The sequence below is a fragment of the Leptolyngbya sp. DQ-M1 genome (genome assembly GCF_039962505.1).
Classification (GTDB): domain Bacteria; phylum Cyanobacteriota; class Cyanobacteriia; order Leptolyngbyales; family Leptolyngbyaceae; genus Leptolyngbya.
In genome coordinates, this window is sequence record NZ_JAMPLJ010000002.1 from 403,701 (window position 1) to 461,371 (window position 57,671).

General features: G+C 49.5%; 50 protein-coding genes and 1 tRNA gene (2 of these 51 cut by a window edge). 22 read left to right on the forward strand and 29 right to left on the reverse strand.

Features of this window, described 5'->3' with window-relative positions; translation table 11 throughout:
* The 5 genes from mutS to NC981_RS07840 form a co-directional block, all read right to left on the reverse strand.
* Window positions 1-1,546, reverse strand: partial view of a DNA mismatch repair protein MutS gene (gene mutS / locus NC981_RS07820; RefSeq protein ID WP_348242333.1) — the 5' portion only. 1,127 nt of this gene lie to the left of the window's left edge; 1,546 of the gene's 2,673 nt are visible here — the first part of the coding sequence; the start codon lies at window positions 1,544-1,546; its stop codon lies beyond the left edge, outside the window.
* 75 nt (window positions 1,547-1,621) lie between these two features.
* The gene (locus NC981_RS07825) at window positions 1,622-2,413 is read right to left on the reverse strand and encodes a uroporphyrinogen-III synthase (protein ID WP_348242334.1); all 792 of its coding nucleotides are present in this window, start codon (window positions 2,411-2,413) and stop codon (window positions 1,622-1,624) included.
* A complete protein-coding gene (gene cobA, locus NC981_RS07830) occupies window positions 2,410-3,120 on the reverse strand; it encodes a uroporphyrinogen-III C-methyltransferase (protein ID WP_348242335.1) in 711 nt (236 codons plus the stop codon). Before cobA ends, NC981_RS07825 begins: the two co-directional genes overlap by 4 nt.
* Window positions 3,121-3,138: 18 nt before the next feature.
* Entirely contained in the window at window positions 3,139-3,984 is an 846-nt protein-coding gene (locus tag NC981_RS07835) for a M23 family metallopeptidase (RefSeq protein ID WP_348242336.1), read from the reverse strand.
* Between the two features lie 68 nt (window positions 3,985-4,052).
* Window positions 4,053-4,880, reverse strand: a complete 828-nt coding sequence (locus NC981_RS07840) for an alpha/beta fold hydrolase (RefSeq protein ID WP_348242337.1) — start codon at window positions 4,878-4,880, stop codon at window positions 4,053-4,055.
* A 148-nt stretch (window positions 4,881-5,028) separates the two neighbouring features.
* Between NC981_RS07840 and NC981_RS07845 the strand changes: the two genes are divergently transcribed.
* The 3 genes from NC981_RS07845 to NC981_RS07855 all read left to right on the forward strand — a co-directional run bounded on the left by NC981_RS07845 (window position 5,029) and on the right by NC981_RS07855 (window position 9,767).
* Window positions 5,029-5,214: a hypothetical protein gene (locus NC981_RS07845; RefSeq protein ID WP_190379887.1), complete on the forward strand. Its 186-nt coding sequence runs from the start codon at window positions 5,029-5,031 to the stop codon at window positions 5,212-5,214.
* 244 nt (window positions 5,215-5,458) lie between these two features.
* A complete protein-coding gene (metH, locus tag NC981_RS07850) occupies window positions 5,459-9,094 on the forward strand; it encodes a methionine synthase (protein WP_348242338.1) in 3,636 nt (1,211 codons plus the stop codon).
* Between the two features lie 97 nt (window positions 9,095-9,191).
* Complete coding sequence (locus NC981_RS07855) at window positions 9,192-9,767, forward strand: Uma2 family endonuclease (protein WP_348242339.1); 576 nt, start codon at window positions 9,192-9,194, stop codon at window positions 9,765-9,767.
* A gap of 95 nt (window positions 9,768-9,862) precedes the next feature.
* Here the strand turns inward: NC981_RS07855 and NC981_RS07860 are convergent, their stop codons facing one another.
* The 3 genes from NC981_RS07860 to NC981_RS07870 all read right to left on the reverse strand — a co-directional run bounded on the left by NC981_RS07860 (window position 9,863) and on the right by NC981_RS07870 (window position 11,440).
* Window positions 9,863-10,027, reverse strand: a complete 165-nt coding sequence (locus NC981_RS07860; protein ID WP_190379891.1) for a hypothetical protein — start codon at window positions 10,025-10,027, stop codon at window positions 9,863-9,865.
* Between the two features lie 163 nt (window positions 10,028-10,190).
* Window positions 10,191-11,363 (reverse strand): aminotransferase class V-fold PLP-dependent enzyme, encoded by a 1,173-nt coding sequence (locus NC981_RS07865; protein ID WP_348242340.1) that lies wholly within the window; start codon window positions 11,361-11,363, stop codon window positions 10,191-10,193.
* Between the two features lie 5 nt (window positions 11,364-11,368).
* Window positions 11,369-11,440: transfer RNA gene (locus NC981_RS07870), tRNA-Asn, on the reverse strand.
* Window positions 11,441-11,571: 131 nt separating this feature from the next.
* Here NC981_RS07870 and NC981_RS07875 point away from each other — a divergent pair.
* From NC981_RS07875 to NC981_RS07890, 4 genes are all read left to right on the forward strand, one after another.
* Window positions 11,572-12,126: a TRAP transporter small permease subunit gene (locus NC981_RS07875; RefSeq protein ID WP_190379893.1), complete on the forward strand. Its 555-nt coding sequence runs from the start codon at window positions 11,572-11,574 to the stop codon at window positions 12,124-12,126.
* Window positions 12,126-13,493, forward strand: a complete 1,368-nt coding sequence (locus NC981_RS07880) for a TRAP transporter large permease subunit (RefSeq protein ID WP_348242341.1) — start codon at window positions 12,126-12,128, stop codon at window positions 13,491-13,493. Before NC981_RS07875 ends, NC981_RS07880 begins: the two co-directional genes overlap by 1 nt.
* 68 nt (window positions 13,494-13,561) lie before the next feature.
* Window positions 13,562-14,635 carry a dipeptide epimerase gene (locus tag NC981_RS07885; RefSeq protein ID WP_348242342.1) on the forward strand — a complete coding sequence of 358 codons (1,074 nt, stop codon included), beginning with the start codon at window positions 13,562-13,564 and terminating at the stop codon, window positions 14,633-14,635.
* The gene (locus tag NC981_RS07890) at window positions 14,632-15,681 is read left to right on the forward strand and encodes a DUF1611 domain-containing protein (protein ID WP_348242343.1); all 1,050 of its coding nucleotides are present in this window, start codon (window positions 14,632-14,634) and stop codon (window positions 15,679-15,681) included. Before NC981_RS07885 ends, NC981_RS07890 begins: the two co-directional genes overlap by 4 nt.
* On the opposite strand, the gene NC981_RS07895 is transcribed toward NC981_RS07890, so the two are convergent.
* Window positions 15,678-16,595: a DNA polymerase III subunit delta' gene (locus NC981_RS07895; RefSeq protein WP_348242344.1), complete on the reverse strand. Its 918-nt coding sequence runs from the start codon at window positions 16,593-16,595 to the stop codon at window positions 15,678-15,680. The two genes, NC981_RS07890 and NC981_RS07895, sit on opposite strands and share 4 nt — an antisense overlap.
* A 451-nt stretch (window positions 16,596-17,046) precedes the next feature.
* Here NC981_RS07895 and glpX point away from each other — a divergent pair, with 451 nt between their 5' ends.
* The 6 genes from glpX (at window position 17,047) to NC981_RS07925 (ending at window position 24,442) form a co-directional block, all read left to right on the forward strand.
* Complete coding sequence (gene glpX / locus NC981_RS07900; protein WP_348242345.1) at window positions 17,047-18,084, forward strand: class II fructose-bisphosphatase; 1,038 nt, start codon at window positions 17,047-17,049, stop codon at window positions 18,082-18,084.
* 135 nt (window positions 18,085-18,219) lie between these two features.
* Entirely contained in the window at window positions 18,220-19,506 is a 1,287-nt protein-coding gene (locus NC981_RS07905; RefSeq protein ID WP_348242346.1) for a glutamyl-tRNA reductase, read from the forward strand.
* A gap of 194 nt (window positions 19,507-19,700) precedes the next feature.
* Window positions 19,701-21,719, forward strand: coding sequence for an NAD-dependent DNA ligase LigA (gene ligA / locus NC981_RS07910; RefSeq protein ID WP_348242347.1), 2,019 nt, complete (start codon window positions 19,701-19,703; stop codon window positions 21,717-21,719).
* A 45-nt stretch (window positions 21,720-21,764) separates the two neighbouring features.
* Window positions 21,765-22,286: a TM2 domain-containing protein gene (locus tag NC981_RS07915; protein WP_348242348.1), complete on the forward strand. Its 522-nt coding sequence runs from the start codon at window positions 21,765-21,767 to the stop codon at window positions 22,284-22,286.
* 185 nt (window positions 22,287-22,471) lie between these two features.
* Window positions 22,472-23,551, forward strand: coding sequence for a class II fructose-bisphosphate aldolase (gene fba / locus NC981_RS07920; RefSeq protein ID WP_190379902.1), 1,080 nt, complete (start codon window positions 22,472-22,474; stop codon window positions 23,549-23,551).
* A gap of 258 nt (window positions 23,552-23,809) precedes the next feature.
* Window positions 23,810-24,442, forward strand: coding sequence for a lytic transglycosylase domain-containing protein (locus NC981_RS07925; RefSeq protein WP_348242349.1), 633 nt, complete (start codon window positions 23,810-23,812; stop codon window positions 24,440-24,442).
* Between the two features lie 71 nt (window positions 24,443-24,513).
* On the opposite strand, the gene NC981_RS07930 is transcribed toward NC981_RS07925, so the two are convergent.
* The 7 genes from NC981_RS07930 to fbp form a co-directional block, all read right to left on the reverse strand.
* Window positions 24,514-25,428, reverse strand: a complete 915-nt coding sequence (locus NC981_RS07930; protein ID WP_348242350.1) for a TIGR04168 family protein — start codon at window positions 25,426-25,428, stop codon at window positions 24,514-24,516.
* 70 nt (window positions 25,429-25,498) lie between these two features.
* The gene (locus NC981_RS07935; protein WP_348242351.1) at window positions 25,499-26,341 is read right to left on the reverse strand and encodes a hypothetical protein; all 843 of its coding nucleotides are present in this window, start codon (window positions 26,339-26,341) and stop codon (window positions 25,499-25,501) included.
* Between the two features lie 17 nt (window positions 26,342-26,358).
* Window positions 26,359-27,720: a cobyrinate a,c-diamide synthase gene (locus tag NC981_RS07940; protein ID WP_348242352.1), complete on the reverse strand. Its 1,362-nt coding sequence runs from the start codon at window positions 27,718-27,720 to the stop codon at window positions 26,359-26,361.
* A 139-nt stretch (window positions 27,721-27,859) separates the two neighbouring features.
* Window positions 27,860-29,215 carry a glucose-6-phosphate dehydrogenase assembly protein OpcA gene (opcA, locus tag NC981_RS07945; protein ID WP_348242353.1) on the reverse strand — a complete coding sequence of 452 codons (1,356 nt, stop codon included), beginning with the start codon at window positions 29,213-29,215 and terminating at the stop codon, window positions 27,860-27,862.
* 83 nt (window positions 29,216-29,298) lie between these two features.
* The gene (gene zwf, locus NC981_RS07950) at window positions 29,299-30,828 is read right to left on the reverse strand and encodes a glucose-6-phosphate dehydrogenase (RefSeq protein WP_190379908.1); all 1,530 of its coding nucleotides are present in this window, start codon (window positions 30,826-30,828) and stop codon (window positions 29,299-29,301) included.
* A 131-nt stretch (window positions 30,829-30,959) separates the two neighbouring features.
* Entirely contained in the window at window positions 30,960-32,102 is a 1,143-nt protein-coding gene (gene tal / locus NC981_RS07955) for a transaldolase (RefSeq protein WP_348242354.1), read from the reverse strand.
* 41 nt (window positions 32,103-32,143) lie between these two features.
* On the reverse strand, window positions 32,144-33,196 hold the full coding sequence (gene fbp / locus NC981_RS07960; protein ID WP_348242355.1) for a class 1 fructose-bisphosphatase: 1,053 nt from the start codon (window positions 33,194-33,196) through the stop codon (window positions 32,144-32,146).
* 260 nt (window positions 33,197-33,456) lie between these two features.
* On the opposite strand from fbp, the gene NC981_RS07965 reads away from it, so the two are divergent.
* Window positions 33,457-34,245 carry an Rpn family recombination-promoting nuclease/putative transposase gene (locus tag NC981_RS07965; RefSeq protein ID WP_348242356.1) on the forward strand — a complete coding sequence of 263 codons (789 nt, stop codon included), beginning with the start codon at window positions 33,457-33,459 and terminating at the stop codon, window positions 34,243-34,245.
* Here the strand turns inward: NC981_RS07965 and NC981_RS07970 are convergent.
* From NC981_RS07970 to NC981_RS07980, 3 genes are all read right to left on the reverse strand, one after another.
* Window positions 34,236-35,132 (reverse strand): alpha/beta fold hydrolase, encoded by an 897-nt coding sequence (locus NC981_RS07970; protein ID WP_190379911.1) that lies wholly within the window; start codon window positions 35,130-35,132, stop codon window positions 34,236-34,238. The two genes, NC981_RS07965 and NC981_RS07970, sit on opposite strands and share 10 nt — an antisense overlap.
* Window positions 35,133-35,171: 39 nt before the next feature.
* Complete coding sequence (glcD, locus tag NC981_RS07975) at window positions 35,172-36,641, reverse strand: glycolate oxidase subunit GlcD (RefSeq protein WP_190379978.1); 1,470 nt, start codon at window positions 36,639-36,641, stop codon at window positions 35,172-35,174.
* An 89-nt stretch (window positions 36,642-36,730) separates the two neighbouring features.
* A complete protein-coding gene (locus tag NC981_RS07980) occupies window positions 36,731-37,567 on the reverse strand; it encodes a prephenate/arogenate dehydrogenase (protein ID WP_348242357.1) in 837 nt (278 codons plus the stop codon).
* Window positions 37,568-37,659: 92 nt separating this feature from the next.
* On the opposite strand from NC981_RS07980, the gene NC981_RS07985 reads away from it, so the two are divergent.
* The gene (locus NC981_RS07985) at window positions 37,660-39,147 is read left to right on the forward strand and encodes a pentapeptide repeat-containing protein (RefSeq protein WP_348242358.1); all 1,488 of its coding nucleotides are present in this window, start codon (window positions 37,660-37,662) and stop codon (window positions 39,145-39,147) included.
* 39 nt (window positions 39,148-39,186) lie between these two features.
* Here NC981_RS07985 and NC981_RS07990 read toward each other — a convergent pair whose 3' ends face one another.
* Both NC981_RS07990 and NC981_RS07995 read right to left on the reverse strand, forming a co-directional pair.
* On the reverse strand, window positions 39,187-39,570 hold the full coding sequence (locus NC981_RS07990) for an alr0857 family protein (protein ID WP_190379913.1): 384 nt from the start codon (window positions 39,568-39,570) through the stop codon (window positions 39,187-39,189).
* 417 nt (window positions 39,571-39,987) lie between these two features.
* On the reverse strand, window positions 39,988-40,569 hold the full coding sequence (locus NC981_RS07995; RefSeq protein ID WP_348242359.1) for a pseudouridine synthase: 582 nt from the start codon (window positions 40,567-40,569) through the stop codon (window positions 39,988-39,990).
* 112 nt (window positions 40,570-40,681) lie between these two features.
* Between NC981_RS07995 and NC981_RS08000 the strand changes: the two genes are divergently transcribed.
* Complete coding sequence (locus tag NC981_RS08000; protein WP_190379915.1) at window positions 40,682-40,882, forward strand: hypothetical protein; 201 nt, start codon at window positions 40,682-40,684, stop codon at window positions 40,880-40,882.
* Here the strand turns inward: NC981_RS08000 and cobN are convergent.
* Window positions 40,879-44,760, reverse strand: a complete 3,882-nt coding sequence (gene cobN / locus NC981_RS08005) for a cobaltochelatase subunit CobN (RefSeq protein ID WP_348242648.1) — start codon at window positions 44,758-44,760, stop codon at window positions 40,879-40,881. The two genes, NC981_RS08000 and cobN, sit on opposite strands and share 4 nt — an antisense overlap.
* A gap of 135 nt (window positions 44,761-44,895) precedes the next feature.
* Between cobN and NC981_RS08010 the strand changes: the two genes are divergently transcribed.
* Window positions 44,896-46,374, forward strand: coding sequence for a CoA-acylating methylmalonate-semialdehyde dehydrogenase (locus NC981_RS08010; RefSeq protein ID WP_348242360.1), 1,479 nt, complete (start codon window positions 44,896-44,898; stop codon window positions 46,372-46,374).
* Here the strand turns inward: NC981_RS08010 and NC981_RS08015 are convergent.
* Entirely contained in the window at window positions 46,371-47,033 is a 663-nt protein-coding gene (locus tag NC981_RS08015; RefSeq protein WP_348242361.1) for an FHA domain-containing protein, read from the reverse strand. The two genes, NC981_RS08010 and NC981_RS08015, sit on opposite strands and share 4 nt — an antisense overlap.
* 240 nt (window positions 47,034-47,273) lie before the next feature.
* Window positions 47,274-47,738, reverse strand: coding sequence for a thioesterase family protein (locus tag NC981_RS08020; RefSeq protein WP_348242362.1), 465 nt, complete (start codon window positions 47,736-47,738; stop codon window positions 47,274-47,276).
* Between the two features lie 137 nt (window positions 47,739-47,875).
* Here NC981_RS08020 and NC981_RS08025 point away from each other — a divergent pair, with 137 nt between their 5' ends.
* Window positions 47,876-48,721, forward strand: coding sequence for a universal stress protein (locus tag NC981_RS08025; protein WP_348242363.1), 846 nt, complete (start codon window positions 47,876-47,878; stop codon window positions 48,719-48,721).
* Here NC981_RS08025 and NC981_RS08030 read toward each other — a convergent pair.
* From NC981_RS08030 to NC981_RS08050, 5 genes are all read right to left on the reverse strand, one after another.
* On the reverse strand, window positions 48,718-50,934 hold the full coding sequence (locus NC981_RS08030) for a CHASE2 domain-containing protein (RefSeq protein WP_348242364.1): 2,217 nt from the start codon (window positions 50,932-50,934) through the stop codon (window positions 48,718-48,720). The two genes, NC981_RS08025 and NC981_RS08030, sit on opposite strands and share 4 nt — an antisense overlap.
* A 278-nt stretch (window positions 50,935-51,212) precedes the next feature.
* Complete coding sequence (gene gshB / locus NC981_RS08035) at window positions 51,213-52,181, reverse strand: glutathione synthase (protein WP_348242365.1); 969 nt, start codon at window positions 52,179-52,181, stop codon at window positions 51,213-51,215.
* Window positions 52,182-52,314: 133 nt separating this feature from the next.
* Window positions 52,315-52,575 (reverse strand): glutaredoxin 3, encoded by a 261-nt coding sequence (gene grxC, locus NC981_RS08040; RefSeq protein WP_348242366.1) that lies wholly within the window; start codon window positions 52,573-52,575, stop codon window positions 52,315-52,317.
* A 36-nt stretch (window positions 52,576-52,611) separates the two neighbouring features.
* On the reverse strand, window positions 52,612-53,247 hold the full coding sequence (locus NC981_RS08045; protein WP_348242367.1) for a 2OG-Fe(II) oxygenase: 636 nt from the start codon (window positions 53,245-53,247) through the stop codon (window positions 52,612-52,614).
* A 91-nt stretch (window positions 53,248-53,338) separates the two neighbouring features.
* The gene (locus tag NC981_RS08050) at window positions 53,339-54,583 is read right to left on the reverse strand and encodes a PilT/PilU family type 4a pilus ATPase (RefSeq protein WP_348242368.1); all 1,245 of its coding nucleotides are present in this window, start codon (window positions 54,581-54,583) and stop codon (window positions 53,339-53,341) included.
* Between the two features lie 302 nt (window positions 54,584-54,885).
* Between NC981_RS08050 and NC981_RS08055 the strand changes: the two genes are divergently transcribed.
* The 4 genes from NC981_RS08055 to lptB form a co-directional block, all read left to right on the forward strand.
* Window positions 54,886-56,013: a DUF58 domain-containing protein gene (locus NC981_RS08055; RefSeq protein WP_348242369.1), complete on the forward strand. Its 1,128-nt coding sequence runs from the start codon at window positions 54,886-54,888 to the stop codon at window positions 56,011-56,013.
* Window positions 56,014-56,020: 7 nt separating this feature from the next.
* Window positions 56,021-56,431 (forward strand): DUF309 domain-containing protein, encoded by a 411-nt coding sequence (locus NC981_RS08060; RefSeq protein ID WP_348242370.1) that lies wholly within the window; start codon window positions 56,021-56,023, stop codon window positions 56,429-56,431.
* A gap of 174 nt (window positions 56,432-56,605) precedes the next feature.
* Entirely contained in the window at window positions 56,606-57,073 is a 468-nt protein-coding gene (locus tag NC981_RS08065) for an LptA/OstA family protein (RefSeq protein ID WP_347273472.1), read from the forward strand.
* Between the two features lie 39 nt (window positions 57,074-57,112).
* Window positions 57,113-57,671, forward strand: the 5' portion of a protein-coding gene (gene lptB / locus NC981_RS08070; RefSeq protein ID WP_190379928.1) for an LPS export ABC transporter ATP-binding protein. Its footprint extends 170 nt past the window's final position; the window shows 559 of its 729 coding nt (coding positions 1-559); the start codon lies at window positions 57,113-57,115; its stop codon lies off the right edge, out of view.

Below are 57,671 nucleotides of genomic sequence, written 5' to 3' on the forward strand. Positions count from 1 at the left end.
TACGATCGCGTTCGTTTTTCTCTAGTTCTGCCAGCCACTTTTCGTCTTCTGCGGCTTGCGATCGCATTTCGTCGAGTTGAGCCACCCTGTCTGATCGAATCAGTCCGCCCTCTTTGACGGCGATCGGGGGACGTTCGACAAAATGCGTGAGCAGCGTTTGTCCCAACTGTTCTAGAACAGGCGGAACGGTTTGCAAAGCGCGGAGATGCGGAGAGTTTGCACGCGCTACCAAATGCGCCAATTCTGGCAGTTTATTCAGCGATTCTCCGATATGCACTAAATCGCGGGGGGTTGCAGTTCCCGATCCGGCTCGACCTGCTAAACGCTCTAGGTCGTAGATTTGGTGCAGCATTTGCTTGAGGTCTTCGCGCAGCACTCCATCTTTTACCAATTCCTCGATCGTGTCTTGGCGGGTTTCAATTTCAGCAATATCAAGCAGAGGTTGCAATAGCCAGCGTCGAAGGGCGCGACTGCCCATCGGAGTTTCAGTGCGATCGACTGCCCACAGCAATGATCCATGAAACGTGCCATCTCGAACGGTTTGAGTGATTTCTAGGTTACGTCGAGTTTGCGGATCAAGCGTGAGATATTCGGTAATTGTGTAGGTGCAAATGTGCTGGAGGGGAACTTGGGTCGCTTCTGGGATTTTTGATTTTGTGGTGTCGAGAACATTGCGTTCTGAAGTTGATTCGATGTATTCCAGCAATCCACCCGCCGCCCGAACCGCTAACGGTAAATGCTCACAGCCCATGCCTTCAAGCGATCGCACCTTGAAGCGCTCTAACAATCGCTGTCGGGCTTCGGCCTGAGAAAACGGAGTCTGCGATCGCAGTGTGTAGCAAAATTGCGTGGGTAGAGATGCAGGAATGTGAGGCGATCGTTCTCCGGGTCGCAGCAGTCCGCCTAAATCGGGTGCATTCGTCGGAATTAGCACTTCCGCAGGCTGTAACCGCATCAATTCACTGCTGAGCTGATCAAATCCGGTTGATTGCGTGGTTAAAAATTCCCCTGTTGAAATGTCTGCGTATGATAATCCCCAATGATTTCCAGCAATCACAATTGCTGCCAAGAAATTATTGCGCTTCGCGTTCAACATTCCTTCTTCGAGAATGGTTCCCGGAGTAATCACGCGAGTGATTTCACGACGAACTAATCCTTGGGCTTCAGACGGATCTTCTACTTGATCACAAACCGCGATCGCGTATCCTTTTTCCACTAACTGAGCCGAATAGCGATCGAGCGCGTGATGCGGAATACCGGACAATGGAACCCGCCCGACTTCTTTGCCGCCATCTTTTGAAGTCAGAACAATCTCTAATTCACGGGAAACAATCAGCGCATCTTGGAAGAACGTTTCATAAAAATCCCCCACTCGATACACCAAAATCGCATGAGGATATTGATCTTTGAGATCCGCATAGTGCCGCATCATCGGCGTGAGATGCTCACGCTTAACGGCGCGATGATCCGCATAGCGAACCGAATGCTTGATTAAGCGATCGGGCACCCCTTGAGTTGGATCAGGTTGAGTCGGAGAAACAGACATGAAATAGTACGATTTTACTAAATTTAGCTTACCTTAACTCCTCATCTTACCGTGACCCATTTGGGGCCAACTGAATCAAAGCAGGCTCGATTGAGCCACGATCGCTTTAATCAATCCATCCAAAGTGAATTCTTCTGCTTCGATTTCCACGCGGCCAAGCAGAGCGCGACAGGTTTTTGAAGTTTGAGGGCCGATCGACGCAAACTTAACAGTCTTGAGCGATTCAACCCAGTGATCCCCGATCGTTTGGTGCAACAGTTCACAGAAATGTTTCACCGTTTTGGAACTGGCGAACGTGACCAGGTTGGCTGCTTGCTCTTGAATCACAGCGATTGATTTGGCATCGGGAATTCTTGGGCAAGTCGATTGATAGGCGGCAACTTCAGTGATGATCGCACCACGATCGCTAAAGGCTCTCACCAGCACATCGCGTCCACCTGTTTCGACTCTGGGAAAGAGAATTTTTTTCCCATCGACCGACTCTGGGAAATTCACTACCATTGCATCCGCAATATACTCAGGCGGAATAAAATCAGGCTGCAATCCCCGTTGTCTTAAGCGCTGCGCCGTTTTTTCTCCCACAACCGCAATCTTAATCGCTGCTAGACCGCGCAAATCTTTGAGCTGAGACGCTAACCGCTCGAAAAAGTAATCCACGGCATTGGTAGAAGTCAAAATTAGCCAGTCAAACTCACTCAGGCTTGCGATCGCGTGATCTAATTGATCCCAACTTGACGGCGGCACAATTTCGATCGTCGGCATCTCGATCACCTTTGCACCATAATTTTGCAGCGAGTACGAAAACTGACTCGACTGCCCTGCTGCGCGAGTGACGACAATGGTTTTTCCAAATAAAGGCAAATTCATAAGAACGATCGTAGCCTAACAACTTCCCCAATCACAATCACACAAGGCGACAATCGTTGCGGATTGACCTCTTCTAGAATCTCCGAGAGTGTACTACTCCAGATCTCCTGCTGTGGATGACCCGCCCAGCGAATAATCGCGATCGGGGTCTGTTCTGATTTTCCCTGATGGCGTAGCTGTTCGACAATCAGAGGCAGATGTTTTCCTCCCATCAGAATGACAAGTGTATCGAGTTGGGCAAGATTCTGCCAGTTGAGCCGTTCTGGTTCGTGGGCAGTGATCACCGTAAATCCGCGACTTAGAACAGGATCGGTAAGCGGAATGTTGGCAAACAATGGAGCCGCTAATGCTGAAGAAATTCCCGGAACGACTTCGTAAGCGCAATTTGCAGATTTGAGTGCCTGAATTTCTGAGGTGGTTCGCCCGAAAATGAACGGATCACCGCTTTTGAGCCGGACGACTTGCTTACCTTGCTGACATTGTTCAACGAGGAGTCGATCGATCTCCGCTTGTTTCATGCTCGGCTGTCCGCCCCGTTTGCCCACATTGAGCTTGAGACAAGTTTCTGGAGCAAGTTCTAGAAATTGCGAATCGATTAGCGCATCGTAAACGAGGACTTCTGCTTGAGTAAGCAGTTGATAAGCTCGCATGGTTAAATTGCCGATGTCGCCAGGACCTGATCCGACAAGGAAGACTTTACCTGACATAAAATAGCGTTCCTGCAATCATTTCCGAATAAAAGCGATCGGATCTTCTGCCACCCACCCTAGTTTGGAGTTCGATCGCACTTCAAAATGCAAATGAGGTTGCGAGGTCGTTGGGGTTCCAGTCTGTCCAACGGTTCCGATCGTCGTACCGCGCTTGATCTTTTGCCCCACTTTGACGTTAATTCTTGCCAATTGAGCATAGCGCGTTTGATAGCCCTGCTGGTGATTGATCACAACCAGGTTTCCATAGGCGCCTTGATTACCCGCAAACGCAACGGTACCCTCGCCGATCGCTTGAGCCGGAGTTCCCAGACTTGCCAGTAAATCAATCCCACTGTGAAACACAGGTTTCGTCGCTCCATTCGGCAAGTACCAGCCAAAACCGAGCGCGATCGGGGCTGATCCCGACAAAGGTGAACCCGATAACACGCTGGAAACTCCCACCAAGGTTGGTGCGGTTGCTTCATTCGGCGACCAGTTCACACCCGGAACAAATACCACTTTTGGCGATCGCTGACAGCCATTTACCTCATACAGCACATCTGGACGCACTCGATACCGCGCTGCCAAATCCTTTAGGCTCTGTCCAGAGGGCACTTCTACGCGAATTCCGTTATAGGGGGGAATCATCAGTTGTTGTCCCACCGTGGCTTTTCCCGATCGCACATTTGGATTCAATCCCATAAGGGTTGCCGGGATTAGATTGTAGCGAGACGCGATCGACTCTAAGCTTTCTCCAGATTTAACGGTATGCCGCGCCATACGAGATAGAGCCGGAGCCGGACAGCCCACCTCAGCCGACTGAGCCAGCGGCATCATTCCAAAACTCAACATTCCAGCAAGGAGCCACCCACGGTACTGCATAGCTTGATCAATCAATATAGTGCTGCCGATTGTTGGACGAGTCTAGCACTGGGTTGTTTCACATTGGGCTAAACTGCTTGTCTTTTCAGAAATGGAATTAGGGCTTCGCACACTTTTTCGTGCCAGTCTTCTTGCGGGTAATGTCCCACTTCATCAAGCTCAGCGAGTTCGGCTTTGAGCGATCGTGCCGGAGCGATCGACAACCAAGGATCACGCATTCCCCAGCCGATCAGGAGTGGATTTTTCCAAGTCGCCAAGCCTGCCTCAATTTCTGCGGTCGCTTGCTTAAGCTGTAAGTTTTGAAGAATCGCCAGCAGCGATCGACCCACATCCGAAGTTTTCAGCCACGGACGACGATACACATCGAGATCAGAATCTTCGATCCGATAACCACCAGCGCCCTCTAGGGTGCGATCAACCAGAAGTGGATCTTGCGTCATCATGTCGCCCACCAATGGAATGCTCATTTGTTGTAGTTTCCAAGGCAGTTTTGCACCTTCGATCGGACAGTTAAAAATCGCCAGTCGCTCAACCTGCTCCGGGTGTCTGAGCGCGTATTGAATTCCGACTGAACCGAGAAAGCCTTGAGCGACGATCGACACCTTTTCAAATCCAAACTGAGCAATCAACGCTTCGAGTGCCGAAATAAACGCATCGGGCGTATAAGCAAAGTCGCGGCGATCCGGCATACTCGAATACCCACAGCCGATCCAATCGGGTGCGATCGCTCTAAATCCTTGTTCTGCTAGAACGGGTAAAACATTGCGCCAGCTGTAACCCTGAGAAACTAAGCCATGCAGCAAAATGACCGGAGTGCGAGCGCTATCATTCGTCGGTTCTGCCTCACGGTAAAACCAATTCAGCGATCCAACCTCAATCCGCTTGCCTGACTCCATATTTGTTCCTCCTGCGCCTTCCTGTGAGCTTACCGCGTTTCGGAACGCTAATCTATTGTCAGAAACTTATAACAAAGTAATATTTTGTAGTTTTAGATACAGAATTTATCTGTTATATTAGTCATATAGACAAAAAGGAGAACAGAGTATGTCGATTCAAGATCAAGCACGGGCATTAATGGTGCGTCACCGTCAAATGGCGCGGAACCGCGAACAGTCCATGTTGACTCGTCAAGCAAATGAAATTGGAATGCCTTCAGAATCTGCGCAAGTGGTTCACAACAAAACAACGAACCTCGAAGGCTACGATCGCAGCAACGTCGGCTTAAGCTGAGCAGAAATTTTGGAATTAAAGTTAAACAGGCGTTCTTCAAATGAAGAGCGCCTTTTAATGTTGGGTTGAGTCTTAGTGGGGCGAATCAATTCGCTCCCTCCAAAAACGAAATAAATGTGTCAAAGTTAAAATATGTAGCTATTGTGAAGTGTCACGGTGGCGGCTTTTCTTCGTCACCAGATTCAACTTAAAAAGAACTCAGGGTTTTTACTCAATCTGTTGTTTAGTTGCTGAAGTTTCTGTTATGAATAGTGCCTTCCTAACCCGCCTTCATAGTCCTGAGCGCCCTGTCATTGTATTTGATGGCGCAATGGGAACAAATATCCAGTCACAGAATTTAACGGCTGAAGACTTTGGAGGGGCAGAGTACGAGGGCTGTAATGAGTATTTAGTGCAAACAAAACCAGAAGCGATCGCCAAAGTTCACTGTGATTTTCTAGCAGCAGGCGCAGACGTAATTGAAACCGATACGTTCGGTACCAGCCCGTTTGTGTTAGCAGAATATGGATTACAGGATCAAGCGTATGATTTGAGCAAAAAAGCCGCAGAACTGGCGAAACACTGTGCAGCAGAGTTTTCAACTCCGGAGAAACCTAGATTTGTTGCGGGTTCAATGGGCCCTGGAACAAAGCTGCCAACGTTGGGACACATTACATACGACGAACTCAAAGAAGCCTTTACGATTCAGGCAGAAGGCTTGTTTGACGGTGGCGTGGATTTATTCATCATCGAAACTTGTCAGGATGTACTGCAAATTAAAGCAGCATTAAACGCAGTAGAAGCGGTGTTTGCCAAAAAAGGAGAGCGTCGTCCTTTGATGGTTTCGGTCACGATGGAAGTTCAGGGCACGATGCTCGTCGGAACCGATATTAGCGGTGTGTTAGCGATTTTAGAGCCGTATCCGATCGATATTCTCGGTTTGAACTGTGCGACCGGGCCTGATCGCATGGCAGAACACATTAAATATCTAACTGAAAATGCGCCATTTGTTGTCTCCTGTATCCCCAACGCAGGCTTACCCGAAAATATCGGCGGTCATGCTCACTACAAATTAACGCCTATTGAACTTCAAATGGCGCTGCATAAATTCATTGAAGATTGGGGCGTTCAAGTGATCGGTGGCTGTTGTGGCACTCGTCCAGACCACATCAAAGCATTGGCAGAAGCAGCCGCGACGATGACACCGAAGGAACGTAAAGTTCGAGTCAGTGAACGCGCTTGGATGAATGGTCAGGTCTTTGAATCTAAAACACCCAGACCAACGCTCGGATACACACCTTCAGCAGCATCAATTTACACAGCACAACCCTATGAGCAAGATAATTCTTTCTTGCTCGTCGGTGAAAGATTGAACGCTAGCGGCTCAAAGAAAGTCCGCGAATTGTTGAATGTGGATGATTGGGATGGATTAATTGCGATCGCAAAATCCCAAGTCAAAGAAGGTGCTCACGTTCTCGATGTCAACGTCGATTATGTCGGACGCGATGGCGAACGTGACATGAAAGAATTGGTGTCGCGCTTAGTTACAAATGTCACGATCCCCCTGATGCTTGACTCGACCGAATGGCAAAAGATGGAGGCAGGGCTGAAAGTCGCGGGCGGTAAGTGCATTCTCAACTCGACCAACTACGAAGACGGTGATGAGCGATTCTTCAAAGTGTTAGAGCTTGCCAAGGAATATGGCGCAGGTGTCGTGATTGGAACGATCGACGAAGAAGGCATGGCGAGAACGGCGGAGAAGAAATTCCAGATTGCTCAACGGGCTTATCGGGATGCGCTAGAGTTCGGCATTCCGCCGCATGAAATCTTTTTCGATACCTTAGCGTTGCCGATTTCAACGGGGATCGAAGAAGACCGTGAGAATGCCAAAGCGACGATCGAGTCGATTCGGATGATCCGCGAGAATTTGTCGGGTGTGCATTTCATGGTGGGTGTCTCGAATATCTCATTCGGGTTGAGTCCAGCCGCTCGGATTACACTGAATTCTATGTTTCTGCACGAAGCCACGATCGCAGGAATGGACGGCGCGATCGTCTCGGCAGCAAAAATTTTGCCGATCGCGAAAATTGACCCCGAACATCAAGAAGTTTGTCGAGATTTGATCTACGATCGTCGCCGCTTTGAAGGAGATATCTGCGTTTACGATCCGCTGACGAAGCTGACCGAACTGTTTGAAGGCGTGAGCGCGAAAGATGCGCGATCAAATAATACCCTGGCGGATTTACCGATCGAAGAACGCCTGAAGCAGCACATTATTGATGGCGAACGCATTGGATTAGAAGATGCGTTGAAGATTGCATTAGAAACCTATGCACCGTTGCACATCATTAATACTTTCTTGCTTGATGGCATGAAAGTCGTCGGTGAGTTGTTCGGTTCTGGTCAAATGCAATTACCGTTTGTGTTGCAGTCTGCGGAAACGATGAAGTCTGCTGTAGCATTTCTCGAACCATTCATGGAAAAAACCGAGAGCAATGACAGTGGTAAAGGTAAGTTCTTGATTGCAACGGTTAAAGGTGATGTTCACGATATCGGTAAGAATCTCGTTGACATTATCTTGACTAACAACGGTTACAAAGTGATTAACTTAGGTATTAAACAACCTGTTGACGCAATTATTGATGCTTACGTTCAGCATCAACCCGATTGTATTGCGATGAGTGGTTTGCTGGTGAAATCTACCGCATTCATGAAGGAAAATCTGGAAATTTTCAACGAAAAAGGGATCAGTGTCCCGGTGATTTTGGGGGGTGCGGCACTGACTCCAAAATTTGTCTATGAGGACTGCCAGAATGTTTACAAAGGTCAAGTGATCTACGGTCGAGATGCGTTCGCAGATTTGACCTTTATGGATCGATTGATGCCTGCGAAGAAAGAAGGGTTCTGGAGTGAGACCGAAGGCTTTCAAGGCGATTATGCTCAGTTTAATCAGAAAGGTCGTAAAGCGATCGAACAAGCCGAAAGCGAATTGAACGGTGAACCAAAGCAGAAATCGGACGAACCGGAAGCGATCGATTTAGTGCGATCGGAGGCGGTCGCGATCGACGTTCCGCGCCCAACGCCGCCCTTCTGGGGAACGAAGGTTCTCAATCCTGAAAATCTTCCGATCGATGAACTCTTCTGGCATTTGGATCTGCAAGCGCTAGTGGTGGGGCAGTGGCAATTCCGCAAGCCAAAAGACCAATCGCGTGAAGAATACGATGCGTTTCTGGCTGAGAAAGTTTATCCGGTACTCGCTCGTTGGAAGCAGCGCATCTGCACCGAACATCTTTTGCATCCTCAATTGATTTACGGCTATTTCCCTTGCGTTGCCGAAGGCAATTCCGTTCACGTTTACGATCCGGTTGTGATTGAGAAAGGCTTAACGCCTGAAACTGCCACTCCGCTCGTCACCTGGACGTTTCCGCGCCAGAAGTCACTCCGCCGTTTGTGCATTGCTGACTTCTTTCGCCCGATCGCCGAAAATCAGTTCGATGTTCTGCCGATGCAAGCCGTCACAATGGGACATATTGCCACCGAAGTAGCACAGGAGCTTTTCAAAGCAAACAACTACACCGAGTATCTCTACTTCCACGGTATGGCGGTACAGATGGCGGAAGCGCTGGCAGAGTGGGCACACGCTCGAATTCGTCGCGAGTTGGGCTACGGTGATTCCGAACCCGATAACATTCGCGATATGTTAGCGCAGCGTTATCAAGGGTCGCGCTATAGCTTCGGCTACCCGGCTTGCCCGAATGTGTCTGATCAGTTTAAACAGTTAGAGCTATTAGACACAGAGCGAATCGGAATGTCGATGGATGAAAGTGAGCAGCTTTATCCAGAGCAATCGACGACGGCATTTGTGGTCTATCACCCGACTGCGAAATACTTCAGCGCGTAGGAAGCGATCGATTTTAGGATTGGCGAGGTGCGATTGCTCCAGAGTGCGATCGTATCTCTCTTGCTATCGTATAAGCAGAACATTGCAGGAAATTATCATGCAATCTACTGAAGTTACACGCTACACACCTGAAGAGTACCTAGCTCTAGAAGAGACAGCCGAATTTAAAAGTGAATATCATGATGGAGAAATCATCCCAGTGACGGGTGGATCGCTGAATCACAACGAAGTTATCACAAATTTGTGCGCCTTAAAGCCTCTGTTGCGCCGTCAAGGATGTCGTTTCTTCTCTAGTGATGTTCGATTGTGGCTTCCGCAGTATCGTAAGTTCGTTTATCCAGATGTAATGGTGATTGAGGGTGAACCTGTTCTCTACCAAAATCGAGTTGATACCGTGGTCAATCCTAAAGTGATTATCGAAGTTCTGTCGAAATCAACACAGGACTATGACATGACCGATAAATTTAGATATTACCGATCGATTCCCGAACTTCAAGAATATATTGTGGTAAGCCAGTATTTTGCAGATGTGCAGCAATACACAAAAACCGATCAAGACTTTTGGATTTATCGCAGCTATGAATTGATCGAAAACACTTTGAAGTTTGGCACGATCGACGCTGAAATTACATTATCCGAAATCTACGAAGGCATCTCTTTTGATGCAGTTTAAAGACCAAAAGACGATCGCGCATTCTAATCTCGGTAAGGCGTTAAAAGTATCCGAGTAGCGCGATCGTCGAAAAATTGTTTCTTATCAATCTAAATCTAATCTCGATGTTCTTGAGACTCGCAGCCTTGCATCAAACAGCGTTCTAGCAATGCAACGCGGTAATAATACGAATAGCGTCGCGGGTTTAGAATTAACGGACAGGCGATGTGAAAAATTGGCTGATTAAGATATTGCCAAAGCGGGAATCGAAGTTTTAACATGAGCAGCCATGATGAAAGTACCAAGTGAAGGGCGACACTGAGGAAGTTAAAACTTCGCCCCCTGAGTCGTCTACTGGTTCTAGAATGACAAACTTGCCCCCTAATTTTCCTGGTAAGGATTGCGGATTCTGCTTGAGCGCTTCACTCCCAAAGATCAGTAATTTTAATGAGAGAATCTAGCGTGTAATAGGGACAGCAAAGATTTTCCTAGATACTCGTATTGCTCAGGGGTGTTGTAAAGCTGAGCAGAAATGCGAACTAACCGATGCGGGGCTTGGGGAAACGGCACGATCGGCACTTCGATCTCAAATTTCTCGAATAGCGCATCCTGGAGTTCAACATAAGAGCCATCGGGAAGTGGAATCGTTGCCAGTGAGCCGACCATTTCTTCAGGACAAGGTGGCGCGACATCCAGCAGTTCACAAAGTCGAGTTCGAGCCGCGATCGTGGTTGATCGATTTCTCGCTCTCAGTTCTGCCCAGCCGCCCGGAAGCAGCGAACCCATAAACTCGATCGCGCTCTTAACTGATAAATAAGCCGTTGGATCATCGGTTCCCATCCAATCAAACTCAAGCTGAAACCGAGAACGATCGCGCCTCGGAGAATTCGCGCCATGACTGATCGTGAGCGGTCGAATCTCAGCTTGTCTCTCCTTTTTCACGTACAGAAAAGCTGCTCCTTTCGGCGCACACATCCACTTATGACAAGTCGAAGCGTAATACGTTGCGCCCAGTTCGGTTAGATTCAAATCCACCATGCCAGGAGCATGAGCACCATCGATGAGCGTATCGATTCCACGATCGGACAAAGCCCGAACTATCTGTGCGATCGGAAAAACCATCCCCGTTTGGCTCACCACGTGATCAATTAAAGCGAGTCGCGTTCGATCGCTCACTTTAGAAAGCACTGCTTCAGTCACTTGCTCCGGGGACTCGATCGGATAGGGAACCTCTGCCACAACAACCGATGCCCCTGATCTCGCCGCCACAAAATCGAGCGCATTTCGACAGGCGTTGTATTCCTGATTCGTGGTGAGAAGTTCATCGCTTGGAGAGAAGGTCAGCGATCGCAACACCGCATTCACGCCCGTTGTCGCATTCGGCACAAACACCAATTCCTCAACCTCTGCCCCAACAAACGCCGCTAGTGCTTCTCGCGCTTGATCCAATAGCCCTTCAAATTCGCGACCTAAGAATCGGAGCGGCTGCCGTTCTAGCCTTGCGCGAAATTCTTGCTGCACTTCTAGAACCGCGATCGGACAGGCTCCGAACGATCCGTGATTCAAAAAGGTGCAGATCGGATCAAGTAACCAAAACTGCAAAAACTGATTCTTCATTTAAACTCCCCAGACAGGATTCGAACCTGTGACCAATCGATTAACAGTCGATCGCTCTACCGCTGAGCTACTGAGGATTGCGCTCTCTTGCGAAAACAATAATAACAACAAAGCAGCGATCTTTGCAAGATATTTCTCAAAATTGCTAAATCATCAATCAGACAGCGGAGTATGGTCAAATGAAAAAACCGCGATCGAGGCAAGCTTCATGGTATCAGAACCCCCCACCCTTCACCGTTTACTCAGACTCTCCAGCGCGATCGACCGATTCAACGAAGTGATCGGACGCTTGACGCTTTGGCTCGTTTTGCTGATGGTTGCACTCGGCGTGTGGAACGTCATTGGACGGTATGTGGGCAAAGCAATCGGGCAAAATCTCACCTCGAACTCTTTAATTGAGGGTCAGTGGTATGTGTTTGATTTGGTCTTTCTGCTCGGAGCCGCCTACACGCTAAAGCACGATGAGCACGTTCGGGTGGATGTGTTCTACAGCCGTTGGAGCCGCAAAACGAAAGCACTGGCTGATTTTTTAGGGACACTGTTCTTTTTGATTCCGTTTTGTGGGCTGGTGATTTATTTTTCCTGGGGGACGATCGTGGAGTCGTGGATCACGCGCGAAGGTTCTCCTGATCCGGGTGGCTTAGCACGCTATCCCATTAAAACGATGATTATTGTCAGCTTTACGCTGTTAATCGTGCAGGGCATTTCGGAACTAATCAAGAACTGGGCGATTTATCGCGGACATCTACAGGAGCGCGAGTAATGGACTTCTGGAATCAATACGAGATTGTTTTCGATTCGGAGTGGTTGGGGCCGCTGATGTTTGTTGGGGCGCTGGTGCTGCTGTCGTTTGGCTATCCGGTGGCGTTCGCGCTGGGGGGAGTTGCGATCGTCTTTGCCATTATCGGGATTGTATTAGGCGTATTTGATCCGGTGTTTCTCACGGCAATGCCTCAACGGATCTTTGGCACGATGTCAAACTATACGCTGTTGGCGATTCCCTATTTTATCTTTATGGGATCGATGTTAGAGCGATCGGGCATTGCAGAACGATTGCTCGAAACCGTTGGAATTTTGCTCGGAAAGTTACGGGGCGGTTTAGCCTTAGCGGTGGTGTTAGTCGGCGCATTGTTGGCGGCAACCACCGGAGTCGTCGCGGCAACGGTTGTGGCAATGGGACTGATATCGCTGCCGATTATGCTGCGGTATGGCTACAACAAAGAATTAGCAACCGGAGTAATTGCAGCATCGGGAACGCTGGGGCAAATTATTCCGCCGAGTGTGGTGCTGGTGGTGTTGGGCGATCAGTTGGGGGTGTCGGTCGGGGATTTGTTCGTCGGATCGGTGATTCCTGGATTGATGATGGCGGGAGCGTTTGCGCTGCACGTCTTGATTGTGGCTTGGATTCGTCCCGATGTTGCGCCTGCCTTGCCCGAAGCAGTGCGGAAAGACTTTGGCGGAAAAGGATTTTTGCAGCGGGTGTTTAGCGCGATCGTGCCTCCTCTGGTTTTAATCCTGCTTGTTTTAGGCAGTATTTTCTTCGGGTATGCCACCCCGACCGAAGCGGGGGCAGTCGGAAGTTTAGGCGCGATCGTGCTGGCAGCGTTAAACCGCCAATTGAGTTGGGAATCGCTCAAAGGCGTGTGCGATGTGACGCTGCGAAATACCAGCATGGTTGTGTTTATTTTGTTTGGTTCAACTGCGTTTAGTTTGGTATTTCGGGGATTGGATGGCGATCGCTTTGTGTTTGATGCGCTGACAAACTTACCGGGCGAAGAAGTAGGATTTCTAGCGGTCAGCATGCTTGTGGTGTTTCTGCTAGGATTTTTTATTGATTTCTTTGAGATTTGTTTTATCGTTGTACCGCTATTTGTTCCGGTGGCGCGGGAGTTAAATCTGGATCTCGTTTGGTATGGCGTAGTGTTGGGCGCAAATCTGCAAACTTCCTTTCTCACCCCACCGTTTGGATTTGCACTGTTTTATCTTCGGAGTGTTGCGCCCGAAGGTGTAACCACTACCAACATTTATAAAGGCGTGGTTCCGTTTATTTTGCTGCAATTGTTGGTGTTGGTGTTGATCATTGTATTTCCGGGAATTGTGGGATTCTTGCCGTCGATCGCAAAAACATAAATTCGGTGAAACACTGTCCATAGAATCGGTTTTACCAGTAAGCTGAACAGTGCTGCTTACTCAGGGCTATGCAAGTTCAGATTCAGACCTTCACAGTTCATAAACGGTTCGCGCTTAAAATTAGTCGCGGCACAACGGCTCAAACCACTAATGTCTGGATCAAAATTGAGCAGGATGGAATCGAAGGTTGGGGCGAAGCATCCCCGTTTTCGATCGGCGAACAACCGCAAACAACCGAAATCATTGCCCGCTCTTTGCAAGCGATCGCGCCTCTCTTCAAAGCGATTCATCCGCTCGAACGTCAGCGAATTGATCAACTTTTGACTCAATCAAAACTGCCTTCTGCGGCTCGTGCTGCGATCGATCTTGCTTTACACGATTGGTTAGGAAAATCCGCCAATCTACCCCTGTGGAAACTGTGGGGCTTGGAGCGCGACCGGATTGTGCCAACTTCGGTGACGATCGGAATTAACACGCCTGAAGGTGCAAAACAACGAGTTAAAGACTGGCTTGGTCAAGGAACGGTCGAATCTCCCTGGCAGGATATTCAAGCGCTGAAAGTCAAGCTCGGCAGCCCTGAAGGAATTGCAGCAGACCAAGCTATGTTTGAAGCGGTGCGAGAAGCGGCTCCAAACATTAATCAGATTAGTGTCGATGCAAATGGGGGCTGGACAGTTGAAACAGCGCTGAAGATGGCGCATTGGTTAAACGATCGCAATGTCACTTACATCGAGCAACCTTTAGCGAAAGGACAAGAAGCTGAATTACCTAAACTATTCAATCTTTCACCGTTGCCGATTTTTGTTGATGAGAGTTGTTTTGATAGTCGATCGATTCCAGCGTTGAGCGATCGGGTTCACGGTATCAATATTAAGCTGATGAAATCAGGCGGTTTGAGCGAAGCGCTCCGAATGATTTATGTCGCTAAAGCACACAATCTCAAAGTGATGTTTGGCTGTTATTCAGATAGTTCATTGTTGAATAGCGCGATCGCACAGTTATCTCCTTTAGCAGATTATCTCGATCTCGATAGTCATTTGAATTTGATTGATGATCCATTTGTCGGTGCAAGCTTTCAAAACGGGCGCGTCATTCCAAGTGATCGTTCAGGGTTAGGAGTTGTCCTCAGAGGAGAGAGATGATGCTGAGATCGAACGATCGGGTTGCAGTGCTTTTACACAAGGGCATTCAGGGCACACAGGGAAAAACAGGACTCACTTTTACTCGCTATCGTTCTGATGCGGTAGTTGCAATCATTGATCAAGACTGTGCAGGACAATCTTTTCGAGCATTAACCTCGATCGCGTGTGATGCCCCGATTGTCAGTTCGATAGTTGAAGCACTTAAGTATCAGCCAACTGTGCTGTTAATTGGAATTGCACCATCGGGCGGAGTGTTACCGGAGGCTTGGTTAACAGAGATTGAGCAAGCGGTTGATGCGGGACTGTCGATCGTGAATGGACTTCATACAAAACTCACGCCCAGGCTGAAGGATCGATTAAAGCCTGGACAATGGATCTGGGATATCCGCCAAGAGCCGATCGGACTAAAAGTTGGAAGTGGTGCAGCGCGATCGCTCCCCTGCTTGAGAGTGCTAACCGTGGGAACTGATATGAGCATCGGTAAGATGTCTACCAGTTTAGAACTGGATCGCGTGGCTCAAAAACGGGGGATACGATCGAAGTTTCTCGGTACAGGTCAAGCCGGCATGATGATTTCCGGTGATGGCATTCCTTTAGATGCGATTCGAGTAGACTTTGCTTCTGGAGCCGTTGAACAGTTAGTCATGCGCTCTGCGAACTTTGATCTGCTCCACATTGAAGGACAAGGTTCAATCTTTAATCCCGCTTCGACTGCAACTTTACCCTTGATTCGAGGTTCCCAGCCTACGCATTTAATTCTGGTACACAGAGCCGGACAAACACACATCCGCAACTTTCCTCACGTCCCGATTCCACCCCTGAAAACTGCGGTTCAGGTTTACGAGTCGCTGGCAGCAGGGGGTGGAGCGTTTACAGCGTGTAAAGTTGCGGCGATCGCGCTCAATACCGCTCATCTGGATCAAGAAGCAGCAGAACGAGCGATCGCACAAACTCAGACAGAAACAAACTTACCTTGTACCGATCCCGTTCGATTTGGAGCAGATCTGCTTTTAGATGCAATTCTGAATACTGAACCCGCAATCTAAGTGCAAAGCTCCATCCACATTACTTCCCAAACTAGCTGCGGTTGTACATAAGCCAGCAATTGTTCTTTTGCTTTCTCAAGCAATTGAATCGATCGAGAACTACGGCTCTGTGCCCAATACACCTGCTGCAAATAATCAATTAGCCAAAGCTGCGTTTCACCATCGATCGTTTTTGCGATCGTTCTTGCCACGGTTAAAGCTTGCCTCAACGACTTCGGAGGATTGACGACCGATTGAATCAGTTCTGGTGGAATCGATTCGAGCGTCTGTTGATGAGCGATCGCCGCTCCCGGACTGCCTTGTGCTAAGGCTAACAATTGCGGTTTCGATAAAATCTCTGCGTGTCCCACTTGTTTCAGGACTTGCGCCATTGAATCAGTATCGAGTCGTGCAAACGGAATGCGCTGACAGCGAGACACGATCGTCGGCAAAACCGAATCTACACTGGTTGCTAATAAAATAATCGTTGCTCTTCCCGGTTCTTCGAGCGTTTTTAGTAACGCATTTGCGGCGGCTTCCGGCATCGTTTCTGCTTGTTCGATCACGATCGCCGATCGTCGAGCTTCTAGCGGCGGACGACTGAGAAACTGACTCACTTCCCGAATTTGCTCTAATCGAATCATCGGCGGCGTTTTGCGCTTGACTCCAGCCGCTTCGGCCTCGATCGCGCTCAGTCGTTTTCCTTGATGCAAGTAAGTCGGCCCAACCCAAAGTAAATCGGGATGATTGCGACTGAGAATCCGAGCGCGTGAAGACGACAACAGCGATTCGAGAAAGCATTCAGCCGCAAGACGCTTTCCGATGCCCGCCGTTCCAGTGAAGAGATAAGCGGGCGCGAGACGATCGACCGTGATCGCTCGTTCTAACAGTTCAACGGCTTGAGACTGACCGATCAGGGTTGCAAAAGCAGACATGAGCTAGCGCAATGGTGAATGCTTAGTGTAATTCAATTAGAAGCACGTTGCATATGGTTTAGCTTTGCTGACCACAACTGCAATTTTTCGCCGATCTTGTTCAGCAATAATTAGCTTTTCTACGCCGAGGTCAAAGAAGAGACTGGTAAGGCCTGGGATCGGAAGCGTGTACGGTTCCTGGTGATTGTCCAACCCTCCTTTTGCAGTGCGGTTTTTACAATGCCGTGAAAGCGGTCTTTTGCAAACATTACGATACGATCGCAATTCTGAGAAACTCATTTCCATCCCAATTTTAACTTGATGGCTTTTTGCCGATGATTTCTCGCTTAAATTCAGCTTGGCAAAACTTAATAAAGAGTCAATCCACTTTGAAGAACCGCCTTTTGGTAGGATTGATAACTGAGATTGCCCATGAAAACGGCGACAAATCAGCAGTTGGAGGACTTATTACGTGGAAAACACGCTTGGTTTAGAAATCATTGAAGTCGTAGAACAGGCGGCGATCGCCTCGGCTCGTCTGATGGGAAAAGGCGACAAGAATGAAGCCGATCGCGTGGCAGTCGAAGCGATGCGCGAACGTATGAATAAAATTTATATGCGCGGTCGGATCGTAATCGGAGAAGGAGAACGCGACGACGCACCGATGCTCTACATCGGCGAAGAAGTCGGAATTTGCTCTCAGCCAGATGCTGCAAATTACTGTAACGTCGATGAATTGATCGAAATCGATATCGCTGTTGACCCCTGCGAGGGAACTAACCTCTGTGCCTACGGTCAGCCCGGATCGATGGCAGTATTGGCAATTTCGGAAAAAGGAGGTCTGTTTGCGGCTCCTGACTTCTACATGAAGAAGCTGGCTGCTCCTCCGGCTGCAAAAGGAAAAGTAGACATCACCAAGTCGGCAACCGAAAACCTGAAGATTTTATCCGAATGTCTCGATCGAGCGATCGATGAACTTGTGGTCGTCGTGATGAAGCGCGAACGCCACAACGACTTGATCAAAGAAATCCGGGAAGCCGGCGCACGAGTGCAACTGATCAGCGATGGCGATGTCGGTGCAGCGATTAACTGCGGTTTTGCTGGAACCAACATTCACGCGCTAATGGGTATTGGTGCGGCTCCTGAAGGCGTAATTTCGGCGGCAGCACTCCGTTGTTTGGGCGCACACTTCCAAGGGCAACTGATCTACGACCCGGAAGTGGTCAAAACCGGACTAATCGGAGAAAGCAAAGAAGCGAACATTGCTCGACTCAAAGAAATGGGCATCAATGACCCGGATAAAGTATATTCCGCCGAAGAACTGGCATCCGGTGAAACGGTGCTGTTCGCGGGAACGGGCATCACTCCGGGTAACATTATGAACGGAGTGCGCTTCTTCAAAGGTGGCGCAAGAACTCAAACGCTGGTCATTTCTAGCCAATCGAAGACGGCTCGATTTGTAGACACGATCCATATGTTTGATCAACCGAAGATCGTTCAATTGCACTAATTGAGTGTGGGGAGTCGGGGTAGGGAGTGGAGAGTCGAGCGATAATAGTAGAAGCGTCTGACTCCCCACTCCCCACTTTCCCACTCCCCATCTCTTCTCCTTCACCCTGATCGACTTATTAGAGCGTCTTTTAATATGAACATTGCTGTTGTTGGGCTGACTCACAAAACTGCACCGGTCGAAGTTCGTGAGAAGTTGAGCATTCCGGAACCTGTGTGTGATAAAGCGATCGCACAACTCTGTAGCTACCCGCATATTGAAGAAGTCGCAGTCTTGAGTACCTGCAATCGGCTGGAACTCTATCTGGTGACTTCTGACACTGAACAAGGAATTCGCGAAGTTAATCAGTTTTTATCAGAACACAGTAAGTTACCGAGTGCGCGTCTGCGTCCCTATTTATTTACCTTGCTGCATCAGGATGCGGTAATGCACTTGATGCGAGTGTCGGCAGGGTTAGATAGTTTGGTGTTGGGAGAAGGTCAGATTCTTGCCCAGGTGAAACAATGTCATAAGCTTGGACAACAGCATCGCGGTATCGGACGCATTCTCAATCAATTGTTTAAACAAGGCATTAGCGCTGGAAAACGGGTGCGGACGGAGACGAGCATCGGAACGGGTGCCGTGTCGATCAGTTCGGCGGCGGTAGAACTGGCGCAGATGAAGGTCGATCAGCTTGCGGATCAGCGCGTGACGATCATTGGTGCCGGAAAGATGTCGCGGTTGCTCGTGCAGCACTTGTTGTCAAAAGGTGCAACCAACATTGTAATTTTGAATCGATCGATGGATCGAGCGCGAGAATTAGCGAATCTGTTCCCGAACGCTCATCTAAGACTATTGCCGATTCACGACATGATGGACGCGATCGCGCAGTCGGACATTGTATTTACGAGTACGTCTTCGACGGAGCCGATTCTCGATCGTGCCAATCTTGAAGCCGTTCTTGATCCGAATCAGCCTTTGATGGTGATTGATATCGCTGTGCCCCGGAACGTTGCAGCCGATGTGAACGAATTACCGACGGTTCGAGCCTTTAACGTGGATGACCTCAAGGCGGTAGTTGCCCAAAACCAGGAAAGTCGGCGGCAGATGGCGATGGAAGCGGAAGCGTTGCTAGAGGAAGAGGTCGAAACCTTTGAAGCTTGGTGGCGATCGCTTGAAACCGTATCGACGATTAGCTGTCTGCGCGACAAAGTAGAAGCAATTCGAGCGCAGGAATTGGAGAAAGCATTATCGAGACTGGGGACGGAGTTTGGCGATCGACATCGCGAGGTGATTGAAGCGCTGACCAAAGGAATTGTGAATAAGATTCTGCATGATCCGATGGTGCAATTGAGAGCGCAGCAGGATATTGAAGCGCGGCGGCAGGCGATGGAAACGCTGGAGGTATTGTTTAACTTGGATCGGCAGCAAGCAGGCATTTAATCGAGACGATCGTCGGAGTTCAATCGGCTATCGCAATCCTAACTATCACAATCCTAAATTGTGTTCCGACGATCGATTTGTTCTTGCTTAAATAGTTCTAGCGTACTAAAATCACCAGCGAAATCACTTTTTTGGTAGAGGAGTGATTTTCGGCAGTACACTAAGCTCTGTTTAAGGGACAAGGATATAGAGTAATGGATTCAGTCGCACATCTCACCCCGGAGCTTCAACAACGCGTACAAGAACTCAAACGTCTGTTACAGAAAGCAAGTTACGAATATTACGTGCTGGACGCGCCGACGATCGACGATGCGGTTTACGACCAGCTTTATCGTGAACTTCAAACCCTTGAGACACAGTACCCAGAATTAATTTCACCGGACAGTCCGACTCAGCGCGTGGGTGAACGTCCTGCCAGTCAATTTACTTCAGTAAAACACAATATCTCACTCTATAGTTTAGAGAACGCTTTCGGAAATGCAGACTTAGCCAACTGGGAACAGCGATGGCGCAAAGTTGCGCCAGAGGTCAACGAGTTTGATTATATTTGTGAACTGAAAATCGATGGAAATGCGATCGCGCTCACTTACGAAAAGGGTGTTCTAGTGCGGGGCGCAACTCGCGGTGATGGCGTTACAGGCGAGGAAATTACCCAAAATGTGAAAGCCATCCGATCGATTCCCCTCCGCCTCAATCTAGAAAATCCGCCTGAGATTGTAGAAGTCCGGGGTGAAGCGTTTCTCTCGCTTGATACCTTTGAGCAAATTAACCGCGATCGTGAAAAAGCCGGAGAATCCCTGTTTGCGAATCCCCGGAATGCAACGGCAGGAACGTTACGCCAGCTAGATTCTCGGATTGTGGCTCAGCGTCAACTCGATTTTTTTGCCTATACGCTGCATTTTCCCGGTGAGTTGAAAACGCAGGCAGAAGCATTAGAAACCCTCAAACAAATGGGATTTCGTGTGAATCCAGAGCGATCGCTCTGTGCCAACTTACAGGAAGTGCAGGAATACTGCGATCGTTGGGCAATTGATCGCACCAAACTACGTTACATGACTGATGGCGTTGTGATTAAGATTAACGCTCTGGCGCTACAAGAAAGATTAGGATTTACGCAAAAATTTCCGCGCTGGGCGATCGCGCTCAAGTACCCTGCTGAAGAAGCTCCAACGATTTTAGAAAACATCAGCGTCAATGTAGGACGCACCGGAGCGATTACACCTGTTGCAGAACTTCGTCCGGTACAGTTAGCTGGAACGACTGTATCACGGGCAACCTTGCATAATCGCGATCGAATTGCCGAACTCGATTGCCGAATTGGTGATACCGTTATCATTCGCAAAGCAGGTGAAATCATTCCTGAAGTGCTGCGCGTTCTTACAGAGTTACGACCCCCTGAAGCGCAACCGTATCAGATGCCTTCGCATTGCCCAGAGTGTGGTGAACCTGTAGTTAAACCTGAAGATGAAGCGGTAACTCGATGTATTAACGCTTCCTGTCCAGCAATTTTACGCGGAGCGATCACGCATTGGGTCAGTCGTGATGCTTTAGATATTAACGGTGTCGGTGAGAAACTGGTTGCACAATTGGTTGATAGTAATGTTGTTCATTCAGTTGCAGATTTGTATGATTTAACAGTCGAAAAACTGCTCACCCTGGAGCGCATGGGCAAAAAGTCGGCTGAGAAAATTGTCGCAGCGATTCAGCACTCAAAAACTCAGCCGTGGTCGCGAGTTCTCTACGGTCTGGGGATTCGACATATTGGCAGCGTCAATGCTCAAACACTCACCGGAACTTTTCCGAAAGTTGAGCTACTCGCGCAAGCCACACCAGAACAGATTGAAGCCGTACCTGGATTTGGATCTGAAATTGCTCAATCGGTGTACCAGTGGTTTCAGAATCATGGAAATCAGGAATTGATCGATCGCCTCCGTCAAGCGGGAGTTCAACTTGCAGGCGAAATAACTCCAGTTGTCAAAGACACAGCCATTACAGGCAAAGCCTTCGTAATCACTGGAACCTTACCGACGCTGAAACGCGATGAGGCAAAGGCTTTGATTCAAGCAGCAGGCGGTAAAGTAAGCGATTCTGTGAGCAAGAAAACAAATTATGTCGTGGCGGGTGAAGAAGCAGGCTCAAAGCTCGAAAAAGCTCAGGCATTAGGAATCACAATTCTCTCGGAAGCGGAGTTAGTGGCGCTGATTCAAGCTTAGTGATTCGTTATGATAGCGGTATCCAAATCGGTCGATCGATGCGTTATGAACAAGGTAGGTGTAGCTTACGTTCTCTGGCTGGGCGGTCTATTCGGCTTATCTGGGCTACATCGTTTGTACAATGGCGAGAAAAAAACGGGCTTGCTCTGGTTGGGAACGTTTGGACTATTTGGCTTTGGGCAATTGTTGGATCTGATTTTGATTCCAAAGATGGTTCAGGTGCATAACGAGCGATTGAGCGAAAAGTACAAGCCGCTTTTAGAGCAAAACCCAATGACTCTAACCACTGGGCAAATCACACTCCGACCCTCAACATTTACAGGGGTCAAATCCCCGAAACTGATTGATTCAACGCCGCCGATTTCTCAACAACAAGCCACGATCGCGCTTCTCAAAGCAGCAGAAGCAAGAGGTGGAAAGCTTTCTGTGACTCAGGGGGTAATGGCAACGGGGCTGAGTTTTCAGCAAGTTGAAGCGCTGCTGATAGAGATGCTGAAGAGCGGATATGTCGAGATCGGCAACGACGCAGAAACGGGGACTGTGCTGTACGAATTTCGAGAGCTTTAGAGGGATTTTCAGCCTCCGCTTTTTATCTTATGAGTCTCCATAGATTCAATCAGGATAATTAATAGCTATTTTTACCTAACAAAATTCCAAATTTGACAGCAATCCGGGCGAAAATTGCCTTAAGATTATCGTAACAATTAAGTTTGTGAACATAGAACTTGCTGAGATAACCAGGAGAACTTGATATGGCGCTTGTCCCGATGCGGCTATTGCTGGATCACGCGGCTGAAAACGGTTACGGCATCCCTGCATTTAACGTCAACAACATGGAGCAAATCCAGTCGATCATGCTGGCTGCCCACGAAACCAATAGCCCAGTCATTCTGCAAGCTTCCCGTGGCGCTCGAAACTACGCAGGCGAAAATTTCCTTCGCCACTTGATCTTGGCAGCGGCGGAAACCTATCCTCATATTCCGATCGCGATGCACCAAGATCACGGTAACGAGCCTGCAACCTGCTATTCAGCAATGAAGAACGGCTTCACCAGCGTCATGATGGACGGTTCACTCGAAGCGGATGCCAAAACTCCCGCCAGCTACGAGTACAACGTCGCAGTCACCGCAGAAGTGGTGAAAGTGGCTCACGCGATCGGAGCTTCGGTCGAAGGTGAATTGGGCTGTCTTGGATCGCTCGAAACCGGAAAAGGCGAAGCAGAAGACGGTCACGGATTTGAAGGTGAATTGGATCACTCGATGCTGCTCACCGATCCCGATGAAGCGGTTGATTTCGTTGAGCGGACTCAAGTGGATGCGTTGGCAGTTGCGATCGGAACCAGCCACGGTGCATACAAGTTCACCCGCAAACCGACCGGAGAAATCCTCGCAATCAGCCGCATCGAAGAAATCCACCGCCGCTTGCCGAACACCCACTTGGTGATGCACGGTTCTTCTTCGGTTCCTGAAGACCTGATCGCAATCATCAACCAATACGGCGGTACGATTCCTGAAACCTACGGTGTTCCGGTTGAAGAAATTCAAAAGGGCATTAAGTCAGGTGTGCGTAAGATCAACATCGACACCGATAACCGTTTGGCGATCACCGCAGCCGTGCGTGAAGCGCTGATGCAGAACTCGAAAGAATTTGATCCGCGCCACTTCTTGAAGCCATCGATCAAGTACATGCAGAAGGTTTGTGCCGATCGCTATAACCAGTTTGGTGCAGCAGGTCAAGCAAGCTCGATCAAGCAAGACTCGATGGAGATCTTCGCTGTGAAGTACAAGAAAGGCGAACTGAACGCTGTGACCAAAACCGCAGCAGCAGTCTAAGCTAGAAGCTTGAATAAAAAAACTGGGTAGTTTCACCGCTACCCAGTTTTTTTATTCAGTTTTTTTAAGTGCATTTGCTGAAGCCTATTAAGTAACAGTTTTATCGATAAATTATTATAATTTCGCTCCTTGAAATAAACAGGAATGTATTAGCAGAGTTCAGATTTATTAAGCTAAGTTGATTAGATATTTATATCGCATTAAGTAAATGCAATGAACGAAGGTACACTCTTCAAAGTTCGTTTCATCATTACTTGAATGACTTTTAATTTGCAAGCGAAAGGGATTTTCGCCCGGTTTCATTTGTCTAAAATTACAAGCGTGATCGTCCTTACGATTGGGATTCCGATTTGCGCTGCTACTGTAGCTCCAGGAAGAACATTTGCGATTCCGGAGACTGCTGCAATTTTTCAGACCCAAAGTGATATCGCCCCTGAAGTTATCCTGATTCGGCAAGCCATTATTGGTCAGGAAAGTGGCGCGAATTTTAGGGCGGTTAATCCACATTCTGGTGCATTAGGCTATGCACAAATCATGCCGGAAAACTTGCCGAGATGGTCAAAAGAAGCCCTTGGATATGTAGTTTCAAGAAAAGAGTTTTTAGCGCGTCCCGATTTGCAAATCGCGATCGTCGATTACAAATTAAACCAATATTGGCAGAGATCATTTGCCGCAAGTAACGGAAATGTTGCGGTTGCAATTCAGCGAGTCGCGGCATGGTGGTACAGCGGCAGACCAGAGAAATACACTTCAACGACTACACAGTTTTATAACGGACACCGCTATCCCAGTATTGCGTCATATAGTCGAGCCGTTTTAATGCGCTATCAAGCGATTTGGGACGCACAGAACGCCATGCGGAATGCAGCAGTGCAAAATGTCGGCGGTTAATTGCGCTGCAAAATCTTAGAGGTGTTTGGGATTTGGAGTAGATCGGGCGTGAATTAAATCACGCTCTTCAATTACGCGATCGCTTTGGCGGCATCTTTTGATCGATATAAAATCTCTTCTTGGACAACTTCAAAATTCTGGTTCAACCAAACCAGTGATGCTTCTATGACGCTGCTGTCTTGTAAGGTGACGATCGAGAAGTTTCGCAGGCGATCGCCGTCTTGCTCAATAATTCTTGGAACCCTAGCAGCATTGAGATGAACCGTTCCAGCAGCATCCACGTGAATCGGGCGGCGTAGCTCGGTTTTGGTGTGTCTCAGCGAATGGTGCATATGCCCAAACACCGCTAGCGGCACCAATTTTCCGCGATCACGAGTTTGAACGATCGCTTCTGCGAAATCAGGATCACCATGATCACCGCCGATCGGCTGCCAATCTCGACCGCAGGGATCTTCGGGGCGATCTCCCAAGCCTTTCGCGCCGTTGTGACCGATGAAAAGGATCGTGTCGGTTTCAGTTTGATCAACTGCATCGAGGATACGATCGACCGACTGATCAAAGCTCTCAACTCCGTAGCGTTCCCGATAGAATCTCTCATTTTTCCAGCCAGGGCCACCCCAGCTAAACGGGCGGCTCCCGACCACGCTGAGATTCAACTGCAGAAAATCAAGCTTGCCATACCCAACGTGCGCTTCACCCAGTAGATCTAATTGTTGCTGCACCCAATCCTCCTTTTTGCGATCGTAAGGGCATTTACTAATTCCCCAGTCGGTTGCTGTGTACCAAGCATCGTGATTTCCCATAATGGCGGCTTTGGGAATCTGCATTTCGGCGATCAGCTTGACAATATTGACTGATTCATTACCAAAGTCGCCCACGAACAATGCCAGATCAACGCCGAGAGATTTAAGCGCTGCTTCATCTTCAGCTTCCCATCGATCGTGAACATCACCGATCGCAGCTAATTTGATTGTCTGGTTCGCCACCTTCCGTTCTCCCTTGTTTTCTCTGTTTCTAGAATAGGCGGGGTAGGTAAATTTGGCATAGATCTAAGGATCAGCCTTCGTCCTTTACCCAGGTAGATTTCCAGGCGAGCTGGGCTTGAGCGATCGACTGCTCGCGGCGTTTCTTCTGGTAGTCCCGCGCCATTCCTTGGAGTTGCTGCTTGAGATCGCGCAGTTTGTTGCGCCAGGATGAAACGGCTGGGTCATTAAATTCGAGTTCTGAAACCCGCAGATTGACGGCGACAACGTGCATTAGGGCGGTAATGACGGGCTGCGAAGTTTCCGCCTCCTCGGTTTTTTCACTGGCGTTGACGAGAACGTTAAGCAGGTTGGCTGCGTTGGAGTCGCTGCCTTCTGCTTTTGCTGCGGCATCCAGGACGGCTTGTGGGAGGCGCTTGGGTAGGATTTCAGCGTCTTGGAGTAGGCGATTGGCGGCGCTGGAGGCAGTTTTCAGGGTTTTATTAATCGATCGCTCTAGCTGTTCTTGCCAGATGGTAAGGGCTTCGAGTGGCGTGAGCGAAGATTCGCTGGGCAAGTCGTAGTCCGTTTCGGACAAGAGGGCTTCGAGTTCATCAGGGAGATCTTCGGATTCGGGTTCAAGGGTGATTTGGGCGATCGGGATGAGCAGATCGTTGAGGTCGGTTATGGTTTGACGCGCTAGGGCTTGCAGGTTTTCCTGGAGCTGCTGCCGCTGATTGAGGGAAAGCGATAAGAAGCGGGTGGGATAGTTTTCGGTGCAAATCCGATAGCACGACAGGATGATTTGCTGCTTGACGGTTTGCCCAAGCTGCTTGAGATAGCCGCGATAGGTTTCGGTGAAGGTGTCGCCCATTGCCTCGATCTTTTGGTCGAGGGCGGCAAGCTGTTGTGTAATTTGTTCGATCGATCCAGCCATGTTTAATGTTTTAATCCCTATTCTTTTTTAGGATAGCGATCGCGGTTGAATTTAGCGCAGTGTTGCACAAAGCGTTTGGGAATTTCTGGAGTTGCGCCCCAGTGTAAATGCAGGTAGGAGGCGTGTAAGTTGGACGATCGCCAGCCGTCGAATTGCTCGGTTTCGGTGAATTGGAACAGGGGGTGGGGGGGTGGAGAGGTGGGGGTGGAGCGATGGAATTCGTGTCCGTGAACGATCGTATTTTGAGCGACGATCGGTGTGTCTTCCAGCGTCATGGCGCGACGATAACCGAGTGTCAGCCGCGATCGCATGACTGTTGTTGTGGGAATTGCTCCAACCATTGGAAAAGTATCGCCGGAGAAATCCACAATGTTTTCACTCAGATACATTAATCCACCACATTCTGCATACGTAGGCATTCCTGATCGAATTGCAGTTTGGGTGGCTTTGCGTGTCGCTTGATTTTCACTTAGCGTTGCGGCAAACATTTCAGGAAAGCCGCCACCGAAGTACAAACCGTCGATGTCTTCCGGGAAATCGTCGTTTAGAGGACTCCATTCAATCAAGCTTGCACCAGATTGTTTGAGGAGTTCTAGATTGTCTTCGTAATAGAAATTAAAAGCGGCATCACGGGCGATCGCGATTCGATACGTTTGGCTGCGTTTGGGTTGGTCGCTGCCCCCTAAATTCTCCACTTGTGGGGGACTTTGAACGGAAGTTAGGGGCATTAATGCTGCCCAATCGAAACAGGTTTCGCCGAGGTGAGCTAAGCGATCGATGAGTTCATTTAATCCGGGTAGCTCGTCGGTCGGGACTAAACCGAGATGGCGATCAGGAATTTCTATCGCATTCTGTCGCCTTAATACTCCTAAAATCGGAATTTCTAACGGTTCTAGAGCAGCTTTGAGCAATTCTAAATGTCGATCGCTGCCGACTCGATTCAGTACGACCCCTGCGAATTTCAAGCGGGGATCGAGTGAGCGATATCCATGCACGATCGCAGCAACTGAATACGACAAACGGCTACAATCGACCACCAGTAAAATCGGTAAATCGAGCAGTCGAGCAATGTGAGCGGTACTGGCAAAATCTTTTTGTCCGGCTGCACCGTCGAATAGTCCCATTACGCCTTCAACGATCGCGCAATTTCCCGCCTTTTGGGAAAAACACTGCTGCACATACGCTTCCGAAGTCAGCCTCGGATCAAGGTTGTAACAAGCCTGACCGGTGACATGGCGATGAAACATCGGATCAATATAATCAGGCCCGACCTTAAACGATCGTACCTGCAAATTTCGCCGTCTCAGAGCCGCTAACAGCGCTAACGTGACTGTGGTTTTCCCGGCTCCGCTCCGTTCCCCTGCAATTACAAACGCCATACTTTAGAGCAAAACACTATATTGAGGTCAGTTGTTCGCTTCGATCCTAAGTTCGAGTTGCCCCCAAATCCCCCTGAGTGGGGGATTTGGGGGACACGATAACTCAAAACGCAGCGAAACCGATCGCACCGACACCAACCTACAGCTTAATGATTTTTGCTGTTACTGCCATGCTTTCTTCGTACAGCACATCCTGACCGACTCGGTGAAGCTGCTCACTCAAGAGCGTTTCTGCCTTTTGATCATTCAGCGGTGTCACCTGATTGATTCGACAAGACTGTGCGCCGCCGCTCGCTTCCATTCGCATACAGCCCGTTGTGCCAGAACACAAGACCGTACAGCAATCCACATTCGGATTCGTCGAAGACAGCTTCAGGCTCACCATGTCGCCCTTGATTTCTCCGATCGCAGCCGTCGGAATTCCAGCTAATTCCGCCTCAATCTTGCGACCGTTTGAAGCCGTAAAATATACCCGTTGTAAATCGTAGATATCTCCTTCGTGTTCACGAGAATCCGGTTCCCAGCCGAGCCGACCTGCCAACCAGCCGAGATACATCAGCGCTTGTGCCGGATTGCCCTTCTCGTAGTCGATCACCACGCGATCGACTTCCCAAATTGCCTCGCGTCGTCCAGGCGCATCGAACGCCTCTGCCGCAAGTTCTTGCCAGGCGGCTAACCGTCGCCAGTTCAAATCGATCACAGAAACACCATCGTCAATCAGCGCGGACAGCTTCAGCAGGTCGCCCTCGGTATCCGCAGTAAATCGGCTCGAATCGAAAATCACCTGGCTTGAGAACTTTGCCAACCGTTGAAACAACGTTTGGTCAAGATTGGGCGTACCCTTCCACCAGATAATTCTAGGCAATTCACTAATCAACAGCGACGAAGTGAGATCGTCCACTCGCTCAAGCGCAGATTCCGTTCCCCGGAGCATGATGTATTCGCAGCACACCAGCGTTCCGTGATTTAATTTATTAATCGGACAGTACGCCGAGACCTGAGCCGAGACGCCTTCATCTTCGCCTGCAATCGGAAACAGCGAAATAATGCGGCAAGGGTTCTGGCTGGCAACTACATCAGCAATTCCACTTCCAGCAGCATCAGACACATAGCGGGGTGCGTTGCTATCTCCGATCGATTCACCCTTACGTTTAGCCAGGTCTTCACGCAGTTTCGTCAACAGTCCGGGGCTGGACTTGCCATCGATCGGTAAGCCGTAAGCCGCTTGAGCCGCATGAAGTGCGGCTTCGGTGCGAGGGCCATCAATACCATCGACAGGCCCGGTATAAAAGCCCATCATCGCAAGCAATTGCTGGGTTTCTTCTGGCTCATAAACCACCAGGGTAAACGATGTCGCACGAGTCGCAACCATGGATGAGCCGTCGCCTGTCGCGCTGTAGGACTGCCAGATCTGATTGAGTTCCTGCTCGATGTCGTTCAGTGAGACATCTTTTGGGGCTTGGAGGGAAACGAGCGGGGCGGTTTTAGTAGCCATAAGAGAGTAGGGGTTTAGATTTTAGGGGTTAAATTTTGGCTTTTAGCGTTTGCATCACATCGCTGATCTAAAAGCCAAAATGGCTAGAGTCTGCGCCAACGGCGACCATCGCGGTTAATCAGTTGCTCGGCTTCGGCGGGTTCCCAGGTTCCTGCTTCGTACTGCGGGATCAAGCTGGGATCAGTGGGAGCTTCCCAAGCGGTGAGCGCGGGAGTCACTACGCGCCAAGCGGCTTCTACTTCGTCAGAGCGAGTAAACAGCGTTTGGTCGCCCATCATGCAGTCGAGTAAGAGGCGATCGTAGGCTTCTCCCCCAGTCACGCCAAACGAACTGCCGTAGCTGAAATCCATCTCGACCGATCGGGTTCTCAAATCTGCTCCCGGCATTTTGACTTCAAACCGCATTCCGATGCCTTCGTTCGGTTGAATTCGCATGACGAGAACATTGGCGTTCGCTTGTTTTGCCGCCGACTGGAAGATCAAAAACGGGACATCGCGGAATTGAATGGCAATCTCGCTCACTTTTTTCGGCAATCGCTTTCCGGTTCGCAGATAGAAGGGCACACCCTGCCAGCGCCAGTTATCCACTAAAAACTTCATTGCCACATAAGTTGGCGTGGTGGAGTTCCGATCGACTCCGGGTTCTTGCCGATAGCCGGGAACCTCCTTGCCTTTCATCCAGCCTTCAGAGTATTGCCCGCGAATGGCCGAATTTTCTAGGCGATTAGTATCTGCCAGTCGAGTTGCCTGAATTACCTTCACCTTCTCAGTCCGAATACTATCGGCATCGAGTGAGTTCGGGGGTTCCATTGCGGTGAGACAGAACAGTTGCATCAAATGGTTTTGCACCATGTCGCGCAATGCTCCAGAAGATTCGTAGTACCCCGCCCGATCTTCGACACCGACGGTTTCAGCCACCGTAATTTGAACGTGATCAATGAATTGGCGATTCCATAGGGGTTCAAAGATGGCGTTGCCAAACCGGAACACCAATAAGTTTTGAACCGTTTCTTTTCCTAAGTAGTGGTCAATCCGATAAACCTGATTTTCCTGACAGACTTTGTTGACCACGCGGTTGAGGTTCTGAGCCGAGCTGAGATCGCGACCAAAGGGTTTCTCGATCACAAGCCGCGTCTTTTGGGCATCTTTCAGCATTCCTGCATCGCCCAACTGCCGAATCGCTTCGGGAAAGAACTTGGGCGCAACAGACAGATAGAAAACGCGATTGCCTCTGGTGCCGCGTATATTATCAATTTCTTCTAGTCGCTGTTTCAGCTTTTGATAGCTTTCGGCATTGTCAATGTCTCCAGGACAGTAGAACAATCCTTGGGCGAAATCTTGCCACAGCGCCTCAGAGCCGACTCCATCAGAGAATTCTTCGACTCCTTCGCGCATTTGCTCCCGAAAATAATCGTCACTCCATTCGCGACGGGCAACCCCGACGATCGTTAATTCAGGCGGTAGTCTGCGCTCTCGTTTGAGGTGATACAGCGCGGGAACGAGCTTGCGTTTGGTTAAGTCACCGGACGCACCAAAAAACACAATGATATTCGGTTCGGGCATCCGCTGCTGTTGGAGTCCAACACGGAGCGGGTTTTGTAGGAGAGTGACCATAGTGAAGGGGTGGAGAGTAGCCTGTGTGGTGGTGTGCCCTCATCCCCCAACCCCTTCTCCCACGAGGAGAAGGGGAGCCGGACTCTTGCTCCCTCTCCCCGTGGGAGAGGGCTGGGGTGAGGACAGAGTTTCTAGACTTTAGCGAGCCGATCGACCTTTTCTTGCATTGAACTCATCAGCGAGTTGAACGGCTGGACGAATTTATCAATGCCGTCTTCGAGCAGGTCGCTCATGACTTGATCCAAGTTGATATCAATGTCCGGATCTTTCAAGCTTTCAATCAAGTTGTAGGCTTCTTCGACTCTGGTATCAATTCGGGGAGCTACATCGCAATGATCGGCACAAGCTTCGATCGTGTTCGGCGGCAAGGTATTCACCGTCTCGGCTCCAATCAGTTCATCGACATACATCACGTCGCTGTAATCGGGGTTCTTGGTGCTGGTGCTTGCCCAGAGCAGTCGCTGTACGTTTGCGCCTTTTTCTTTCAGGGCTAACCAACGGGGATCAGCCACGATCTTCTTGTATTCTTGGTAAGCGACTTTGGCGTTTGCGATCGCCACCTTGCCTTTAACTGCAGCCAGTTTGGCTTCTTCTTGCAACATATCTGCGCCCTTAGCTAGTTTCGCATCGATCATTTCATCGATCTTGCTATCGATGCGGCTGAGGAAGAAGCTGGCAACTGACGCGAGCTTGCTGATGTCTTCGCCTTTTTCGACTCGTTTCTCTAGTCCACGAATGTAAGCCCATGCAGTGTTGATATAGCTTTGAACTGAGAACAGCAAAGTAACGTTAACGTTGATGCCTTCTGAGATCACTTGTTCAACGGCGGGTAAACCTGCTGAAGTTCCCGGAATCTTGATCATCACGTTCGGACGACCAATTTCTGTGTAGTAGCGCCGAGCTTCGCTGATTGTTTTCTCAGTGTCGTTTGCGATGTTGGGCGGAACTTCGATACTGACATAGCCATCCAATCCACCCGACTCTTCGTAGATCCCAGCAAAGATGTCACACGCATTGCGAATATCCTCGAAAATCAGCGACTCATAGATGTCAAGCAATGGCTTGCCAGCGCTGATGCCTGCCTCAATGTCCGCATCGTAAATCTTGTTGCCGTTAATTGCTTTTTCAAAGATTGCAGGATTGGAAGTAATGCCGCGCAAGCCTCGATCGTCGATCATGCGCTTGAGTTCGCCCGACTGAATCAGATCGCGGGTCAAGTTGTCCATCCAAATGCTTTGACCGTAATCTTTGATTTCTAAGAGATGGTTTGTCATTGGGAATCTGCTCCTATTTAAGGTGTGTGGTGAACTACGCTTTACAAAACGGCTTTTTCTCGAATGCGCTCTTTTACAAATGATTCAACCAGCGCAACATCATTTTTACTGCCAATAATCAACGGCACTCTGGCATGAAGTCGATCGGGCACAAAATCAAGAATGTCTTGAGTTCCAGTGCTAGCCCGTCCACCTGCCTGCTCAACCAAAAAGGCTAAGGGTGAAGCTTCGTACAGCAGTCGCAGCTTACCGTCCGGTTGCTTTCCAGTGCCGGGATAAAGGAATACACCGCCTTGATAGAGAATGCGATGAAAGTCCCCGATCAATGCGCCACCGTAGCGGGCGGTATAACCTTCATGCCGATGCACATAGCGAATAAAATCGCGATACGACTCTTCCCACTGCCAGAAGTTCCCTTCGTTCACGCTGTAGATCGGCCCGTGCTCAGGAATGCGAATGTTTTCGTCTGCCAGAATGAACTCGCCTAAGCTGGGATCAAGCACGAATGAGTGAACCCCATTGCCGATCGAATACACGAGCATCGTACTCGGCCCGTACAGAATGTAGCCTGCGGCAAGCTGATTGCGTCCACTCTGCAACAAGTCCTGCGCTTGCCCGTCGGTGTCCTCGCCTTCTTGCTGCCGAATCGCAAAGATTGATCCCACGTTGATGTTGATATCGACATTCGAGGAACCATCGATCGGGTCATACAGCAAGGTATAGCGCCCGATCGGGCAGTTTTCTGGAATGTAGTAAGGCTGCTCCATTTCTTCAGAAGCGAGACGGCAGACTAAACCGCTTTGCTTGAATACAGAGATAAATACCTCGTTGGCATAAACATCCATCCGTTTAACGGATTCGCCTTGCACATTGGTATCGCCCGTAAAGCCTAGAACCCCTTCCATCAGTCCAGCTCGACTGAGGCGACGCGCAATCAGCTTTCCGGCAAGCGCAATGCGCGTCATGATGGCGCTGAGATCTTGTGCCTCGGCTGAAAAACTGTGGAGTTGTTCTAGCACATGACGCGAGAGAGTCGTGCAGTCTCGATCGAGCAGAGTATCGCGATCGGTAAGCTGCGGATAAGCATCGACCATTCGAGTTTCCTCCCCTGAGATTCAGGGTTTTCACATTCACACTCTCTGTAGCGTAGTCAAGACAAGAGAGTGCTTACTTCTATCTTAAGAAGGCATTTCTTAACCGTGGAGTTCTTTAAGACCAACTACAGAAAGTCTCGATTCACTCGTAGCCAAAGCTACAAATTGGAAGCCGCTTGCTGGGATTGATTGAGATAGCCCTTATCGCTAATCTAGCAAGCCGCGAATCCTCTTCGACAACTGGTTCACTCAGGTAAAGTATGTACGACAATATCTGCAAGTTTCTAGCTGAAACCTTTTCCAGCGATTTTGCCTCGTGGCTTTTGGGAGAAGCGATCGAGCTAACCGAACTCAGTTCATCGGAGCTATCGCTCGAACCGATTCGCGCCGATAGCTTAATTTTGCTGCAATCTGAAGCAACCGTGCTGCATCTCGAATTTCAAACCGAACCCAGCGCAACGATTCCCTTCAGAATGCTCGATTATCGCGTTCGGCTCTACCGCCGATTTCCGAGTAAAACGGTGCGTCAATTTGTGATTTATCTTCAGCCCACGACTTCAGAACTGGTGCAACAGTCAAGCTTTGTCCTAGAGGAAACTCGGCATAATTTTGGTGTAATTCGGCTTTGGGAGCAACCGACAGATCTTTTCTTGCAGTCTCCTGGACTTTTACCGTTTGCAACGCTGAGTCAAACGAGCGATCGTACTCAAGCGCTTCAGCAAGTCGCCCAAGTGATCGAGCGCATACCAAACAAAGAAACGCAGCAAAATGTCGCTGCCTCCGCATTTATCCTAGCTGGATTACTATTAGATAAAAGTATCGTTCAACGACTTCTACGGCAGGACATTATGAAAGAATCTGTCACTTACCAAGCACTGATGGAAGAAGGAAGAGAAGAAGGAAGAGAGCAAGGAAGAGAACAAGCGCAAAGAGAGGTCGCGATCGCAATGCTACAAGAAGGCATGGCGATCGAGGTGATTGCTCGGATTACAAAGCTCTCGATCGAGCAAATCCAAGCAATCCAATCGGCTGACAGTTCTCAAGCTTGAATGACCTGATCAACCACCCAATCTTGAATCAATTGGTTGACGTGATCGGGAATTTCATCATGCGGACAATGCCCTGCATCCAGATAGTATTCCGTTAGTTGCGGATGATAGCTGCGGAACTTTGCACCCCGCTCTCGGGCATTAATCCACGGATCGCCTTCGCCCCAGAGCATTAAGAGCGGTCGAGTTAATTGATGCAGCAATACATCAACCTTTTCACCTTGGGGAGTGCGGAACACTGAAGCAAACACCTTTTCCGCTCCGGTATCAAAGGCAGGGCGCTGAATCTCTTCGATTAAGCGATCGGTAACTGCGCTCTGATCCAGATACACCTTTTGCAGCGTGTTCCGAATCACCGACTTCTGCCGCACATATTGAAACAGCAGCCAGCTCGCCCAATCTTGATGAAACAGCGTCATCACAAAGCTGCCCATCACCTGACGAATCGGATCAGGTTTGGTGGTGCCTTGAATATCCGTAAACGGGCCAGCACTGTTAATCAGAATTAACCCGGCTGCAGATTCGGGACGTTGAGAGGCAACCGTGAGCGCGACGTATCCACCGAGTGAATTTCCGGCAAGCACCGCAGGCGCACCGATCACCTCATTCATAAATTCGTGAATTTGATCGCGCCACAGCTCACCGCTATAGCGCCAATCTGGTTTTGACGATCGCCCAAACCCCAATAGATCGATCGCCCAAACCTCAAACTCGGAACTTAAACCGATCACATTCTTGCGCCAGTGATCGGTAGAAGCTCCAAACCCGTGAATCAACAACAACGGGGGGCGATTTTTCCGCTCCCCCATTCGCACATAGTAAACTGGCTCATTCCGCCAGTTCCAATACTGTCCCGGAACCGACTCGATCGAAGAAGCGACCTGCATGACACAATCCGCAATACATCATGTATTCAATTGTAAAACCTAAAAGCGATCGACGTTTTCAAAGGTCTTTTGTCCATACGCTTTCGCTGCTTCTCCGCAAGTCCGGGGAGTCGGAAATAACTTCGTCGGATTGGCGATGCCTTTCGGGTCAAAGGCTTGTCTTACCCATTGCATCGTTTCCAAATCCGCAGGCGTAAACATTTCCGGCATATAGCAGCGTTTATCGGCTCCGATACCGTGTTCGCCAGAAATACTGCCCCCAACTTTGACACAGAGCTTGAGAATTTCGCCGCCTAACTCTTCGACTTGCTCTAATGCACCGGGAATTGCATTATCGTACAGAATTAACGGATGTAAGTTGCCGTCTCCTGCGTGGAAAACATTCGCCACTTTGTAGCCATGCTTTGTGCCTAATGCTTCAATCTCACTCAGCACATATTCCAACTTCGTTCTGGGAATGACTCCATCTTGCACATAGTAATCCGGACTCATTTTGCCCATTGCGGCGAATGCTGCCTTACGACCTTTCCAGATGGTGAGACGTTCATCGGCTGCGGTGGCAACTGTAACGTTACGCGCCCCATTTTGCTTGCAGATTTCTGCGACTCGCTGACAGTTGACTTCGGCTTCGACCTCTAATCCATCGACTTCGACTAGCAAAATTGCAGTCGCATCACGCGGATAACAGCCGGTCGCAACCACATCCTCGACCGCATTAATGCTCATGTTGTCCATCATTTCCATCCCACCGGGAATGATGCCTGCACTGATAATGTCGGAAACGGTTGCACCTGCGGCTTCTACACTGGTAAAGTCTGCCAACAGAACGCGAATCGATTCTGGCGTTTTGAGAATTTTGAGCGTGACTTCGGTAGCAATTCCGAGCGTTCCTTCTGAACCGACAAACACACCCGTTAAGTCATATCCCGGCATTTCAGGAATTTCACCGCCCAGATCGACGATTGATCCATCGGGTGTGACAATTTTCACGCCCAATACGTGATTCGTCGTTACACCGTATTTGAGGCAATGCACCCCGCCCGAATTTTCAGCAACGTTCCCGCCGATCGAGCAAATGATCTGACTCGATGGATCAGGCGCATAGTAGAATCCCGCGCCGCTTACCGTCTGCGTCACCCAGCTATTAATCACGCCAGGCTGAACGACGACGCGCTGATTTTCCAAATCGACCTTGAGAATCTTCCGCATCAGCGACGTGACAATCAAAACGCAGTTCTCGATCGGTAAAGCACCCCCCGATAATCCCGTGCCCGACCCCCGCGCCACAAACGGCACCGAAGCGCGATCGCACACTTTCACCACCGCCGCCACTTCTTCAGTCGTGCGCGGCAGAACGACGATCGCCGGACGTTCTCGATAGCTAGTCAAGCCGTCGCACTCATAAACCAACAATTCTTCGCGTTTCCGCACGACTCCAGACTTTCCAACAATGGCTTCAAAGTCGCGTGCGATCGCTTGCCAATTGGGTTGAGTGCTTACCGCCGTCATGATCCTGCCCATACAACGTCACCCTTAACCTACCAAAAATAAGCCCCTGCGTACCGAATGGCAGCATTTGTAATCTTGTAGATTGAGCATTACAAAAAATCCGATCGCCCTGCCTGAGTTCGGCTGAAGACTGCTTTAAGCTCTGTCCAGCGCTCCTGTTCAATCAGATCAATGATGTTATCGAGATGCTTACGGTAGGACAACAGCGATCGCAGCACCTCTGGCTTGTTGTACTGCGCCATCATTAACCCCAATTCAGGATTACCGCCCCCGACGCGGCTAGTATCTCGAAATCCAGAACTTGCTAATGCTTCAGCCAGCTTTAACACCCTTGAATCTGACTCATCTAAACAGGTCGCAATTAAACTTGCACTCACCATCACAGGCAAATGAGAAATCGCAGCGACGGCGCGATCGTGATCTTCAGGTTCGCAATGAAACAATTTCACCTGTAGCGGACGCAACAACAATTCAACTCGTGCGATCGCGGCTTCGGGTGTCGTGTTAGTCGGGGTTAGAACATATGGATTTCCGACAAGCAATCCATGCACTGCCGCTTCAATTCCGCTATCTGCTGTGCCTGCCATCGGATGCCCGCCGACAAAATTGCTCCATAACGGTGCGATCTCGTTCACGATCGCAGCCTTCACCGAACCCACATCGGTTAAAACGGTGCTGGGTGTGAGATGTGGAATTAATTGCTGCACGGTCGGAACAATCTGAGCGATCGGCGTACAAATAAAAATCACATCAGTATCAGATAGCAGCGACACATCCGTTTCCGCCGTATCGACTGCGCCCCGCGCCACCGCAATCTCACAGGTTCTCGGTCTTCGACTCACACCCAGAACCGTATGTCCCTGCGATCGCAAATCCAGTCCCAGCGATCCACCAATCAATCCCAGCCCCACGATTCCAATCTGCATCATCTCTTCCTTAACGCTTTACTCTGACCTACATCTGGGTACGTTAACGCTAAAGCCACCCGAATTTCTAGGATAAGGATCAAAACAAGCTCATGAAGGTTGAGGAACTGCTGGAAAAATACGCTGATAATATCCGGGAATTTTCGGAGCTAAATCTGAGTGGGGTACATCTTCCAGGCGTGAATTTAAGTCGATCGACCCTGCGGAACGCTAACTTCAAAGCGGCAAAACTCACAAGCGCAGATTTTAGCTACTCGATTTGCCAGAAGGCTAAATTTCATGGTGCAAATCTTATCCTGGCAGACTTCCGGCATACTGACCTTGAGCAAGCCGACCTCAGCAAAGCAGAACTGACCCGCACCGATTTTAGCGCTGCAAATTTACAAGGAGCTGATTTGAGCTGCGCGGATCTGCGGGATGCCAAACTTCGCGGCGCGAATCTCAATCGAGCCAACCTGAATCGATCAGATGTGCGGTACGCCAAGCTGATTTCTGCCAATTTACACTCGGCAAATCTCAGCAGCTGTGACCTGAGCAGTGCAGATTTGTCTGGAACCGATTTGCGTCAGGCAGAACTGCGACAGGCGACCCTCAATCGGGCAAATTTGCAAGGTGCGAACCTGCAAGGGGCAAATTTACGCTGGGCAGACTTGAGCGGGGCGGATTTGCGCTGGGCAGATTTGAGTGGGGCAAAATTGAGCGGCGCGAATTTGACGGGAGCCAATCTCAGTCATGCCACACTGCTGGATGCCACCTTAGTTCACGTCGATCTATCCCGATCGAACCTTGCCTTCGCTGACTGGACAGGTGCAGATTTAAGCGGCTCAAATCTCACAGGCGCAAAACTTCACGCCGTTGTTCCGTATGGCATTAAAACCACTGGAGCCACGTGTCACTGGATCGATTTGAGTCAAAACGGAGATCAAAGCCAAATCTACCGCTTTATTAGCCAAGATCCGAGCGAGTATTTTCACGAAACGCCGCCGATCGTTGAGGTGGTGATCGACGACCGCCTCAGCCCGGATGCTCATTGTGCGTTAGCCGTGGCTTATCAGCAATTCGCTCGACGAGGCAACGCGATCGTGCCGCCGCAGATCCAAACCCACAAACAAAGAACGGTGCTAAGATTTCAGCTCGATCGAGACCAAGACCTGTTTTGGACTGCGTTTATCGCTATTTTGCCGTTTGCCGATGCGAACTTGACGCAGCAAGCATTAACAACGCTGGTGCGATCGATTCCCATGCAAGCCGTGAGCCACAGTCCAGAAAGCCTACAGATGTTTCAGACGCTTGTAACCACGCTGAGCCAGTCGATTCAGAAAGTGGACACCGCAAAACTTTTACGGGCAATTCCGGTCGCGATTCAGAAAATCCGATTTTTTCGCGCTCCGACGCGATCGACGTTATTCAACTCAGCCCATCGCTCTATCTTGCTGTACGACAATCCACAGTTTGGTAAACGGCGAATTAAATATTCTGAAGCGGAGGCAGAGTTCGCATTTCTGGCTCAGCCCGCGACCTTTGTACCGCCAACGCAGACTGAGGCGGTCGACTTTCTGCAAGGATTTCACATTCGGTAGGCGTGCAGGATTCGAGAATGTCCAAATCCTGCACGCCGATTACACTAGCGGAGACGCTTGCAGTTGAGTGGCCTGCCACAGCTTGTAGACAAAGAACTCGGTACGATCGCTCAACGCCGTAACAAACATTCCGGCGTGTGCTTCCACTGTCGTTGCAATCCAGCTTCCTTCGACGCTAACTTCGACAAACTGATCATCGACAGGCACGATCGACACTGGCACCTGCTCTAACCGCACCAGCCTTTCTAACTCTGCAAACCCAGGAGCCGCGATCGACAGTAAAAATGCAGCTCGGCTTGGCTCGATATGTAGCGTTTGTCCGGTTCGCAGCGCCAGAACGATTCGCTGGGAAACCAGCGCTTCTAAGGAAATCGTGACGCGCTCTAAGTGCAGTCCAGATTCGGTGTAGATGAGCTTTAACATCCGTTTGCTCCATTGAAATTGGCGAAAAATTAACCCCCGTCTCAGTGGTTTGAGCGGGGGTTATCAGAACTCTGTATCCTGATGTGCTGCCTCAGATTGGTGTTAGACGGAAACACCACCCGCTTTTTGTGTTGAATAGATTAAATTTTTGTTCTTCGCTGCCGTGAAGGTCGAATAGACGAACACCTTCTGGTGTAGCGAAGCTAACGAAGTGAATCGCCTGCACACTCACTCTGATCCATGCTGTTATCATCCATAGCCGCGCCAATACCGCACACCCTTGTTGGGGTGAGTCGGACGGTTTGATATGGCGCGACGAGATGGAACGAGTCATAGTCCTGAGTAAAAATCTGTCTTTCTATACTACAAGTGTAATATCGAGTTGTCTACACCTTTTAGAAGAAAAATTTGAGCAAGTTAGTGGGTACGAAGTAACTCCAGTTCTTCAGGGGTTAAGTCGCGCCATTGTCCAGGAGATAAATTGGTGAGGCGGAGTTGGGCGATCGCAACTCGGATCAGTCTGAGCGTGGGAAATCCCACGGCTGCGGTCATGCGCCGAACTTGACGATTTTTTCCTTCGGTTAGCGTGATTTCGAGCCAAGCGGTTGGAATGTTTTTGCGAAATCGAATGGGTGGATCGCGGGGGGGTAGATCGGGTTCATCGAGACGATCGACGGTCGCCGGACGAGTGCGATAGTTCTGGATCGTCACGCCTTGACGCAGTTGAGCGATCGCGCGCTCCGTGGGAATGTTTTCAACTTGTACCCAGTAGGTTTTGGTGTGGTGGAATTTTGGGTCGCTGAGCCGATGTTGGAGTTGTCCATTGTTTGTCAGCAGCATCAAGCCTTCGCTATCTTGATCGAGCCGCCCGACTGGATAAACATCGGGAACCGGAATAAAGTCTTTGAGGGTGAGTCGCGGTTCTGAAGGGGGCGAGTCGTCTGTAAACTGGCTCAGGACGTTGTACGGTTTGTAGAACAGGAGATAGCGATCGGGCATATCGCCTAAGAGAATTTGGTGCTGTACGATTCTACAAGATCAAGCAGACTGAGGTTGGTGAATCAAACTTCTAAATTTCAGCCATAATGATCAAGCTGTTCGCACTGAAATAATGGATCGCCCTTTGCCCTTGTTTAAATTTCCGTTGTCTTGGACATTAGTGTTAGTGATTGCGATCGCCCTCTGTTTCAATACGCCGATCGCTCAGACTGCTAAACCCCTCAGCGAGTTAAAGATTGCGCTGCAAGTTTCAGAAGCAACCTCAACCGGACGATCGCGCCGTTGGATCAAAGTATCGCTGCTGGGATTTTAGGAAATTTGTCCTTCGATCACGCCTTCTGCTTCAAGCACGATCTCTCTTAGTTGCTCTAGGGTTTTCTCGTTGGCTTGTTGCCAAAATCCGCGCTGATTGGCTTCGAGCAATCGTTCTGCCATATCTCGCAGTGCCCAAGGATTTTTAGATTGAATAAAATTCTGTACAGTCGAATCGAATAGATACGCTTCGGCAACCCCTTGATACATATAGTCTTCAACGCATTGAGCCGTGGCATCGTAAGCGAAGAGGAAGTCGATCGTCGCCGCCAGTTCAAATGCGCCTTTATAACCGTGTCGCATCGCGCCTGCAATCCATTTAGGGTTAATCACCCGCGATCGATACACTCGCGCAATTTGTTGTTTGAGCGATCGGATCTTCGGATTTTCAGGCAGGGAATGATCACCAAAGTAAGTCGTGGGATTTTTGCCTTGAGTCGAGCGAACGGCTGCGGTTAATCCACCTTGAAATTGATAGTAATCGTCGGAATCGAGTAGATCATGTTCCTGGTTATCCTGATTTTGCAGAACGATTTGCATTTGGTTTAATCGATTCTGGAATGCTTCAGGAGCAGATTGAGCAACACCGGAACTACTGTAAGCGTAACTACTCCAGTTAATGTAAGCGCGAGCGAGATCTCCATCGGTTTCCCAATTCTGAGATTCAATCAATCCTTGGAGTCCAGCCCCATACGCACCCGGTTTTGAGCCGAAAATGCGATGGCGCGATCGACGATCGGCAAGTTCAGCACTCAATCCGGCTGCTTGCCAAACTTCTGATTCTTGCTTGACCTGAGCCGCTAAGGGATTTTGATCGGGGGGTTCATCGAGTTGAGCGATCGCGCTTACTGCTTGATCAAATAAATCAATCAAATTCGGAAACGCATCGCGGAAAAATCCTGAAATCCTCAAAGTGACATCGACACGCGGACGACTCAGCACCGATAACGGCAGAATTTCAAAATCAACCACGCGGCGAGAAATGCCATCCCAAACAGGTTGAACTCCGAGTAATGCTAAGGCTTCTGCTAAATCGTCTCCGCCTGTTCGCATCGTCGAAGTCCCCCAGATTGAAAGCCCGATCGTGCGCGGATATTCGCCGTTTTCTTGGGTGTAGCGTTCGACGATCGCTTCTGCGGCTTTACGTCCGACTTGCCATGCGCTTTCGGTGGGAATCGATCGGATATCAACCGAGTAGAAATTCCGTCCGGTAGGTAGAACTTCGGGTCGTCCGCGTGTGGGTGCACCTGATGGTGCGGCGGGGACGTAACCGCCATTTAAGCCATGCAGCAGGAAGTCAATTTCTTGATGAGTGTTTTGCAAAGCTGGAAGCAAAAAGGATCGAATCCAGTTGAGTTCGGCGGTGTAGGCGCGGTCTTGGGGGATGTCTTGCTGGAGTAGGCGATCGATTAAGTTTGCGGCTTCGGTTTCGATCGCCGCGATCGCGTCTCCGACGGTTCGGAATTTTGCGCTTCGGTTGGGTGAGTTCTGCCCCCTAAATCCCCCACGAGTGGGGAACTTTGAAGTGCGTGAATTCCCTTGCAGTTGGAAAACCTCCTCGCTCTCAAAGTCCCCCATTCTGGGGGACTTTGAGAGCTTTCCGAATTCCTCATCGCAGCGAATCACTTCAAGCGACTCGTCTAAACGCTCTGCCGGATCAGCCGTTAACGGATCAAAATCAAGTCCCCAATCTTCAGCAATAGCGCGAGTCAACCCAACTCGATCGGGCTGCGGATGACGTGCGATCGCCACAATCAAATCCCTTAATTGTCGCCCTTCTGGACATTTTCCGAAAATATGTAATCCATCTCGAATCTGCGCCTCTTTTAATTCGCAGAGATAGCGATCGGTATCCGTAATCAAATCGAGAATCGAATCCGCATCGCTAGGAAGTTCAGATTTAAGATTATCTTGTTCAACCAGATCAATAATGCGATCGCGAACCACATTTAATCGGGATGGATCAAGATTTTGCGCTTCGTAATATTCATCGATCAGCGCCTCTAATTTCTGCAAGCCACCATAAAGCTCTGCACGAGTCATCGGTGGCGTAAGGTGATCGAGAATGACCGCTTGGGCGCGACGTTTAGCTTGGGAGCCTTCACCCGGATCATTGACGATAAACGGATAGAAATGCGGTAAAGCGCCGATCGCAATCTCAGGAAAACAATTCTCAGAAAGCGCCACACTTTTTCCCGGAAGCCATTCGAGATTTCCGTGTTTGCCAACGTGAACGATCGCTTGTGCGCCAAAGGTTTCTCTCACCCAGTAGTAAAACGCTAAATATTGATGCGTGGGTTCCAAATCTGGAGCGTGATAGTTCAAAGACGGATCAAGATCATATCCGCGTGCAGGCTGAATTCCAACGAACACATTACCAAGCTGAATTCCAGGAATCGCAAACGATTCTGCGGCTGAACTCCAGCGATCGACGATCGACGCTTGAACCGATGGCGGTAATGTTGAAAAATAGGTTTGATATTCCGATAACGATAGCGACTGATTCACATTGCGTAATTCTCTCGCCTCTGGATCATTAGTCACACCTCTCGTTAATTGCAGAACTAACTCATCTCCATTCTCAGGAATATTATCAACCGTATATCCTTCGCGTTGTAGCGCTTTGAGAATTTCAATACAGCTTGCAGGTGTATCCAAACCAACACCATTGGCTAGGCGACCATCGCGAGTTGGGTAATTCGCTAAAATCAGCGCAACTTTACGATCGCGCTTCTCACTCCGTCGCAGTTCGACCCAATTTCGAGTTAGCGCTGCAACAAATTCGACTCGATCGCGTACCGCCTGATAAGTTACAACTTCCGTTTGCAACTCCGGATGTCTTGCTTGCACCGCCTTAAACGAAATTGCCCGACTAATAATCCGTCCATCCACTTCCGGCAATGCCACATTAATTGCAGTATCTCGCGGCGAAAGCCCCCGCAGTTGTGCCTGCCATTGTTCCACTGTGCCACCGCTTAAAATCACTTGCAGCACCGGAATATCTAATGTTTGCCAGAGTTCGGGTGCATCCGCAGCAGCAGTCATTCCAAACGGAATCGCAGAACCCAGCGAAAAGCTTGTGGTATTCAGCAGAATATCAATACTCGATCGATCCTTCGGTTGAAAATAAGTCAGCAATTCACTTTGAACATCCGGATCACGCAGCGAAGAAACAAAAACGGGAACGGGACATAAATCACGATCGCACAACGCTGAACACAGGTCATCGATCATCGCAGTATTACCCGAAAGATAATGAGCGCGATAAAATAAAATTCCAACTTTGCGATCGCTGCAACGTTTACCCGATCGATAGCTACACTGCTCACCTGTTCGATACAATCCCACACGCGGCACAACCTGTGGATCAGCAAACTCAGCCTCAACGCCCAAATAAGTCTTCGCTAAAAACTGGATCGCATTGCGATAGTTCTCGGCTCCACCTTCGTTGAAATAGCGCCAAACTCGCTCAACCTGAGCAAACGGAACCGTCGAATGGCTCATCAAATCTAAATCCGGTCGATCGTCCCCCGGCAGCACAATCAAAGTCGCCCCCGAATTTTCTGCTGTTTCGCGCACGACTTCCAACCCATACGACCAATACGACCGCCCCCCAATAATCCGCAGCACAATCACCTTTGCTGCTTCTAACACCTCTTCTGCATAGGTATCGATCGTCAATTGCTGCTGAAGCTGAAGCAAATTCACACCCCGCACTTCGGGAAATCCAGAGGGCAATTGAGTAATCGCGCTGGAGAGCGTTTGAATATCGGTATCTGCTGCCGTGATCACCACGATCGGGGCAGGAGCTTGCTCGATAAAGACAACGCCTTCGAGATCAGGAGTCCAACCTCCAGGAGTCGCAGCGATTCGGTGCATAAACACATCGTGAGAGGGCAAGCTCTTAATCTACCGTGAATTCGCCGAAACGCCGAATTACTGCATCGAACAATCCACAATTTTTGGCTTATTGCGATCGCCCATTATGATCGAAGCTGAGAGTGAGGAAAAACCATGACGCAATCTTCTCCGATCGTTCAAAACTACATCAATGGTGAATGGTCTACACCGACTGCCGAAACCTATCTAGAAGTGATCAATCCCGCCACGATCGAAGTTCTCAGCAAAGTTCCTCTCTCTCCCGCAAGCGAGGTCGATCGCGCTGCCACCGCCGCTCAAACTGCCTTTCCTGCCTGGAGACGCACCCCCGCAACCGAGCGCGTTCAGTACCTTTTCAAGCTCAAAGCACTGCTCGAAGCACACTTTGAGGACATCGCTCAAACGATCACCCTCGAATGCGGCAAAACGATCGCAGAATCCAAAGGCGAAATGCGACGAGCGATCGAAAACGTTGAAGTCGCTTGCGGCATTCCCATTCTGATGCAGGGCTACAACTCTGAAGACATTGCCCGTGGCATTGATGAACACATGATCCGGCAACCTTTGGGAGTCACGGCAATCATTACGCCATTTAACTTTCCAGGCATGATTCCCTTCTGGTTTATGCCGTATGCGATCGCCTGTGGCAATACCTGCATCATCAAGCCTTCTGAACGGGTTCCGCTCACGATGCAGAAAATTTTTAATCTGATCGAGCAAACAGGCTTACCCAAGGGTGTGATCAATTTAGTCAATGGTGCGAAAGAAGTCGTTGATGCCTTGCTCGATCATCCAAGCATTCGAGCCATTAGCTTTGTCGGTTCCAGCCCAGTTGCGAAGTATGTTTACAGTCGAGCCGCCGCAAACGGGAAACGATCGCAGTGTCAAGGGGGTGCCAAAAATCCGGTGATTGTTCTGCCCGATGCAGACATTACCATGACTACGAAAATTATGGCGGATAGTGCTTTTGGCTGTGCGGGTCAGCGCTGTTTAGCCGCCTCGATCGCCATCACCGTCGGCAGTGCCAAAACCACTTTTACGGATGCGATCGCCCAAGCTGCTACCACTCGACAAGTCGGATTCGGACTCGATACGGGAGTGCAAATGGGCCCTGTCATCACCGATCAAAGCAAAACTCGCATCGAAACAATCATCAATCAAGCTGAAACCGAAGGCGCAAATATTCTAGTCGATGGTCGATCTCCGCGAATTTCCGGCTACGAAAACGGCTACTTTGTGCGCCCAACCATTCTGCAAAACATCGATCCGGCCGGGAAAATTGCTCAGACTGAGATTTTCGGCCCGGTGCTGAGTCTAATTCACTTAGACTCGATCGACGACGCGATCGCCCTGATTAATCGCAGTCAGTACGGCAACATGGCATCGCTATTTACCTCAAGCGGAGCCGCCGCCCGCAAATTCCGCTATGAAGCCGAAGCCGGAAACATCGGCATCAATATTGGCGTTGCCGCGCCGATGGCTTTCTTTCCGTTTAGCGGCTGGAAAGAAAGCTTCTTCGGAGATCTCCACGGTCAGGGCTGGCAGGCGATCGAATTTTTCACCCAAACGAAAGTGATTGTTGAACGCTGGCAAGATTGGACGCGGCAATTCTAATCCGTTTTATTCAGATTGAACGAAATCTCTTCTTGGAGTTCCGAAAAGTCAATAAATGCACCGTTCCGCACTTCTGCATTGTTTAACCGCTCCAGCACTTCAGGATGTAGCGCCTGAACGGCCCGTTCTTGAACACTCACAAAAAAGAAAAATCGAGTGCTTCCCACACAGATGCAATCTCCATCGTGAAGTGGCTGGCGCTGTTGAACTCGAACACCATTGACGTAAGACCCATTCATACTGTTGAGATCGATCAGATAAAACCGACCCTCGCGATACAGAATTACCGCATGACGACGCGATAGTTTGCGATCTTGCAGAGGTAGCGCTGCTGATCGATTCCGCCCGATCGTCCAGACTCTCTGCGACTGTCTTAGGGTGATCGATTCCTGTTTTAGTAAGTTGGTCACAAGATGAGCTTGTGTCCCGATGACAACACCTTGAATGTAGCGGGGCTTCGCATCCGGCAGTCCGGGCGGTGGCTCGATCGTCGCCTGAGCATCGCGCTCGATCGTTAATGTCTCGTTTCTGTTGCTCTGCGGGTCTTCAGAATTTTCCTCATCGAGTCCATCCCAAAACTCAGCCAAGGCATCCGGTGGATTCACAGATGCCGGAAACGCAGCGTAACGATCGTCAGGGCTGTAGAATTCTTGCTTCATGAGAACTTCTTAAATCAAAGACGCACTTCCGGTGTATCCCCCTAGACTTCCCCAACATCGCGCAGATTCTGACTATAAGAATGAAGAACTGTTATAAATCACCATTCACCTGCCCATAATAAAAATTTTTTACCAAAAATCCAAAGTCGCAAGTCGTGCAGAATGAAGAGTAATAGCAGTTTCCAGAAGTCCTGCGACACATCACTTCCCTCGTAAAAGCGTAGTAGAGGGAATGCTAGATTAACGCACGATCGCTAAAGCACTTTGAACCGTTGGCGGCAGTCGTCTTAAAATCTTGCCTTTTTCCATATCCACCGCAACCAGCACCACCCGACCACTGACATACAGCACCGTGTGATCGAGCGAGCGAATCTCATACCCAACCGGAAGCTTGACACCCTCGATCGGCATCAATTGCGTTCTCACGATCGCCCTCATCCCCATGCGAAGCGACTGATGATAGCGAATCGAGAGATCAATCACAGGCAAATTGCAGCCCATTTCTACCAACTGCGCGAAATCAATGCCACGCGACTTGAGAAACTCGATCCGGGCTTCTTCCAGCCAAGCAATATAGCTACCGTGCCAAACAATCCCGGCAAAATCCGTATGGTGAGCGTAGACCGTGATCGGATAATCAAACCAATTAGGCGAGATCGGCGCAGGAACGAGATCCGAAGGGGGTAGCTGGGGAGATTGAGGCACGATCGTACTTTACAAACCATAATGAACACAGAGTAGCGCCACCGCCTAGACTTGAAACAGGCGCAGACCGAGAAAAATCACTCTCGATCTCTAAACACCACTCTGTTTTAAAGTCTACGCAGAAACGAGGCGAAGCGATGATAGAAAAAATTTTATTAGCGGATTCGGGTACAGGACGTTCCGAGGATATGCTGAAAGCGCTGATGGCGATTCCGTCGATCCAGCGAGCCATGGTAACAGTGCTGCACGTCGTTCCCCCGCAAACTAGCGCAGACGCGATGACTGAAAAGTGGGAAGAAGGCGGAAAAGTGCTGGCACAGGCGGTACAGTCGCTTAAACTAGAGCCGAATCACGTTTCGGCAATGCTGCGGCAGGGCGATCCCAAAACGGAAGTGCTAAAAGCTGCCGACGAAGTGAATGCAGACTTGATCATCATGGGATCGCGAGGACTCAAGCGACTGGTTTCGATCCTAGAAAATTCTGTCAGTCAGTATGTGTTTCAGCTTTCGTCACGTCCGATGCTGCTGGTCAAAGATGACATCTACGTGCGGGCAATCAATCGGATTGCAGTGGCGATCGACAAGTCCGAAGCCTCAAAGCAATGTCTCTCTTTAGCACTCTCTCTACTGCGGGATATCAAAGGCGGACAGTTGACGCTCATCCACATCGATTCTAATCCCAAAGCCAGTGAAAAAACCGGAGCCGAAGCCGAGAAAGATTCGGTTTTTGCAGAAGCGATCGCTCAAGCGAAACAGTACGGAGTGAGCTATCGCGCAGTTACAGCAGTCGGTAAGGCAGGTCAAGCGATTTGCCGTGTCGCTGATGAAACAAAAGCAGATTTATTGATGCTCGGATCACCCGATCGCAGACCTTCGGTTGCCAAAGGACTGCCAGATCTCGATCGCCTGTTGGGAACATCGCTATCCGATTATGTGCGAGTGTATGCAAACTGTCCGGTGCTGTTAACGCGAACCGTTAGCTAATCACGATCACTCACATTTGAATTTTCAACCGGAAGCGGATCGGCAAATGCAAATCGACCTTTTCCGGTTTTTTTTGCCTCATACATGGCCTTGTCTGCCAGTTCAATCAGGGCTTCTAAGCGATCGCTGTGATTGGGAAACAAGGCAATCCCAATGCTTGCCGTAACAGATAATGTTTCTCCCGAAATCGCAAAGGCTTGCGATAAGGTATTGAGAATTTTGCGTCCAACTTGTGCGACATCCTGTACCCCTGGAATCGTGGGCAGTAGCACCACAAACTCATCTCCACCCAATCGCGCAACCGTGTCACTCGTTCTTAAACATCCGGTCAATCGTTTCGCAACTGCTTGCAACAATAGATCGCCGATCGGATGACCTAATCGATCATTAATCTGTTTAAATCCATCTAAATCAATGAACATCAATGCCAGAATTTGATCGCTTGATCTTGCAATCCCCAAAGCTTGACTAATGCGATCGTAAAGCAATGCACGATTGGGTAATCCGGTTAATACATCGTGATTTGCAATATAGTTTAATCGCTCTTGACTTAAGCGGAGTTGCGCGTTCGACTGAGACAATTCTTCTGCGGTTTGTCTGAGTTGAGCTTCGATCGTTTTTCGCTGTGTGATATCTCGAATCACGCCCACTAAGAAAAAATTGCCCGCTGCATCTTTATGCAGCGATCGTTTTGTAGCAATTTTATAGGTGATACCGTGCGCATTGGTGAATTCTTCTTCGTGTTCTATTTCATTCCCATGTTTGAAAACTAGATCATCTTGCTGCCAAAAGACTTCCGCTTCATGTTCGGGAAAGACTTCATAATCTGACTTTTCAATCATCTCGGAGATCGGCTTTCCGAGCAGTTTCGAGTAAGCCTCGTTCAGCACAATCCAGCGATGCTGCTGATCTTTCACAAAGACCGGATCAGGAATCGACTGAATAATCGAATGTAAAAATTCCTTCGATCGCTTCAATTCTTCTTCAGAATGCGCGATCGCAGCAATCACCGCAGCAGTTGAAGCGGACAGTACGATGCCTGCCGGGATTAATGGCACAATCCAGCCCGCCAGAAATAAGCCGTAGCAAATTGCAACCAAGCCGCTACCGATCACAAACACAGCGATCAAATTTCGCTGAGGAAGCCGCAGATGCCAACTCACGCTGATACCCACGATCGACCAGACCCAGATCCAAATCGCATCGATCGGCTCACTCCAGGATTTAAGCTGCGTTCGCCCATCCAGTGTTTCACTCAAAATCTGGCTAATAATATTCGCCTGAATCTCCACTCCTGCCACGTCTTCCGGGGGACGATTGATGCTGCCAGAATACGAGGTCGCGGAAAAATCCTTCAGGCTGGGGGCAAATGAACCAATTAACACAATGCGATCGCGCAGTTTCTCAGCCGGAACCTTACCTTCTAGAATGTCCTGCATCCAAACGGTGCGAAAGCGTCCCGCCCCACCCCGGAAGTTTGCCAAAATCTGATACCCGCCTGCATCGGCATTCGCATAAACGCCATCGCTAGACTGAAAGCGTTGAAATACTGCCTGTCCAAGCTGCAACTGTCTACGATCGAGCTTTGCGCCTTCTTCTTGAATGCCCTTTTGTTTGAGATACAGCAGCGCCAACTGCATTGCAAAGCTGCGATGCTTGCGCTTGTCGGCATCAAACCAGTACAGCAGCGACCGCCGAATTTTGCGATCGGCATCATAGATCACATTGTTAAAACCGACCTGTTTTAGCTCCTCCAGTACGGGCGGAGGTGCAACCCCTCGTCCTGATGAATCGGGCATCTGCTGAATTCCAATCAGGTTCGGCATCGCTCTAAAGGTAGTCAACAGTTCGGCGTGTCCATCATCAACTCGGACATCACGATAGATATCTAGCCCGACCGCACGGGGCTTTGCAGACTGAATGGTTTCCAGCAGTCTTGCCAGCGTGCGATCGCCCAGCGGCCATTTGTAGCGCTGCAACTCTTCTTCGCGAATGCCGACAATGACGATGCGATCGTCTACGGCTTCAAGCGGACGCAACCGAAAGAAGATGTCGAGACTGCCGAGTTCCCAGGATTGGAGCGCGCCTGTGAATCGGAGTCCAATCACGCAGCCTGCAATAACAGAGGCGGGAAGCCAAATTTTGGCGCTCCGTCGCAGCTTAGTTGAGACTTTTCTGCAAAATCCGAGTGGTCGCGTGAAAGGTTTACTCATTGCAGTTCACATTAGTCTGACAGACAGAACGCTTTGACTAACAAGCACGATACCAACAGGGAGTGAGTTCGATCGTCGGCTGAGAGTGAAGTTTTCCGATTCGGTCATATCTTCATCGTCTGGTTGTAATTTCTTTACCTCGCCTTGACCGATGCAGCTGATCCGTTAGGTTAGCTTGGGTGCAGCAAGGGTTGGTAGGTCACCCTTGTCAGGGGTAGTTAGCGCAAGGGGGCTTGTCGCTGGCTACCTTCTTTGGAGCCGTTAACTCAGGAAACACCTTATTTCTGCTTCACAAGCTCGATCGATTGAATCACCTGCACCGCTAACTGAGTATTGTTGAGTCGATCGACCTCACGAATTCCGGTCGGACTGGTGACATTGACTTCAGTGAGGTAGCCACCAATTACGTCGATACCGACGAAAAATAGACCGTCTTTCTGTAGAGTTGGAGCGAGTTGGGCACAGATTTCGCGTTCTCGATCGGTGATGTCAGTTTGAGCGCTCCGTCCGCCGACTGCCATATTGCCGCGAAATTCGTTGCCTGTGGGAATGCGGTTGACGGCCCCGATCGGTTCTCCATTCAGCAGAATAATCCGCTTGTCGCCGTCTTTAGCTTGTGGGAGGTAGGTTTGCACCATGATCGGGAGTGTCCCTTGCTGGGTGCTAATTTCGATCATGGAGTTGAGGTTGCGATCGCCCGATTGCAGAAAGAGAATACCTTCACCCGCTTTGCCGCCTAAAGGTTTGAGTACAGCGGTTCCTTGTTGTTCGAGAAATTGTAGAATCACGCGCTTTTCTTGCGTCACGATCGTTTCGGGAATCGCTTCGGTAAATTGCAGCGCATACATTTTTTCGTTTGCTGCCCGGATGCCGGAGGGGGAGTTAATAACTTTGGTTTTGGTCGGGTCGATGTAGTCGAGGATGTAGGTCGCGTAGAGATAGGCAGTGTTGACTGGAGGATCGGTTCGCATAAATACGGCATCCATCGTTTCGAGCGGCGCGAAGGTGGGCGGCTCGATTTCAAACCAGCGATCGACGGCGATCCAGCGATTATCACCCAAGGTGACGGGAACCAGTTTGACTCGTTCGAGCGTTGCCCAAGCTTTCCCTTCAACGACGCTGAGCCGATTTGCCTGTGTGATCCAGACTTCATGCCCTAGCTGTTGTGCTGCTTCCATAAACGCCACGCTGGTGTCGTGGGTGGGGTCGAGGCGATCGATGGGGTCGATGATGAATGCAATTTTCACGGTAGTTAAGATGTGTAGTGGAGAGTGGGGAGTGGGGAGTGGGGGAGTAGATGGCGTTACGCTTTGCAAGCGGGAAAAGTGAAGTCACAGTTCTTTCTCCCTACTCCCCACTGCCTACCCATCTTCGGATCAACTATGCTGCCAGCAGCGGATCAAGCTTGCCCGATCGCTCTAGAGCGTGAATATCGTCGCAGCCGCCGATGTGCTGGTCGTTGATGAAAATTTGGGGGACAGAGCGGCGACCGTTAGCGCGTTCTGCCATTTTTGCGCGTCCGGGTTCGTCTCCGTCTAGACAGTATTCGGTGTATTGAACGCCTTTACGATCGAGCAGAGCTTTGGCGCGGATACAGAAGGGGCAGGTGCTCCAGGTGTAGATTTCAACGTTCGGACTCATAAGTGTCTCAAGCATTAGCAACGCTTTTAATTTTAGTCATAGTGTGACGTTGTGTGACGTTTCGCGACGAATCCAACCATTCAGAGTGAAGCGACTATCGGCAAAGTGGCGCGATCGACAAGTCACAGGTAGCACTTCATGGAGAAAATGACTGGGAAAGAACACGATACTGTTGTTAATCGGTTCGATGTCTTGATAAGAATCAGCTTGAATATAGGAGCTATTTTCTAAATTTAGATCGTATATTCTTAATGCACCTCCGAAGAAACTCTTAGGTTCTCGATGGAAGTAGTAGACATAGGAGATAATTCGATTTGCAGCTTCTTCACTTCCATTATCGTTGTGAACTTTGTAATAGTTTCCATCGTTATGGGCTGTGAGTTGAATTTCGATTTGAGAAATCGAAAAAGCTTGAATGTTCCAGGCTTCTATTATTAAAGACGGGATAATCAGCTTAACCTTCTCAATCATCCAGTTCTCGTATTCTTTGAAGTAGTAAAGAATGCTGGATTGGCGATAGTTGATCGCACCTGTTGAGGTTGTAGTCGCAGCAAATTGATCCTCGCGAGCAAGGACGTAATTTAACAGATTGGTGCGATCCTCGAACGATAGAAAATCATGAAGCTGAATGAATTGAGCGGGTTGATAGCAAGACAATTGATAGCAAGACATAGTAGCGTTCGATCGTAATACACCCATTTCATCCTAAGTCGAGCAAACAGGAATAAGCGTTCAATAATCTTTGATGATTTTAGCGATCAACCTAAACCGGGCGATATTCCCGCGCCAAAAGATCAAATTCACGGTTCGCAGAACGTCCTGGATCATATCCCTCATTTCGGACTCGACGACGCAAATCGCCCAGATCTGGTGAGGCTTTCACCGCATCTTCTGGCGTAATCTTACCCAGTAGAATTAACTCACACAGCGCTTGATTCATCACCTGCATTCCTTCATTCGTATCCGTTTCCATCAATCGGAATGCATCAATCTCGTTGCCTTTGATCAAGTAATCTTGCATGGCAGGCGTGTTAATTAGAATCTCGTGTGCCGCTGTTCTTTGCCCGTCTGTTGTGGGTAATAGCTGCTGAGAAATGATGGCAAGTAAAGAGTCTACAATCTGAATTTTCATTGCAGCCTGCTCATCAGGATTGTAGAAATTGAGTAAGCGATTGAGCGTTGGAATTGCACCCCGCGTATGCAGCGTTCCTAATACTAAGTGTCCGGTTTGTGCCGCCTTTAATGCCGTATCGATCGTCACGCGATCGCGCATTTCTCCAATCAAAATCACGTCCGGATCTTCACGTAATACTGCTCTTAAAGCCTGATGAAATTCGTGCGTATGTAAACCAACTTCTCGTTGACTAATCAAACATTTTTCAGAGGTGTGAACATATTCGATCGGCTCTTCGATGGTCACAACATGGCGCTGCTCGGTTTCGTTCAGATGGCGAATCATGGCTGCGATCGAAGTCGATTTTCCTGATCCGGTGGGTCCTGTCACCAGAATTAAGCCTTGCTGATGACTGACGAGATATTTCAGCACCGAAGGCAATCCTAAATAATCGATCGTCGGCACTTTTAGCGAAATTAGCCGCAGCACGATCGCGCCCCCCGTCAAACTCTCAAAGCAGTTCACTCGACAGCGCAGCAATCCCGGATAGTGAATTGCGGTATCAAGTTCTTTTTCTTGCCGAAATCGATCGCGCTGTTCTGGAGTAAGAATTTCCGAGAGAAACTGATCAAACAGCTCTGGAGAAATCGCAGGCTGAGACTGAAGTACCATCTGTCCACCCACTCGATAGCGCGGCGGTTCTCCAACCCGAAGATGAATATCAGATGCCTGTTTTGCAAAAGCGTCTCGTACCATCTGGCGAATCGTGGGTGTAGCCAACTGCTCCCGATTAACTCGCGCCGGCATCATTGGTGGTGGTGGGACATTGGGTTTGGAGATCGCCGGATCGAACGATCGCGCTCGGATTGGCTCATTACTAGGATTTTGTGTCATAAACTCAGGCTGACATGAAGACCATCATCGGAAGCAATGGGCAAATCGGGGGCAAGGTGAGAAGTGCAATGTGAGAAACGTGAGAAATACTTTAATTTTTACGACTGTAGCGGAAATTCTGGATCGTATAAACACAGAGAAACTAAATTTGCAGAAAGTTTGTGAACGTAAAATCACGGAAGGTGCGATCGAGTCTGCTAGAAATTACTGAAGTACTTGCAGCAAAAGGTTCGTAAAAGGTTCGCCAATGGCTCAGTCTGTGCATCCTCAACTTAGACTTCTTTGTAAATCCTTCACAGATCATGCGTAGCGTTACTCGGCTGACCGATTGGCTCGAATCCCGGTGGACAAATCCTGCTTATAGTGGCTGGCTCCTGGGAGGGATGGGGTTATTTTTCTTTCTCGCCGCGACCAACTCGATGGCGGGTTGGCTGTATGTCATGAGTGGCGTTGTATTTGCGCTGATGGCGATCGCAGCCGTTCTCTCCCGGCGAACCCTGCAAGGACTCACGCTCACCCGCCGCCCGATTCAGCCTGTGAGCGTCGGAGAACCCGTGACGATCGAGCTATTGATCCAGAACTCAACCCGCCAGCGTAAATCACTCATTCAAGCGGAAGATTTAATTCCTTCGGTGCTGGGATCGCCCGTCCAGCGCGTAGTGGAGTTGATTAACCCCAACAATTCCTACTACTGGGTGTACCAGCATCCTGCAACGCGACGCGGCATTTATCGATGGCATGAGGTTCGATTACGCACGGCTGCCCCTTTGGGGTTGTTTTGGTCGCGCAAATCTTTTCAGATCGACGCGATCGCGCTGATTTACCCCACCGTTCTTCCACTACAACGCTGTCCTTTAATTGATCAACTCGGACAGCAAAACAGTTTGCAGCTTCAAGCACAGCGCCCCATTCCAGCCACCGAGGGCATGACGCGATCGCTCAGACCCTATCGCTGGGGCGATCCGATGCGGATGATTCACTGGCGCAGTAGTGCCCGATACGGAGAATTACGGGTGCGCGAGTTGGAAACCCTCACCAGTGGGCGGGAGATTGTGGTTGCGATCGACAGTGCAGCTAATTGGGAGGCGGAAGCGTTTGAAGAAGCTGTGACCGCAGCGGCATCGCTGTATTTTTATGGCGATCGTCAAACTCTACCGATCCGACTTTGGACAGCAGGAACCGGACTGATTCGGGGACGTTCAGCCGTGTTAGAAACCTTGGCAGAAATTCAGCCCAACGAAGACACACAATTCTCCCCGTTGCTAGATGCAACAGTGATTTGGTTAACGCAAAATCCACAAAGCTTGAACACTTTACCAAACGATAGCCGATGGGTGTTGTGGGGCGATCGGATGCCAAGTTCGGCGCGTCCGGGGATTATTGTGGGAAAGGAGCGATCGTTGCAGTCGCAATTACAGGATAAGGTTTAGGAGGGAGATGGACACCGAAGTTTCAGAAGAATTTTGGCAAGGCATCGATCAGTTTAATCAGGGTGAATTTTACGCTTGTCACGACACGCTAGAAGCGATTTGGATTGAAGCTCCGATGTTCGAGAAGAAGTTTTATCAGGGCATTCTACAAATCGCAGTGGGGCTGTATCACCTCGGAAATCACAATTGGCGAGGGGCTGTGATTCTGATGGGAGAAGGCTTAAACCGTCTGCGAGAGTACCAACCGGAATATGGTGGAATAGACGTGGAGCAATTGATCGATGACGGTTCTGAATTGCTGAGCAAAATTCAAGCGGCTGGAGCCGATCGTGTTGCTCAAATCGTTCTCACTGCCGATCCACCGCAGGACGGTGACGATCGCATTTTCCTACATCCGCCAATGATCCAAAAGCGTTAGATGGACTTGTTCTGAAACATGTTAGGCTCGCCACTCGTCGTTAGATACAGCACACTATTTAGATACAGCACACTAGATTGACGGAATATTCAAAGATGCAGTTGATCAAATTTGATTAACTTTCTTACAGTGATATATTCGAGGTCATCCCGATCCTTTATGCAGTTCTCAGCCATGCTTCGTCTCCGATCGCTCTTCTTCCTCCCGATCCTTGCTGCCTCGGTGATTGCCAGCGGCAGCAGTTCTGCTCAAGCTCCCGCCGCTACTTCAACCCCGCTCACCCTCCGAGCCAACACCACCGAAGCCAACGCCAAAACTGGAGTCGTGGTAGCAAGGGGCAATGTGCAAATTAATTACCCCGCACGTCAAATTCAAGCGACTTCTGCCCAAGCGATTTACTACAGCAACGAGCGGCGCATCGTGCTGTCGGGCGATGTCTACGTGCTGCAACAGGGCAACAGCCTGCGCGGGGAAGTCATTACCTATTTAGTCGATGAAGGGCGATTCGTTGCGCTGCCCCAGCCGAACAAGCAAGTCGAAGCCATTTATCTGATCGAAGCTCCCGCGACACCTGCCCAGCCTACACCCGCAACTCCCGCCCCGTTCAGTCCGAGACCTCAGTTTCAATCGAAGAATCGCTAACCAGTTGTCTTTCTCTGTTGATAGTCCCAGGAGCGGGTTTTGAGAATCGTTCTAGAAAACATTCACAAATCGTTTGGCGATCGCTTGATCGTCAATCGGGTTAGTTTGTCAGTCGCTCAGGGCGAAGTGGTTGGGCTGTTGGGGCCGAATGGAGCCGGGAAAACGACGACATTCTATATCGCAACTGGGTTAGAAAAGCCTGATAGCGGTAAAGTTTGGCTAAACGATCAAGATGTGACCGATCTACCGATTAACAAACGCGCTCATTTAGGGATTGGCTATCTGGCGCAGGAACCCAGCATCTTTCGGTATTTAACCGTGCGAGACAACATTCTGCTGGTGCTGGAGCAAACCAAAGTTCCGCGCTGGCAATGGCGCGATCGCCTCAACAACCTGCTGAAAGAATTTCGGCTCGAAAAAGTTGCCTCGTCGCTAGGCATTCAGGTTTCTGGAGGAGAACGCCGCCGCACCGAACTGGCAAGAGCGCTGGCAACCGGAGTCGAAGGCCCGAAATTTCTCTTTCTCGATGAACCGTTTGCCGGGGTTGATCCGATCGCCGTTGCCGAAATTCAAGAGATCATTGCTCAACTGCGCGATC

Bases quoted from the DNA above. Each gene is read 5' to 3' on its own strand.
- NC981_RS07825 (WP_348242334.1), bottom strand. From the start codon at position 2,413: ATGAATTTGCCTTTATTTGGAAAAACCATTGTCGTCACTCGCGCAGCA.
- cobA (WP_348242335.1), bottom strand. From the start codon at position 3,120: ATGTCAGGTAAAGTCTTCCTTGTCGGATCAGGTCCTGGCGACATCGGC.
- NC981_RS07835 (WP_348242336.1), bottom strand. From the start codon at position 3,984: ATGCAGTACCGTGGGTGGCTCCTTGCTGGAATGTTGAGTTTTGGAATG.
- NC981_RS07840 (WP_348242337.1), bottom strand. From the start codon at position 4,880: ATGGAGTCAGGCAAGCGGATTGAGGTTGGATCGCTGAATTGGTTTTAC.
- NC981_RS07845 (WP_190379887.1), top strand. From the start codon at position 5,029: ATGTCGATTCAAGATCAAGCACGGGCATTAATGGTGCGTCACCGTCAA.
- metH (WP_348242338.1), top strand. From the start codon at position 5,459: ATGAATAGTGCCTTCCTAACCCGCCTTCATAGTCCTGAGCGCCCTGTC.
- NC981_RS07855 (WP_348242339.1), top strand. From the start codon at position 9,192: ATGCAATCTACTGAAGTTACACGCTACACACCTGAAGAGTACCTAGCT.
- NC981_RS07860 (WP_190379891.1), bottom strand. From the start codon at position 10,027: ATGTTAAAACTTCGATTCCCGCTTTGGCAATATCTTAATCAGCCAATT.
- NC981_RS07865 (WP_348242340.1), bottom strand. From the start codon at position 11,363: ATGAAGAATCAGTTTTTGCAGTTTTGGTTACTTGATCCGATCTGCACC.
- NC981_RS07875 (WP_190379893.1), top strand. From the start codon at position 11,572: ATGGTATCAGAACCCCCCACCCTTCACCGTTTACTCAGACTCTCCAGC.
- NC981_RS07880 (WP_348242341.1), top strand. From the start codon at position 12,126: ATGGACTTCTGGAATCAATACGAGATTGTTTTCGATTCGGAGTGGTTG.
- NC981_RS07885 (WP_348242342.1), top strand. From the start codon at position 13,562: ATGCAAGTTCAGATTCAGACCTTCACAGTTCATAAACGGTTCGCGCTT.
- NC981_RS07890 (WP_348242343.1), top strand. From the start codon at position 14,632: ATGATGCTGAGATCGAACGATCGGGTTGCAGTGCTTTTACACAAGGGC.
- NC981_RS07895 (WP_348242344.1), bottom strand. From the start codon at position 16,595: ATGTCTGCTTTTGCAACCCTGATCGGTCAGTCTCAAGCCGTTGAACTG.
- NC981_RS07905 (WP_348242346.1), top strand. From the start codon at position 18,220: ATGAACATTGCTGTTGTTGGGCTGACTCACAAAACTGCACCGGTCGAA.
- ligA (WP_348242347.1), top strand. From the start codon at position 19,701: ATGGATTCAGTCGCACATCTCACCCCGGAGCTTCAACAACGCGTACAA.
- NC981_RS07915 (WP_348242348.1), top strand. From the start codon at position 21,765: ATGAACAAGGTAGGTGTAGCTTACGTTCTCTGGCTGGGCGGTCTATTC.
- fba (WP_190379902.1), top strand. From the start codon at position 22,472: ATGGCGCTTGTCCCGATGCGGCTATTGCTGGATCACGCGGCTGAAAAC.
- NC981_RS07925 (WP_348242349.1), top strand. From the start codon at position 23,810: ATGACTTTTAATTTGCAAGCGAAAGGGATTTTCGCCCGGTTTCATTTG.
- NC981_RS07935 (WP_348242351.1), bottom strand. From the start codon at position 26,341: ATGGCTGGATCGATCGAACAAATTACACAACAGCTTGCCGCCCTCGAC.
- NC981_RS07940 (WP_348242352.1), bottom strand. From the start codon at position 27,720: ATGGCGTTTGTAATTGCAGGGGAACGGAGCGGAGCCGGGAAAACCACA.
- opcA (WP_348242353.1), bottom strand. From the start codon at position 29,215: ATGGCTACTAAAACCGCCCCGCTCGTTTCCCTCCAAGCCCCAAAAGAT.
- zwf (WP_190379908.1), bottom strand. From the start codon at position 30,828: ATGGTCACTCTCCTACAAAACCCGCTCCGTGTTGGACTCCAACAGCAG.
- tal (WP_348242354.1), bottom strand. From the start codon at position 32,102: ATGACAAACCATCTCTTAGAAATCAAAGATTACGGTCAAAGCATTTGG.
- fbp (WP_348242355.1), bottom strand. From the start codon at position 33,196: ATGGTCGATGCTTATCCGCAGCTTACCGATCGCGATACTCTGCTCGAT.
- NC981_RS07965 (WP_348242356.1), top strand. From the start codon at position 33,457: ATGTACGACAATATCTGCAAGTTTCTAGCTGAAACCTTTTCCAGCGAT.
- NC981_RS07970 (WP_190379911.1), bottom strand. From the start codon at position 35,132: ATGCAGGTCGCTTCTTCGATCGAGTCGGTTCCGGGACAGTATTGGAAC.
- glcD (WP_190379978.1), bottom strand. From the start codon at position 36,641: ATGACGGCGGTAAGCACTCAACCCAATTGGCAAGCGATCGCACGCGAC.
- NC981_RS07980 (WP_348242357.1), bottom strand. From the start codon at position 37,567: ATGCAGATTGGAATCGTGGGGCTGGGATTGATTGGTGGATCGCTGGGA.
- NC981_RS07985 (WP_348242358.1), top strand. From the start codon at position 37,660: ATGAAGGTTGAGGAACTGCTGGAAAAATACGCTGATAATATCCGGGAA.
- NC981_RS07990 (WP_190379913.1), bottom strand. From the start codon at position 39,570: ATGTTAAAGCTCATCTACACCGAATCTGGACTGCACTTAGAGCGCGTC.
- NC981_RS07995 (WP_348242359.1), bottom strand. From the start codon at position 40,569: ATGCCCGATCGCTATCTCCTGTTCTACAAACCGTACAACGTCCTGAGC.
- NC981_RS08000 (WP_190379915.1), top strand. From the start codon at position 40,682: ATGGATCGCCCTTTGCCCTTGTTTAAATTTCCGTTGTCTTGGACATTA.
- cobN (WP_348242648.1), bottom strand. From the start codon at position 44,760: ATGCACCGAATCGCTGCGACTCCTGGAGGTTGGACTCCTGATCTCGAA.
- NC981_RS08010 (WP_348242360.1), top strand. From the start codon at position 44,896: ATGACGCAATCTTCTCCGATCGTTCAAAACTACATCAATGGTGAATGG.
- NC981_RS08015 (WP_348242361.1), bottom strand. From the start codon at position 47,033: ATGAAGCAAGAATTCTACAGCCCTGACGATCGTTACGCTGCGTTTCCG.
- NC981_RS08025 (WP_348242363.1), top strand. From the start codon at position 47,876: ATGATAGAAAAAATTTTATTAGCGGATTCGGGTACAGGACGTTCCGAG.
- NC981_RS08030 (WP_348242364.1), bottom strand. From the start codon at position 50,934: ATGAGTAAACCTTTCACGCGACCACTCGGATTTTGCAGAAAAGTCTCA.
- grxC (WP_348242366.1), bottom strand. From the start codon at position 52,575: ATGAGTCCGAACGTTGAAATCTACACCTGGAGCACCTGCCCCTTCTGT.
- NC981_RS08045 (WP_348242367.1), bottom strand. From the start codon at position 53,247: ATGTCTTGCTATCAATTGTCTTGCTATCAACCCGCTCAATTCATTCAG.
- NC981_RS08050 (WP_348242368.1), bottom strand. From the start codon at position 54,583: ATGACACAAAATCCTAGTAATGAGCCAATCCGAGCGCGATCGTTCGAT.
- NC981_RS08055 (WP_348242369.1), top strand. From the start codon at position 54,886: ATGCGTAGCGTTACTCGGCTGACCGATTGGCTCGAATCCCGGTGGACA.
- NC981_RS08060 (WP_348242370.1), top strand. From the start codon at position 56,021: ATGGACACCGAAGTTTCAGAAGAATTTTGGCAAGGCATCGATCAGTTT.
- NC981_RS08065 (WP_347273472.1), top strand. From the start codon at position 56,606: ATGCTTCGTCTCCGATCGCTCTTCTTCCTCCCGATCCTTGCTGCCTCG.